This window comes from Pseudomonas sp. NPDC089743 (genome assembly GCF_044748785.1).
GTDB lineage: Bacteria > Pseudomonadota > Gammaproteobacteria > Pseudomonadales > Pseudomonadaceae > Aquipseudomonas > Aquipseudomonas putida_X.
Genome location: NZ_JBIVGS010000002.1, coordinates 226,618 through 281,837 on the forward strand (window position 1 = coordinate 226,618; position 55,220 = coordinate 281,837).

At 65.3% G+C, this 55,220-nt stretch carries 52 protein-coding genes and 1 pseudogene (2 of these 53 only partly in view); 28 read left to right on the plus strand and 25 right to left on the minus strand.

The features are described from left to right. From ACIPZC_RS04465 to ACIPZC_RS04475, 3 genes are all read right to left on the minus strand, one after another. Positions 1-26, minus strand: partial view of a PucR family transcriptional regulator gene (locus ACIPZC_RS04465; protein ID WP_400625102.1) — the beginning only. It extends 1,192 nt beyond the left edge of the window; 26 of the gene's 1,218 nt are visible here — the first part of the coding sequence; the start codon lies at positions 24-26; its stop codon lies off the left edge, out of view. Next, positions 23-1,288: a cytosine permease gene (gene codB, locus ACIPZC_RS04470; RefSeq protein WP_400625104.1), complete on the minus strand. Its 1,266-nt coding sequence runs from the start codon at positions 1,286-1,288 to the stop codon at positions 23-25. The genes ACIPZC_RS04465 and codB overlap by 4 nt, the downstream gene beginning before the upstream one ends. A gap of 242 nt (positions 1,289-1,530) precedes the next feature. Further along, a complete protein-coding gene (locus ACIPZC_RS04475) occupies positions 1,531-2,160 on the minus strand; it encodes a glutathione S-transferase family protein (RefSeq protein WP_400625106.1) in 630 nt (209 codons plus the stop codon). A gap of 145 nt (positions 2,161-2,305) precedes the next feature. Here ACIPZC_RS04475 and ACIPZC_RS04480 point away from each other — a divergent pair, with 145 nt between their 5' ends. Both ACIPZC_RS04480 and ACIPZC_RS04485 read left to right on the plus strand, forming a co-directional pair. Beyond that, positions 2,306-2,821 (plus strand): GNAT family N-acetyltransferase, encoded by a 516-nt coding sequence (locus ACIPZC_RS04480; RefSeq protein WP_400625108.1) that lies wholly within the window; start codon positions 2,306-2,308, stop codon positions 2,819-2,821. A 131-nt stretch (positions 2,822-2,952) separates the two neighbouring features. Beyond that, positions 2,953-3,270 (plus strand): DUF2388 domain-containing protein, encoded by a 318-nt coding sequence (locus ACIPZC_RS04485; protein ID WP_241805871.1) that lies wholly within the window; start codon positions 2,953-2,955, stop codon positions 3,268-3,270. Between the two features lie 197 nt (positions 3,271-3,467). Here the strand turns inward: ACIPZC_RS04485 and glcC are convergent, their stop codons facing one another. Continuing rightward, on the minus strand, positions 3,468-4,235 hold the full coding sequence (gene glcC / locus ACIPZC_RS04490; RefSeq protein WP_400625110.1) for a transcriptional regulator GlcC: 768 nt from the start codon (positions 4,233-4,235) through the stop codon (positions 3,468-3,470). Between the two features lie 194 nt (positions 4,236-4,429). Between glcC and glcD the strand changes: the two genes are divergently transcribed. From glcD to ACIPZC_RS04515, 5 genes are all read left to right on the plus strand, one after another. Then, the gene (gene glcD / locus ACIPZC_RS04495; protein ID WP_400625111.1) at positions 4,430-5,929 is read left to right on the plus strand and encodes a glycolate oxidase subunit GlcD; all 1,500 of its coding nucleotides are present in this window, start codon (positions 4,430-4,432) and stop codon (positions 5,927-5,929) included. Further along, on the plus strand, positions 5,929-6,981 hold the full coding sequence (glcE, locus tag ACIPZC_RS04500; protein WP_400625113.1) for a glycolate oxidase subunit GlcE: 1,053 nt from the start codon (positions 5,929-5,931) through the stop codon (positions 6,979-6,981). The genes glcD and glcE overlap by 1 nt, the downstream gene beginning before the upstream one ends. Before the next feature lie 9 nt (positions 6,982-6,990). Then, entirely contained in the window at positions 6,991-8,226 is a 1,236-nt protein-coding gene (gene glcF / locus ACIPZC_RS04505) for a glycolate oxidase subunit GlcF (RefSeq protein ID WP_400625115.1), read from the plus strand. Continuing rightward, on the plus strand, positions 8,219-8,620 hold the full coding sequence (locus ACIPZC_RS04510) for a heme-binding protein (RefSeq protein ID WP_267823190.1): 402 nt from the start codon (positions 8,219-8,221) through the stop codon (positions 8,618-8,620). Before glcF ends, ACIPZC_RS04510 begins: the two co-directional genes overlap by 8 nt. Before the next feature lie 192 nt (positions 8,621-8,812). After that, positions 8,813-9,151 (plus strand): hypothetical protein, encoded by a 339-nt coding sequence (locus ACIPZC_RS04515; protein ID WP_400625117.1) that lies wholly within the window; start codon positions 8,813-8,815, stop codon positions 9,149-9,151. A gap of 457 nt (positions 9,152-9,608) precedes the next feature. On the opposite strand, the gene ACIPZC_RS04520 is transcribed toward ACIPZC_RS04515, so the two are convergent. Further along, complete coding sequence (locus tag ACIPZC_RS04520; RefSeq protein WP_400625119.1) at positions 9,609-10,619, minus strand: AraC family transcriptional regulator ligand-binding domain-containing protein; 1,011 nt, start codon at positions 10,617-10,619, stop codon at positions 9,609-9,611. Positions 10,620-10,787: 168 nt separating this feature from the next. Here ACIPZC_RS04520 and ACIPZC_RS04525 point away from each other — a divergent pair, with 168 nt between their 5' ends. The 3 genes from ACIPZC_RS04525 to ACIPZC_RS04535 are packed head-to-tail and all read left to right on the plus strand — an operon-like array spanning position 10,788 to position 13,428. Further along, positions 10,788-11,972 carry an acetyl-CoA C-acyltransferase family protein gene (locus tag ACIPZC_RS04525; RefSeq protein ID WP_400625121.1) on the plus strand — a complete coding sequence of 395 codons (1,185 nt, stop codon included), beginning with the start codon at positions 10,788-10,790 and terminating at the stop codon, positions 11,970-11,972. 13 nt (positions 11,973-11,985) lie between these two features. Then, positions 11,986-12,834 (plus strand): 3-hydroxybutyryl-CoA dehydrogenase, encoded by an 849-nt coding sequence (locus ACIPZC_RS04530; RefSeq protein ID WP_400625123.1) that lies wholly within the window; start codon positions 11,986-11,988, stop codon positions 12,832-12,834. 12 nt (positions 12,835-12,846) lie between these two features. Next, entirely contained in the window at positions 12,847-13,428 is a 582-nt protein-coding gene (locus ACIPZC_RS04535; protein ID WP_400625125.1) for a TetR/AcrR family transcriptional regulator, read from the plus strand. 155 nt (positions 13,429-13,583) lie between these two features. Here ACIPZC_RS04535 and ACIPZC_RS04540 read toward each other — a convergent pair whose 3' ends face one another. After that, on the minus strand, positions 13,584-14,225 hold the full coding sequence (locus ACIPZC_RS04540; protein WP_400625127.1) for a DUF1109 domain-containing protein: 642 nt from the start codon (positions 14,223-14,225) through the stop codon (positions 13,584-13,586). Continuing rightward, the gene (locus tag ACIPZC_RS04545) at positions 14,215-14,799 is read right to left on the minus strand and encodes a sigma-70 family RNA polymerase sigma factor (protein WP_400625129.1); all 585 of its coding nucleotides are present in this window, start codon (positions 14,797-14,799) and stop codon (positions 14,215-14,217) included. Before ACIPZC_RS04545 ends, ACIPZC_RS04540 begins: the two co-directional genes overlap by 11 nt. Before the next feature lie 197 nt (positions 14,800-14,996). Between ACIPZC_RS04545 and ACIPZC_RS04550 the strand changes: the two genes are divergently transcribed. From ACIPZC_RS04550 to ACIPZC_RS04575, 6 genes are all read left to right on the plus strand, one after another. After that, a complete protein-coding gene (locus ACIPZC_RS04550; RefSeq protein WP_267823175.1) occupies positions 14,997-15,275 on the plus strand; it encodes a DUF2282 domain-containing protein in 279 nt (92 codons plus the stop codon). Positions 15,276-15,291: 16 nt separating this feature from the next. Further along, positions 15,292-16,125, plus strand: coding sequence for a DUF692 domain-containing protein (locus ACIPZC_RS04555; RefSeq protein WP_400625131.1), 834 nt, complete (start codon positions 15,292-15,294; stop codon positions 16,123-16,125). Further along, on the plus strand, positions 16,122-16,877 hold the full coding sequence (locus ACIPZC_RS04560) for a DNA-binding domain-containing protein (RefSeq protein WP_400625133.1): 756 nt from the start codon (positions 16,122-16,124) through the stop codon (positions 16,875-16,877). The genes ACIPZC_RS04555 and ACIPZC_RS04560 overlap by 4 nt, the downstream gene beginning before the upstream one ends. Before the next feature lie 10 nt (positions 16,878-16,887). After that, positions 16,888-17,355: a DoxX family protein gene (locus ACIPZC_RS04565; RefSeq protein ID WP_349974279.1), complete on the plus strand. Its 468-nt coding sequence runs from the start codon at positions 16,888-16,890 to the stop codon at positions 17,353-17,355. Positions 17,356-17,931: 576 nt separating this feature from the next. After that, positions 17,932-20,064 (plus strand): bifunctional mannitol-1-phosphate dehydrogenase/phosphatase, encoded by a 2,133-nt coding sequence (gene mtlD / locus ACIPZC_RS04570; RefSeq protein WP_400625135.1) that lies wholly within the window; start codon positions 17,932-17,934, stop codon positions 20,062-20,064. Between the two features lie 176 nt (positions 20,065-20,240). Next, positions 20,241-21,365, plus strand: coding sequence for a mechanosensitive ion channel family protein (locus ACIPZC_RS04575; protein WP_400625137.1), 1,125 nt, complete (start codon positions 20,241-20,243; stop codon positions 21,363-21,365). Between the two features lie 13 nt (positions 21,366-21,378). Here ACIPZC_RS04575 and ACIPZC_RS04580 read toward each other — a convergent pair whose 3' ends face one another. Continuing rightward, the gene (locus tag ACIPZC_RS04580; RefSeq protein WP_400625139.1) at positions 21,379-21,759 is read right to left on the minus strand and encodes a termination factor Rho; all 381 of its coding nucleotides are present in this window, start codon (positions 21,757-21,759) and stop codon (positions 21,379-21,381) included. Positions 21,760-21,954: 195 nt separating this feature from the next. Here ACIPZC_RS04580 and ACIPZC_RS04585 point away from each other — a divergent pair, with 195 nt between their 5' ends. From ACIPZC_RS04585 to ACIPZC_RS04600, 4 genes are read left to right on the plus strand one after another with little or no spacing between them, the layout of a single operon-like run. Next, a complete protein-coding gene (locus ACIPZC_RS04585; RefSeq protein ID WP_400625141.1) occupies positions 21,955-22,188 on the plus strand; it encodes a hypothetical protein in 234 nt (77 codons plus the stop codon). A gap of 35 nt (positions 22,189-22,223) precedes the next feature. Next, positions 22,224-23,699 carry an MFS transporter gene (locus ACIPZC_RS04590; protein ID WP_400625143.1) on the plus strand — a complete coding sequence of 492 codons (1,476 nt, stop codon included), beginning with the start codon at positions 22,224-22,226 and terminating at the stop codon, positions 23,697-23,699. A 16-nt stretch (positions 23,700-23,715) separates the two neighbouring features. Further along, a complete protein-coding gene (locus tag ACIPZC_RS04595) occupies positions 23,716-25,569 on the plus strand; it encodes an ABC transporter ATP-binding protein (RefSeq protein ID WP_400625145.1) in 1,854 nt (617 codons plus the stop codon). 3 nt (positions 25,570-25,572) lie between these two features. Further along, positions 25,573-27,339, plus strand: a complete 1,767-nt coding sequence (locus ACIPZC_RS04600; RefSeq protein WP_400625147.1) for a S8/S53 family peptidase — start codon at positions 25,573-25,575, stop codon at positions 27,337-27,339. A 34-nt stretch (positions 27,340-27,373) separates the two neighbouring features. On the opposite strand, the pseudogene ACIPZC_RS04605 reads toward ACIPZC_RS04600, so the two are convergent. The 13 genes and pseudogenes from ACIPZC_RS04605 to ACIPZC_RS04665 all read right to left on the minus strand — a co-directional run. Continuing rightward, positions 27,374-27,520, minus strand: a pseudogene (locus ACIPZC_RS04605) (DUF6021 family protein); the annotation flags it as partial. A gap of 286 nt (positions 27,521-27,806) precedes the next feature. Next, positions 27,807-28,589: a cyclase family protein gene (locus ACIPZC_RS04610; protein ID WP_400625149.1), complete on the minus strand. Its 783-nt coding sequence runs from the start codon at positions 28,587-28,589 to the stop codon at positions 27,807-27,809. Further along, a complete protein-coding gene (locus tag ACIPZC_RS04615; RefSeq protein WP_400625151.1) occupies positions 28,586-29,569 on the minus strand; it encodes an NAD-dependent epimerase/dehydratase family protein in 984 nt (327 codons plus the stop codon). Before ACIPZC_RS04615 ends, ACIPZC_RS04610 begins: the two co-directional genes overlap by 4 nt. Continuing rightward, a complete protein-coding gene (locus tag ACIPZC_RS04620) occupies positions 29,560-30,552 on the minus strand; it encodes a fumarylacetoacetate hydrolase family protein (protein ID WP_400625153.1) in 993 nt (330 codons plus the stop codon). Before ACIPZC_RS04620 ends, ACIPZC_RS04615 begins: the two co-directional genes overlap by 10 nt. Next, positions 30,549-31,121 carry a cupin domain-containing protein gene (locus tag ACIPZC_RS04625; protein WP_400625155.1) on the minus strand — a complete coding sequence of 191 codons (573 nt, stop codon included), beginning with the start codon at positions 31,119-31,121 and terminating at the stop codon, positions 30,549-30,551. Before ACIPZC_RS04625 ends, ACIPZC_RS04620 begins: the two co-directional genes overlap by 4 nt. Positions 31,122-31,191: 70 nt before the next feature. Continuing rightward, positions 31,192-32,382, minus strand: coding sequence for an MFS transporter (locus ACIPZC_RS04630; RefSeq protein ID WP_400625157.1), 1,191 nt, complete (start codon positions 32,380-32,382; stop codon positions 31,192-31,194). After that, positions 32,372-34,870 (minus strand): RND family transporter, encoded by a 2,499-nt coding sequence (locus ACIPZC_RS04635; protein ID WP_400625159.1) that lies wholly within the window; start codon positions 34,868-34,870, stop codon positions 32,372-32,374. The genes ACIPZC_RS04630 and ACIPZC_RS04635 overlap by 11 nt, the downstream gene beginning before the upstream one ends. 3 nt (positions 34,871-34,873) lie before the next feature. Then, positions 34,874-35,935 (minus strand): WD40/YVTN/BNR-like repeat-containing protein, encoded by a 1,062-nt coding sequence (locus ACIPZC_RS04640; RefSeq protein WP_400625161.1) that lies wholly within the window; start codon positions 35,933-35,935, stop codon positions 34,874-34,876. A 54-nt stretch (positions 35,936-35,989) separates the two neighbouring features. Then, a complete protein-coding gene (locus ACIPZC_RS04645) occupies positions 35,990-37,357 on the minus strand; it encodes a DUF1329 domain-containing protein (RefSeq protein WP_400625163.1) in 1,368 nt (455 codons plus the stop codon). A 14-nt stretch (positions 37,358-37,371) separates the two neighbouring features. After that, complete coding sequence (locus ACIPZC_RS04650) at positions 37,372-39,042, minus strand: DUF1302 domain-containing protein (protein ID WP_400625164.1); 1,671 nt, start codon at positions 39,040-39,042, stop codon at positions 37,372-37,374. An 84-nt stretch (positions 39,043-39,126) separates the two neighbouring features. Then, positions 39,127-40,251, minus strand: coding sequence for an FAD-dependent oxidoreductase (locus ACIPZC_RS04655; RefSeq protein ID WP_400625166.1), 1,125 nt, complete (start codon positions 40,249-40,251; stop codon positions 39,127-39,129). Between the two features lie 140 nt (positions 40,252-40,391). Beyond that, positions 40,392-40,739 carry a Rieske (2Fe-2S) protein gene (locus tag ACIPZC_RS04660; protein ID WP_400625168.1) on the minus strand — a complete coding sequence of 116 codons (348 nt, stop codon included), beginning with the start codon at positions 40,737-40,739 and terminating at the stop codon, positions 40,392-40,394. Positions 40,740-40,742: 3 nt separating this feature from the next. Further along, positions 40,743-41,684 (minus strand): VOC family protein, encoded by a 942-nt coding sequence (locus ACIPZC_RS04665; protein WP_267823100.1) that lies wholly within the window; start codon positions 41,682-41,684, stop codon positions 40,743-40,745. A gap of 279 nt (positions 41,685-41,963) precedes the next feature. Between ACIPZC_RS04665 and ACIPZC_RS04670 the strand changes: the two genes are divergently transcribed. The 4 genes from ACIPZC_RS04670 to ACIPZC_RS04685 all read left to right on the plus strand — a co-directional run bounded on the left by ACIPZC_RS04670 (position 41,964) and on the right by ACIPZC_RS04685 (position 46,161). After that, positions 41,964-42,902 (plus strand): LysR family transcriptional regulator, encoded by a 939-nt coding sequence (locus tag ACIPZC_RS04670; RefSeq protein ID WP_400625170.1) that lies wholly within the window; start codon positions 41,964-41,966, stop codon positions 42,900-42,902. Between the two features lie 182 nt (positions 42,903-43,084). Further along, the gene (locus tag ACIPZC_RS04675) at positions 43,085-44,242 is read left to right on the plus strand and encodes an alpha/beta hydrolase family protein (protein WP_400625172.1); all 1,158 of its coding nucleotides are present in this window, start codon (positions 43,085-43,087) and stop codon (positions 44,240-44,242) included. 129 nt (positions 44,243-44,371) lie between these two features. Beyond that, a complete protein-coding gene (locus ACIPZC_RS04680) occupies positions 44,372-45,715 on the plus strand; it encodes an amidohydrolase family protein (RefSeq protein WP_400625174.1) in 1,344 nt (447 codons plus the stop codon). Positions 45,716-45,717: 2 nt separating this feature from the next. Beyond that, a complete protein-coding gene (locus ACIPZC_RS04685; protein WP_400625779.1) occupies positions 45,718-46,161 on the plus strand; it encodes a heme-binding protein in 444 nt (147 codons plus the stop codon). Here ACIPZC_RS04685 and ACIPZC_RS04690 read toward each other — a convergent pair. After that, complete coding sequence (locus tag ACIPZC_RS04690; protein WP_400625176.1) at positions 46,152-47,081, minus strand: LysR family transcriptional regulator; 930 nt, start codon at positions 47,079-47,081, stop codon at positions 46,152-46,154. The two genes, ACIPZC_RS04685 and ACIPZC_RS04690, sit on opposite strands and share 10 nt — an antisense overlap. 99 nt (positions 47,082-47,180) lie before the next feature. Further along, entirely contained in the window at positions 47,181-47,579 is a 399-nt protein-coding gene (locus tag ACIPZC_RS04695; RefSeq protein ID WP_241805894.1) for a nuclear transport factor 2 family protein, read from the minus strand. Positions 47,580-47,763: 184 nt separating this feature from the next. Here ACIPZC_RS04695 and ACIPZC_RS04700 point away from each other — a divergent pair, with 184 nt between their 5' ends. The 4 genes from ACIPZC_RS04700 to ACIPZC_RS04715 are packed head-to-tail and all read left to right on the plus strand — an operon-like array spanning position 47,764 to position 53,548. Then, complete coding sequence (locus tag ACIPZC_RS04700; protein ID WP_349974312.1) at positions 47,764-48,936, plus strand: ABC transporter substrate-binding protein; 1,173 nt, start codon at positions 47,764-47,766, stop codon at positions 48,934-48,936. A gap of 15 nt (positions 48,937-48,951) precedes the next feature. Then, on the plus strand, positions 48,952-49,821 hold the full coding sequence (locus ACIPZC_RS04705; RefSeq protein WP_400625179.1) for a branched-chain amino acid ABC transporter permease: 870 nt from the start codon (positions 48,952-48,954) through the stop codon (positions 49,819-49,821). Next, a complete protein-coding gene (locus tag ACIPZC_RS04710; protein ID WP_400625181.1) occupies positions 49,818-52,304 on the plus strand; it encodes an ATP-binding cassette domain-containing protein in 2,487 nt (828 codons plus the stop codon). The genes ACIPZC_RS04705 and ACIPZC_RS04710 overlap by 4 nt, the downstream gene beginning before the upstream one ends. Then, the gene (locus ACIPZC_RS04715; protein WP_400625183.1) at positions 52,301-53,548 is read left to right on the plus strand and encodes an amidohydrolase family protein; all 1,248 of its coding nucleotides are present in this window, start codon (positions 52,301-52,303) and stop codon (positions 53,546-53,548) included. The genes ACIPZC_RS04710 and ACIPZC_RS04715 overlap by 4 nt, the downstream gene beginning before the upstream one ends. Here ACIPZC_RS04715 and ACIPZC_RS04720 read toward each other — a convergent pair. Further along, positions 53,517-54,212, minus strand: coding sequence for a GntR family transcriptional regulator (locus ACIPZC_RS04720; RefSeq protein WP_400625185.1), 696 nt, complete (start codon positions 54,210-54,212; stop codon positions 53,517-53,519). The two genes, ACIPZC_RS04715 and ACIPZC_RS04720, sit on opposite strands and share 32 nt — an antisense overlap. Before the next feature lie 74 nt (positions 54,213-54,286). Next, a protein-coding gene (locus ACIPZC_RS04725; RefSeq protein WP_400625187.1) for a gamma-glutamyltransferase family protein crosses the window boundary here: on the minus strand, positions 54,287-55,220 show its 3' portion. Its footprint extends 608 nt past the window's final position; the window shows 934 of its 1,542 coding nt (coding positions 609-1,542); its start codon lies off the right edge, out of view — the gene reads right to left on this strand; its stop codon occupies positions 54,287-54,289.

Here is a 55,220-nt window from a genome sequence, read left to right on the forward strand (position 1 = left end):
AGGATCTCTTCCAGGGCCAGGCTCACGGCTCGACCCGCGCCTGGCCCAGGGCCCGGCGTCGGCCGCCCAGCTCAAGCAGCACGATGTAGCACAGCGCCGAGGCTCCGATGCCCACCAGTGGCGCCACCCAGGGCGAGGCATAGGCCGCCACCGCACCGACGCCATAGGCGCACAGCCCCAGCAGGTTGTAGCGCGGCAGGCTGACCGTGGCCAGGGCCGGATACTTGCCACGGTGGCGGTACCAGAAGTCGGCCATGATCACACCCCCCACCGGCGGGATGATCGAGCCCAGCAGTACCAGGAAGGGAATCAGCAATTCGTACATACCACCGATCGCCAGCACGATGCCCACCCCTGCCGCTACCAGCGTGGCCGTGCGCCGGCGTTCGCTGCGCACCAGGTGGCAAGCTGCGGCGGCAACGTTGTAGAGGGTCGGCCCCTGGATGGTCCACAGGTTGAGGCAGAGCATTACCACCGCTGCGAACGACAGCCCTTGCAGCATCATCACTTCGACGATGTCGGCCTGCTGATAGACCATCGCGCACCAGGCGCCGGCCACGACCATCAGCCCATTGCCGAGCAAAAATGCCACCACACTGGCCGTCACCGCCACACGCCCACTGCGCGACAGGCGCGTCCAGTTGGTGGCCTGGGTGGCGCCGCTAGCAAAGGTGCCGAAGACCATGGTCACCGCCGCCGAGAACGTCAGGGTTTCATGCGGCACCAATGCCGCCAGTTGCTGCAGGCCACCCACGTCGCGGGTGGCGATTGCCATGGAGATGATCAGCAGGGCGAACATCAGCGGCACCGATACCCGCGACAACAGGTCCAGCCCCTTGAAGCCGACCATTGCCGTGATGCTGAAGCCCAACCCGAACAGCACCATCAACGGCACGGTGAACCCCTCGGCCAGCCCAAGCAGCTTGACCAGCACGATCGCCACAGTGGCCGTACCCCACGCATACCAGCCCAGTTCGGCGAAACCGAGCAGGAAGTCCGACAGCCGGCTGCCGGCCTCGCCGAAGCAGAAGCGCCCCATCAGTACAGTGTTCAGCCCGCTGCGCGAAGCGATGAACGCCAGCGCGGCGGCGTAAAGGGCCAGCAGCGTATTGCCAAGGGCGGCGATCCAGAGCATGTCGACGAAGCCGAAGGCCATGCCCAGCTTGCCCCCGGCGAACATCGTGCCGGTGAAGAAGGTGAAACTGAACAGAACCATGGCGATTGGCAACAGGTCCTTGCGGGCGTGCTGCGGCGCCTCGCAAAGCGGGAATTCTGAAGGGGAACTCATTGTCGGGTGCTCCGGGTTGAAGTTGGAGCAGGCAGAGCAATATGCGGGCCGCTTTCTGCCGGGCGGCTGTACCTCGAAATAGCGGGCGCACGGCATGGCAAATAGTGTGCAAGGTGCACAGATGTGCACGTTCGTGATGGTTTTTTATGTGCCAGATGACTCAATTTGAGGCCGCCGCGCACCAAAGCGGGACGCGGCTGGGTAGTTTCCACCCGGCCGCCCCTGAAGGCCGACGCGGCCGGTCAGGCCGAAGCGGTGCGTGGCATCAGTTCATAGGGATGCTTCCAGCCCGGGAGCGCCTGGATACGCGCTTTCCACGCCTCGATATGGGTGAACTGAGCCAACGGGATGCCGGTATCTTCCGGCATGAACACATAGCCGGCCAGCGACAGGTCGGCGATGGTCAGGCGCCCACCGACCATATAGGGCGTTTTCGCCAGGTGCGCATCGACTACCTGGTAAGCCGCCGTGGCGCGCTCTCGCAGAAACTGAGTGACCGGTGTTTCGCCAGCGTTCTTCAGGCAGAAGATGAAGCGCAGCGCCGCGTAATAGGCAGTGAACTTGTGGTTGTCGAACAGCATCCAGCGCCAGATTTCGCGCTTTTCGTCGTCATCGCGCGGGCCGAACTGGCCGGTGCGTTCGGCGAGGTATTCGAGAATGAGCGCCGATTGGGTGATCGTCATTCCCGCATGCTCCAGCACCGGCACTTCGCCCTGCTCGTTGACCTCATCCCGCCAGCGTTGGTCGCGGGTCTGGCCGTTGAAGAAATCGACGAACACCGGCTGCCAGGCCTGGCCGGTGAGTTCGAGCATGAGTGCGGCTTTATAGGCATTGCCGGATTCGGCGAAGCAATGGAGCGTGTAGTCGGGCATGGTGATCCTTCATTTTCCCAGGGGCGATAGCGCTGTTGGTCAGGGCCGTAAAGGGGCCGCCAGCCCGAGCAGACCATGCCGGCTCGACACGGTCAATGCACACGCGCAAAGTAGAGCGCTACCCCCGCATGCCAGGACGGCCCCTATGCCCTACCCCACACTCCCTCGCACCCTGACCACCCCGCGCACCCGCCTGGTCCGCCCCGACCCGGCGCTTGCAGGGCAATTGCGCCAGGCCCTGCTCGATAGCTATACCCTGCACCAACCCTTCCTGGCCTGGGCCAAGCCAGACTGGACGCTGCAGGAAGTGCGCGAAAGCCTGCAACTGAGTGCCCGTGAGTTTCTCGACCCCGCAGCCGAAAAGCGTTACTTCGTGCTGCACCTGGACAGTGACGCAGTCATTGGCTGCATCGGCCTGCGCCCGGGCAACGCTGAGTACGAGGTGGGTTACTGGGCCAGCCAGGCGTTCACTGGCAAGGGGCTGATGCGCGAAGCATTGACGGGCTTGCTCGATGCCATCGCAACCCCGGTGTGGCTGACCACCGACATCGACAACCAGGCCAGCCAGCGGCTGGCGGAGCGTTCCGGCTTCGTCCGGGCCGGCGCCAAGCTCACCGAACTCGACCCGAGCACGCCGCACCCGCTCTATCGACGCCCCTGAGCCCCGGTGCTGCTGGCTTTGCGCACGGTGCGCGACGGTATCGATGCATCAAGGGAACTACCGCCTCAGTTCTGCCATCTTACTCACTGAGTGGTATTTCCCTTGGGCTTCACGCTATTGGAGAACACGCTATGCGCCACCTATTGCTCGCCCCTGCGCTGCTGCTCCTGCTTCCAGCCGGTGCTGCCATGGCCCGCGTCGATGCGGGCGACGTCGCTACCTCGGCCGGTGTATCCGCCTCGCTGTATTCGACCTTCAAGGATGACAAACGGATCATCCCCGCCCGTGACGAGCTGTCTGCATTCGTCGCCAGCGGCGGTGCCATTCGCGGCGCCTATGTAGAGTCGGCGTTGGAACAGGCACGCAAGGACAATCCTGGCTTGCAGGCCAGCGATGAGGAGCTGGCTCGAGCCATACTGTCCCAAGATGATCCAATGGCTCACCACTGAGGCCTGTATGGCCTCACGGCCGCCCAGGTACACGCGTGAGGGGGGCTAGGTTCAGCGGTTAACCATACCAGGTAGAACCGATGCCTATGCCCCGCCCTCTCTACGCCATTGCCTGACGTTCTCGATTGCCTGGGCCCAGGCAACCGCTGTCCAAACAAATCCCTGAACAGCCGTGTTCTGGTCGACGCCTCAGGGCTTCACCCCCACCCATCCATGCGCATCGTCGCCCGTACAAGCCGCTGCTCCTCCTGCTCGATCTCGCGCAAACTGTCACGAATTCCGTTGATGTGCTCACGCGCCGCCCGCTGCGCCTGCTCCGGCAACTGCCCCATCACGGCGTGATACAGCCGCGCATGCTGGCGGTCGATCTGGCGTTTCTGCGCGGGGCGGCAATACAGGTTGTTGACCGATGCGAACACCGTGCTCAAGGTCAGATCACTGAGCGACTGCAGGGTGTACACCAGCACCGGGTTGTGCGAGGCCTCGCTGATCGCCCGGTGGAAGGCGTGGTCGCGGTGGGCGTGCTCACGCGCATCCAGCCCTTCGGGCGCGGCGTGGGCGGCGAGCATGTCCTCATAGCGGCGGCGGATCAGCAGGCGGTCCACCTCGGTGGCCCGCAATGCCGCCAGGCGCGCCGACTCGGCCTCGAGCAGCGCGCGCACTTCCAGCAGGTCGAACAAGGTGCGCGGCTGCGAGCTGAACAGGTGCATCAGCGGCGTGATACCCACCTGCTGCCCGGTCAGGTCGGCGACGAACGAGCCACGCCCCTGTTCGGTGTCGATGATGCCGCGCCCACGCAGGATGCGCAGGCCCTCACGCAGCGCAGAGCGCGAACAGCCAAGCTTTTCCACCAGGCGCCGCTCCGAAGGCAGGGCCTGACCCACCTTGAGCACACCCTCGACGATCAACCGTTCGACCCGCTCGGCAACCTGGTCGGCGACCTTGGCTTTGCCTTCAGCAACCATGCGCCCCCCTCCACTGGTAGGACCACTTCCATAGCTTGCGCCAATCTATACGCCTGAACGGGTAAATAAACAGCAGCAGGCACAAAAACTGGTAGGACCAGTGTGCTTCGCACTCGACCTGGTGCGACCGGGCGCGCAGGCTGCGGGGGTAGCGGTTTACCCACAACAACAAAAATTGCCGTTGAGTGAGCCTGATGAACATTCTCTACGACGAACGGGTCGATGGGGCGCTGCCTGCCGTTGACCAGCCTGCACTGCTGCAGGCCTTGCGCGAAGCGCTGCCCGACCTTGAGATCCTGCATCGCCGCGAAGACCTGGCACCTTACGAGTGCGACGGCCTCTCTGCATACCGCACCGTGCCCCTGCTGGTGGTGCTGCCCGAGCGTCTGGAGCAGGTGCAGACGTTGCTCAGGCTCTGCCACCTGCGCGGCGTTCCCGTCGTGGCTCGCGGAGCCGGCACGGGGCTGTCAGGCGGCGCATTGCCATTGGCCAAAGGCATCCTGCTGGTCATGGCACGCTTCAACCGCATTCTTGAAGTCAACCCGCTCGGCCGGTTCGCCAGGGTTCAGCCCGGGGTGCGCAACCTGGCCATTTCTCAGGCCGCGGCGCCACACGGCCTGTACTACGCGCCAGACCCTTCTTCGCAAATCGCCTGCTCCATCGGCGGCAACGTCGCGGAAAACGCCGGTGGCGTGCACTGCCTGAAGTACGGTTTGACCGTGCACAACCTGCTCAAAGTGGAGATCCTCACTGTCGAAGGCGAACGCCTGACCCTGGGCAGTGATGCCCTCGACAGCCCTGGTTTCGATCTGCTGGCGCTGTTCACCGGTTCCGAAGGCATGCTCGGCATCGTCACTGAAGTGACCGTCAAGCTGCTACCCAAGCCTCAGGTCGCCCGGGTCCTGCTGGCCAGTTTCGCCAGTGTGGAAGACGCCGGCCGCGCCGTGGCCGAAATCATCGCGGCCGGGATCATCCCCGGTGGCCTGGAAATGATGGACAACCTGGCGATCCGCGCCGCCGAAGACTTCATCCACGCCGGCTACCCGGTTGAGGCCGCGGCGATCCTGCTATGCGAACTCGATGGGGTGGAGGCCGACGTGCAGGACGACTGCGAACGCGTGGCAGCGGTTCTGCAGCAGGCCGGTGCCGACGAGGTGCGCCTGGCCTGTGACGAGGCCGAGCGGGTGCGCTTCTGGGCTGGCCGCAAGAACGCATTCCCTGCCGTGGGGCGCCTCTCGCCAGACTATTACTGCATGGACGGCACCATCCCGCGCCGCGAACTGCCGCGCGTGCTCAAGGGCATCAGCGAACTGTCCGAGCAGTACGGCCTGCGGGTGGCGAACGTGTTCCACGCCGGCGACGGCAACATGCACCCCCTGATCCTGTTCGATGCCAACCTGCCCGGGGAGCTGGAACGCGCCGAAGCCATCGGCGGGCGCATCCTGGAACTGTGCGTGGCAGTGGGCGGTAGCATCACCGGCGAGCATGGTGTGGGCCGCGAGAAAATCAACCAGATGTGCGCGCAGTTCAACAGCGACGAAATCACCCTGTTCCATGCCGTGAAGGCCGCGTTCGATCCCCAAGGGCTGCTCAACCCAGGCAAGAACATCCCCACCCTGCACCGCTGCGCCGAGTTCGGCGCCATGCATGTGCATCACGGCCAACTGCCCTTCCCTGACCTGGAGCGCTTTTGATGAGCCTGGACCGTGACATGAGCCAGGACCTGCTCGAACAGGTCAACCAGGCCTTGAACCTGAACACCCCGCTGCGCATTCAGGGCAGCAACAGCAAAGCCATGCTGGGCCGCCCGGTGGCCGGGGAGATCGTCGATACCCGCCGCCACCGCGGCATCGTCAGTTACGACCCGACCGAGCTGGTGCTCACTGCTCGCGCCGGTACGCCCCTGCAGGAAATCGAAGCGACGCTGTTCGAGGCCGGGCAGATGCTGCCGTGCGAGCCGCCCCACTTCGGCACCGGTGCGACCTTGGGTGGCGCGGTCGCGGCGGGGCTGTCCGGGCCGCGCCGGCCCTGGGCCGGTTCGGTACGCGACTATGTGCTCGGCACGCGGGTCATTACCGGCCACGGCAAACTGCTGCGCTTTGGCGGTGAGGTGATGAAAAATGTCGCAGGCTACGACGTGTCGCGGCTGATGGCCGGCAGCTTCGGCTGCCTGGGCCTGCTGACCGAGGTATCGCTGAAGGTGCTGCCACGGCCACGCCAATGCCTGAGTCTGCGCCTGCCGATGGACCGCCATCAGGCCCTGGCCGAGCTGGTTGAATGGGGCCAGCAGCCATTGCCGATCAGCGCAGCCTGCCACGACGGCGAAGCGCTGTACCTGCGCCTGGAAGGCGGTGAGGGCTCGGTGCAATCGGCCCGTCAGCGCCTGGGCGGCGACGTGCTCGACAGCCGATTCTGGAGCGAGCTGCGCGAGCAGCGCCTGGCCTTTTTCGACGGCGACGAACCGCTGTGGCGCCTGTCGGTACCGATCGATACCGCCGAACTGGACCTGCCGGGGCGCCATTTGATCGATTGGGGCGGCGCGCAGCGCTGGCTGAAGTCCAGCGCGCCGGCATCGGTGATCCGCGAGCAGGTGGCCAAGGCCGGCGGCCACGCCACAGGCTTTACCCCCGGCGAGCACAGCAGCGCCCCCCTGCCCGCCGCGTTGATGCGCTACCACCACGCCCTCAAGCGGCAACTCGACCCCCAGGGCCTGTTCAACCCTGGCCGCCTGTACCCGGACCTGTGAGGCCACAGCATGCAAACCAACCTGAGCGAAAGCGCCAAGCGCCTGGCCCGCGCCGAAGAGGCCCAGAGCATCCTGCGCGCGTGCGTGCACTGCGGCTTCTGCACGGCCACCTGCCCCACCTACCAGCTGCTCGGCGATGAACTGGACGGACCGCGCGGGCGCATCTACCTGATCAAGCAAGTGCTCGAAGGTGCACCGGTCACCGCCAGCACCCAACTGCACCTGGACCGCTGCCTGAGCTGTCGCAACTGTGAGACCACCTGCCCGTCAGGGGTCAAATACCATGACCTGCTGGACATCGGCCGCGCCGTGGTCGAGCAGCAGGTGCCCCGCCCGCTCGGCGAGCGCCTGCTGCGCCAGGGTTTGCGTGCAGTGGTGCCGCGCCCGGCGCTGTTCAAGGCGCTGACCCGCGCAGGCCAGGCCCTGCGCCCCGTCCTGCCGGGCACCCTCAAGAGCAAGTTGCCCGCCCAGGTGGCCTCCCCTGGCAAGCGCCCGCCGGTGCGCCACGCGCGCCGCGTGCTGCTGCTTGAAGGCTGCGTGCAGCCGGCCCTGTCGCCCAACACCAACGCCGCCACTGCGCGGTTGCTGGACCGCCTGGGCATCAGCGTCGAGCCAGCGTTCGAAGCCGGCTGCTGTGGCGCGGTGGATTACCACCTCAACGCCCAGGAGCAGGGCCTGCAACGTGCCCGGCGCAACATTGATGCCTGGTGGCCCGCCATCGAAGCGGGCGCCGAAGCCATCGTGCAGACGGCCAGCGGCTGCGGCGCCTTCGTGCGTGACTACGGCCACCTGCTGGAAAAGGATCCGCTTTACGCGGCCAAGGCTGCACGGGTCAGCGCGCTGTCACGCGACCTGGTGGAAGTGCTGCGCGATGAACCGGTCGAGCAATTGGGCGTGTGCCACGAACAACGCCTGGCGTTTCATTGCCCGTGCACCCTGCAGCACGCCCTCAAGCTCGGTGGCCAGGTGGAGCGCCTGCTGGCCCGGCTGGGCTTCACCCTCACCCCAGTGCCGGACAGCCATTTGTGCTGCGGCTCTGCCGGCACCTACTCGCTGACCCAGCCAGCGCTGTCGCGGCAACTGCGCGATAACCGCCTCAACGCCCTGGAAAGCGGCAAGCCGCAAGTCATCGCCACCGCCAACATTGGCTGCCAGACCCACCTCAATGGTGCCGGGCGCACACCGGTACGGCACTGGATCGAAATCGTCGAAGCAGCCCTGAACCCGGAGAACAGCCATGCATAGCAAGCCCGTGATAGGTCAGACCGAAGTTGCCCGCCTGCTTGCAGCCGCGCGCCAGGAGGCTCTGGCGCATCAGTGGAATGTCACCATCGCGGTGGTCGACGACGGCGGCCATCCCCTTGGCCTGGAGCGCATGGATGGCTGCGCGGCGGCCAGCGCCTACATCGCCGTTGAAAAGGCCCGCAGCTCAGCCTTGGGGCGCAAGGAAACGCGTGATTACGAACAGATGGTCAACGGTGGGCGTACCGCGTTCGTCACAGCGCCACTGCTGACCTGCCTGGAGGGCGGCGTGCCGTTGCGGGTGGATGGCCAGGTGGTTGGCGCCATCGGTGTGTCCGGGGTCAAGCCTGAGCAGGATGCCCAGGTGGCCAAGGCCGGGGCAGCGGCCATCACGTAACCCGCGCCGTGACGACTCACCGCCACCAGAAGAGCCGGGCCGTGGATGGCTTTCGCAGGTGGAGCGCTTGCAAACCACCCGGCCCTCCCTACATGTTCAGAAAATTCCTACCCAACCTCTCGGAAGCGTCCTACTTGCCGCCCACCACCATGGAAAACATGATCGGCTCTTGTGTCCCAGAGGAAGCAGCGCATGCATCCACACACCCGCACCACTGCCGAGCTGCGCAGTACCCTGCGCGAGCTGCTGGCTCATGATGTCAGCAACCCTGACGATGACCCGCACCTGTCGGGCGTACTGTTCTTCTGTGCCACCGACGAGCGCACGCGAGGGCTGATCGAACGCATCGAGTTGCTGGCCAGCGACTTGTTCTTCGACGCCTGCGGCCGCCTCATCGCCCACCGCATCCGCGCCGTTGCCGTCGAGGGTGTGTCCATCAAGCAAAAACGCAAAGCCCCCGCCGACGAGACCGTGATCCGCATTTCGCTGCTAAACAAAGGGTACATCACGGTAAGTACCGCACGATTCTGAAGCCAACAGCCAACTCCGACACCGCCGCAACGCTGTCGCTCAATGCTTACTTTGCCTTTGCCTTTGCCTTTGCCTTTGCTTTTGCTTTTGCTTTTGCTTTTAAAGCGCGCGGTAGCTCAGTCACCGCAAATTGCGACTTCAGGAGGCCGAGCGCAGGTCTTGCGGAGGGAGGTGACGGGCATGGATGCCCGTCAAGCGCTTCGGCCCATGGATGGGCCGTGAGCGCGGTCCTCCCGGGAGCAAGGCCGGAGCGAGGGAACCCCGAAGCGAAGCGTAGGGGCCGGATGACGGGAGCCGGCGGTTTTTGGTCCCTTTTTGCCAAGACAAAAAGGGACCCGCCGTAAGGGCGGAAAGGTGAGTAAGCGCCACCATGGCAACCGGATATGCCCACCCGAATCAAAGCCCCCCAACTTCTATCTTGCAGCTTGCAGCTTGCAGCTTGCAGCTTGCCGCTAACCTAGTGCCCAACCAACCTAGCCCGATACCTCCCCGGACTCTCCCCCGTCCACTTCTTGAACGCCCGATGAAACGCACTAGGCTCCTGAAACCCCGCCTGCTCGGCAATTTCAGCAATGCTCATCACCCCCTCCCGCAACCGCTCGAACGCCATGGCACGCCGCACCTCATCCTTGATCTGCTGATACGAACGCCCTTCGCGCTCCAACTGCCGACGGAAAGTACTGGCACTGATACCCTGCCACTGCGCCATGGCCGCCAGCGTCGGCCATTGCCCATAGCGCCGGGCACGCAGATACCGGTACACCTGCGCCACCAACCCATTCTGATTGCGAAACCGGATGACCAACCCCTGCGGCGCACTCCGCAGGAAAGTTTTCAGACCCGCCAAGTCCTGAACCACCGGCAAACGCAAGTAGGCACTGTCGAACTCCACCTCGGTACGCCCGCTGCCCAGGCGCAAGTCCGGGCCCCACAGCAGCAAGTCGTCGTCCTGTGCCGGGCGCGCCACGGCAAGCTCAGTGCGGTCGATGGCCAGACGGCGCCCGGCCAACCAGCACAGCAGGCCCACCACCAGCACAAGATAGGTCTCCTCGGCATACACCCGGGTCAACGGGTCGGCAATGTCAGAATGCACACTGATCACCGCCCGCCCCGCGCGCACCGTCAGGTTGCCCCGCAGGTCACGCAGAAACAGGCTGAAATTGCCCAGGCATTGGCGCAGTGCCTTGTCCAGGTTCGGTTCCTGAATAAGGCCGCGGCAGATCAAGGCAAAGCTGCCCAGCGGCATGCCATGGCTGTCCAGGCGAAAGAACTCATCGTCCAGCAGCTGGATCTGCGTCAGCCATAGCTGGGCGAACGCCTTGGCCGGTACCCGGGCCTGCGGCTGGTCGAGCACCGCCGGGTCGATGCCCACCGCACGCAAATGCGCATCACGCACCCCGGGCTGGTCGCGCAGGGCATGGAACATGGCATTGAGAAAGTACACCGCGACCGAATCGCTATCGCGCATGGCGTTATTCGCTGTCTATGCTGAGTGGCAAAAAGTGCCAGGTTGACTGAACAGATCCGGCATAGGCTGGCACAGGGCCTTTGCCTAGACTCGGACTCAACGAGGGAGCGCCAACCATTCTCGCAGAGCCTGGCCCGCTCCCGCCATGCCTTCGCAATCGGAGCTTCTATGAGCAGCGCAGAAATCTACGTCGTCAGTGCCGTCCGTTCCGCCATCGGTGGTTTTGGTGGCTCGCTCAAGGACCTGCCCCTGGCAGACCTCGCCACCGCCATCAGCCGCGCCGCCCTCGAGCGCTCGGGCGTAGCCCCTGAGCAGGTCGGCCATGTGGTGATGGGTAATGTCATCCCTACCGAACCACGCGATGCCTACCTGTCGCGGGTCGCCGCGATGAACGCGGGTATCCCCAAGGAAACCCCGGCGTTCAACGTCAACCGCCTCTGCGGTTCGGGCCTTCAGGCCATCGTTTCCGCCACCCAGTGCCTGCTGCTTGGTGATGCCGATGTGGCCATGGCCTGCGGTGCCGAGTCCATGAGCCGTGGCCCTTACCTGCTGCCGCAGGCCCGTTGGGGTGCGCGCATGGGCGACCTGCAAGGCATCGACTACACCGTCGGCGTGCTGCAGGACCCGTTCGAACACTTCCACATGGGCATCACCGCTGAAAATGTCGCCGCCAAGCATGGCATCACCCGCCAGATGCAGGATGAACTGGCCCTGACCAGCCAACGCCGCGCTGCCCGCGCCATCGCTGAAGGCCGCTTCGCCAGCCAGATCGTGCCGCTAGAGCTGAAAACCCGCAAAGGCACCGTCGAATTTGCCATTGACGAACACGTGCGCGGCGATGTGACCGCCGAGCAGCTGGCCGGCATGAAAACCGTGTTCAAGAAAGACGGTACCGTGACTGCCGGCAACGCCAGCGGCATCAACGACGGGGCTGCCGGCCTGGTGCTGGCCACCGGTGACGCCGTACGCCGCCTGAGGCTCAAGCCGCTGGCGCGCCTGGTGGCCTACGCCCATGCCGGCGTCGAACCGGAGCTGATGGGCCTGGGCCCGATCCCGGCAACACGCAAGGCGCTGGAAAAGGCCGGCCTGAACATCAGCGACCTGGACGTGATCGAGTCCAATGAAGCCTTCGCAGCCCAAGCCTGCGCCGTGGCCCAGGCGCTGGATTTCGACCCCGAGAAGGTCAACCCGAACGGGTCCGGCATTTCCCTCGGCCACCCCGTGGGTGCCACCGGGGCGATCATCGCCACCAAGGCCATCCATGAACTGCAACGCATCCAGGGCCGTTACGCGCTGGCCACCATGTGCATTGGTGGCGGCCAGGGCATCGCCGTCGTCTTCGAGCGCGTTTGAGGGGGCTTGCAGCATGAGCATTGAACAGATCGCCGTGATCGGCGCCGGCACCATGGGCAACGGCATCGCGCAAGTCTGCGCGGTGGCCGGCTATCAGGTGCTGCTGGTGGATGTCGCCGAGGCCGCGCTGGCGCGCGGCGTAGCCACCCTGAGCAAAAATCTGGAGCGCCAGGTCAACAAGGGCACCCTCGATGCAGCGCGCGCCAGCGCAGCGCAAGCGCGCATCCACACAAGCACCGACTATGCCCGCTTGAGCACTGCGCAACTGGTGATCGAGGCGGCGACCGAAAACCTGCAGCTCAAGCAACGCATCCTCCAGCAAGTGGCTGCCAACGTGGCGCCCGATTGCCTGATCGCCACCAACACCTCGTCACTGTCGGTGACCGAACTGGCGGCCAGCATCGAGCACCCCGAACGGTTCATCGGCGTGCACTTCTTCAACCCGGTGCCGATGATGGCCCTGGTCGAGATCATTCGTGGCCTGCAAACCAGCGAGGGCACCTATGCCCAGGCGCTACTGGTCACCGAAAAGCTCGGCAAGACGCCGATCACTGCCGGTAACCGCCCGGGCTTCGTGGTCAACCGCATTCTGGTGCCGATGATCAACGAAGCGATCTTCGTGCGCCAGGAGGGCCTGGCCAGTGCCGAGGACATCGACACTGGCATGCGCCTGGGTTGCAACCAGCCTATCGGCCCCCTGGCGCTGGCCGACCTGATTGGCCTGGACACCCTGCTGGCGATCATGGAGGCGTTCCATGAGGGCTTCAATGACAGCAAGTACCGCCCGGCCCCCCTGCTCAAGGAAATGGTCGCGGCCGGCTGGCTGGGGCGCAAGAGCGGCCGCGGCTTCTTCACCTACTGAGGAGCGGACAGCATGCCCCCGGTCAACGCCGCGATGCGCTGTGCCAATTTTGAAGAGCGGCGTGACCGTGCCATGGCGCTGTTCGCCGAGAAAGGCTTCGGCCAGGTGAGCATGCGCGAACTGGCGGCACACATTGGCTTGACCGCCGGTTCGCTGTATCACCACTTCCCGAGCAAGCAGGACTTGCTGTACGACCTGATCGAAGAGTTGTACGAGGAGCTGCAGGCAACCCTGGAGCCTGGCCGCCGCGCCATGGCGAGCGGGCGGTCAGCGTTGGCCTGCCTGATTGCAGCGCACTGGCAACTGCATGCTGAACGCCCCCTGCAGTTTCGCCTGGCTGCCCGGGACTTCTGCTGCCTGAGCGAAGCGCAGCAAACGCGCCTGGCGTTGTTGCGCAAGCGGTATGAGGCCGGGTTGCTGCGGTTGATCGCACCACAGGCGAAACTCCCCGACGCGGCATTGGCGGCGACGGCGCAGGTGGTGGCGACCTTGCTCAACCAGTTGCCTGGGATGCTGAAGGCGTTGCCTGAGGACCAGGGGTTGGGCTTGATGGAAAGCCTGCTGGTGGGGGGGATAGAGCGAGCATTGCGCTAGGCTTTGTACGAAAAGTGCCTGCGCGACGATCATGCTGCGTTGAAAGCAGGCTCGGAATGCTCATTTACACCCCGTAAACTCCGCTTCCTCGCCGGCTTTCGCCTTGCCTGATCGCCGCTCGGCGACTTTTCGTACAAACCCAAGGCGCTACCTCTTCACCACCTCAGCACACGCGGACCAAGCACTGCTCCGATCAGGGTGGGCACCGACATCCCCAGCACGTACCAGGTCGCCCAGAACGGCACCTGCATTTCCGGGCAGTGCAGGCAGTAGACCACCGTTGCGGTCGAACCGGCGAGCAGGCCGGCTGCGGCGCCAGACTGGCGCAAACGCGTCGGCGCCAGGCCACGCAATGCCCAGAACAGGGTGATGAACACCGGCACGCACAGCAGCGTGATATTCAGCGCACAGGTGCGCCAGGTACGCCCAAAAATCAAATCGGCACGGGCTTCGACCGGAGCCCCGAACAGGCTGATCGCCGCGCCCAGCCAGACCACCAGCAACGGCAGCCCGAGCAGCTGCCACGCTATCCCGCCGCGCACACCGGGCCTGGCCAGACGCTGGGTCAGCCACAGCCCGAGCAGCGCCAGGCTGGTGGGCAAGGCCAGCTTGGCCCAGAACAGCGGCGTACGCACCACTTCGCCCAGGTCGCTACGCACGCCATAGAAGGCGACCGTCATCAGCACCGCAGCCAGTGTGCCTGCAAGCAACGCCAGCGCCAGGCGCCGTGCCAGCGCGTGACGGTCCACCGGCCCTTCACCGGCGGCCAGCAGGGTAATCAGTTCTTCAGTCTTCATGCTCTTCACTGCCTCGAATCAGCCTGGCAAGCGCCTTGAGCCCCCGGTGTATCCCCACTTTGACCGCCGAACTGGACAGCCCGGTAATGCGCGCAGTCTCCTCCACCGACAACCCCTCTAACTTGACGTGGACGATCGGCAAACGCTGGCGCTCCGGCAACCGCTCCAGCAGCTTGGCAAGGTCGCGACTGGCCTGGGCCGGCGCCTCCTCGCTGACGGCGAACAGGCCACTGTCGTCCTCCAGCAGGTCATGCAACGCGTCGTGGCGCGCATAACGGCGCAGGTAATCTGCCAACTTGTAACGGGCAATTGCCTGAACCCACGCCGTCAGCGGCTGTTGCGGCTGGTAGGTGTGACGTGCGTTATGCACGGCCAGCAACACTTCCTGCAGCACGTCTTCGATTTCGGCCGGGCGCTGGTACAGGCGCCGGCGCAGAAACCCGCGCACATGCAGCGCCAATGCCGCAAGAAACTCGCGGTAAGCCTGCGCATCACCCGCCAGCCCGCGCAGCAGCAAAACCTGCAACTGCCTCTCGCGTGCGCCGAGCGTGTCTTGAGTGTTAGTTCGTTGCATGGGGCGCCAAGGTTACACCGTCTGAAGTTTTTTCTTTCATCGAACCTTAGCCGCTGCTGCGCTTTTCAGCGCCCCGCTCAGGTCAGATGCAGCACCCTGAAAATATTTTCGCGTGCCTGTAACCCGAGCAGCGGCCACCGCGAACTAGTCCATGAGCCTGGTACATCACCACGGCCCCATCCTCTGGAGACACCCCCATGAATAGCCTCGCCCTTACCACTGCCGCCCTGGCCCTCGCTTCCATGGCCAGCGTCGCCACCGCCGCCGATACCACCAGCAATGGTGCGGCCATGGAGAAATGCTACGGCGTTGCCATGGCCGGCAAGAATGACTGCAAAGCCGGTGCCGGCACCAGTTGCGCAGGCAGCTCCAAAAAAGACTACGACGGCATGGCCTGGAAAAACGTGCCGGCAGGCACCTGCACCTCGATCAAGACGCCTAACGGCATGGGTTCACTGACCCCGATCAAGTCTTGAGCAGAGGCCGCCGACCATGAACTCGACTGCCTCTCTGGGCGCCGGGCTGGGGCTCAAGGCTGAACACTTTGCCCAAGCCTTAGCCTGCAACGCCGATGGCCTGTGGTACGAGGTGCATCCAGAGAACTACATGGTCGGCGGGCCGCGCCTGGCGTGGCTGCAGCGCATGGCCGAACGCCATGCGCTGTCGCTGCACGGGGTGGCGCTGTCACTGGCAGCGGACGCCGAACCCGACCCGACCCACCTGCGCCGGTTGCGCACGCTGATCGACCAGGTGAAGCCGGTGCTGGTCTCGGAGCACCTGGCCTGGTCCACCTGGCGTGGTCAGTATCACCCCGACCTGCTGCCGTTCCCCCGCAGCCACGAAGCCCTGGTACGCATCAGCGACAACATTCTGCGCACCCAGGATGCCTTGGGCCGTGGCATCGCCATTGAAAACCCCAGCCACTACCTGCACCTGCAGGGGCACGCGCTGGACGAAATCGACTTTCTCGGCGAACTGGTGCGCCGCACCGGTTGCACGCTGTTGCTGGACATCAACAATGTTCATGTCAGCGCCCACAATCTGGGTTTCGACGCCCAGGGCTACCTCGACCGCTTCCCGGCCCATGCCATCAGCGAAGTGCACCTGGCCGGCCACAGCCACGACGAGCAAGGGGCACTGCTCATCGACTCGCATGATGCAGCCATCGCCGAACCGGTCTGGGCGTTGTACCGCCGGCTGATCGCGCGCATCGGCGCGCGCCCGACATTGATCGAGCGCGACGGCAACCTGCCGGCCTTCGACGAACTGCTTGCCGAACGGGCCATTGCCCAGGCGGCACTCGACCACGCAGGGGCCTTGCCATGAACCTGCCCCTTGCCCAGTTCCAGGACGCCTTCATCGACGCCCTCTGCCAGCGCCCTGCCCCGCTGCTGCAGAGCCTGACCTGCCAGCCGGCGTTCGCGGTCTACCGCAATACCGTGATGGCCGGTTGCGTGGACGCATTGCGAGCCAACTTTCCCAGTGTCGAAACCTTGGTCGGTACCGACTGGATGCAGCAAGCGGCGGCGGCCTACGCACAGCACACGCCACCCGACGACCCGCGGCTGATTCGCTACGGCGCCACGTTCGCCGCCTTTTTGCAAGACAGGCAAGCCAGCCACGGGCTGCCGTACCTGGCTGACGTCGCGCGCCTGGACTGGCATTGGTGTGAAGTGTTCTGCGCCATCGAGCAACCTTGCCTGGCCCTGACCGACCTGGCAGGCATGACGGCCAGTGACCTGGGCCGTAGCCACCTGCGGCCGCGCCAGAGCGTGCGCTGGCAATGGTTCGACGCGCACCCGGCACTGAGCCTGTGGCGCTGCAGCCGCCAAGGCCTGCCATGGCCCCAGTCACAACCCTGGGTGGCAGAAGGCGCACTGTTGAGCGCCGACCAGGATGGCGTGAACCATCAGCCACTCGAGGCCGGTGGCTGTACCTTCCTCGATGCCTGCGCGGCCGGTCACTCACTGGAAGGCGCCTCGCAGCTCGCCCTGCAACGCCAGCCTGACCTCGATTTCACCAGCCTGCTCGGTCGCCTGATGCAGGCCCGGGTCTTTCTCCCGCTTTCATTCGAATGAAGGAACGGCCATGGACACCCTACGCCCACCTGCCCCCCCCCTTGGCCTGCGCCAACGCTGGAACACCCTTGCCGACGGCCTGCAACGGCTGCTCAGCGACAGTGCTGTGTGCCTGATAGCGCGGCTGGGTATCGCCGCGATCTTCTTCCTGTCAGGCCGTACCAAGGTCGAAGGCTTGCTCAGCATCACCCCCAGTACGTACGACTTGTTCCACACCGAGTATGCCCTGCCGCTGCTTTCGCCCTGGCTCGCAGCCCACCTGGCGACCTACGCCGAACACGTGTTCCCACTGCTGCTGGTGCTGGGCCTGTTCACCCGGCTTTCGGCCCTTGCCCTGCTAGGCATGACGGCAGTCATCCAGGTATTCGTCTACCCGGATGCCTGGCCTACCCACCTGTCCTGGGCCGGCCTGCTGCTGTTGCTGGTAGCCCGGGGTGCCGGCGCTTTGTCACTGGACCGATTGCTAAGGCTGCATTGAACCCACCCGGCCAGCTACCGTTGGGCAGCGGCAAGGTGTTGTGAGAAACACACTTGCAGTGAAGCCCCCCAAGCCGCGGATTTCCAGCCTTGCGGTGTCGACCCACAGGCGCGCCAGGTGACCGCAGACTATCGCCAGCAGATGCAGATCCTCAGGGAGCAGGCAGGGCTGAACAGGTAGGCAACGAACCGCGCATGGCACGCTGCGGCGCCCTTGCCGGTTGCATGTGACCGGGCATACGTGCAAGGGTAAAAAAGGAATACCCGTCAAAACAAAGGAAGCGAAGCACCCCATGCCAGGAATCACACGTATCCATCGCTATTTGCGCTCACTGTCTGCAAACCGATCTGCAGCCAGTGGGCGTGAAGTCAAACAAGGCGCCCGAGCTGCCTCGAAGCTCGCAGACATCCTCTGCACTCCCCGCTCTGTCCCCCCTTACTTCTACGTCGCGCCGGTGCGCGGCCCTGTCGATCGCCTGCCCCCTACCTGACAACTCAAGCCGCGTTTTTTCGCAGCGCTCGCTTGTACCCGTGTGCAAGCCGAGATGAATCACGACTCAACAAGGGGCAATAGCCAATGATCTTTTTTCAAGGCAAACGCATTTTCAGCGCCATCTTCGATATGGATGGCACCATGTTCGACACCGAGCGCCTGCGCTTCAAGACGCTCAAACAAGCGTCTCTGGAAATTTCCGGCAAGGCGCTGAGCGAGCAGACACTGATCGGTTCGCTGGGCCTGAGCGCGAAGAAGGCCGAGGCCCTGGCCAAGGTGCACAACGGTGACGACTTCCCGTACGCGCAGATCCGCCAGCGCGCCGATGAGCTTGAACTGGAGTACGTGCGCAACCACGGCGTGCCGATCAAAGCCGGCTTGCTGGAAGTGCTGGAGCGGCTGCGCAAGTCTGGCCTGACCATGGCGGTCGCCACCTCCAGCCGCCGGGCCATTGCCGAGGAGTACTTGATCAACGCCAATGTGCTCAAGTATTTCGACATCACCGTGTGTGGCGACGAAGTCAGCCAAGGCAAACCCCACCCCGAAATCTTCCTGCGCGCCGCCACCGCCCTCAACTGCGAGCCGAGCCAGTGCTTCATGGTCGAAGACTCGGAAAACGGCATGCTTTCGGCCATCCGTGCCGAAGGCCAGGCGATCCTGATCGAAGACATCAAGCCGCCGGCCGCTGAAGTCAAAGCCGGCGCGCTGAAAGCCTACCGCAGCATGACCGAATTCCTCGCCGACTTAAGCGAATGCGTGCCTGACTTGGGCATGCCGCAGCTCGAGGAGCCCTTTCCAGCGTCACTGAACCAGTTCCGTGTCGGCATTCACGGGTTCGGCGCCATCGGCGGCGGCTACCTGACCCAAGTGTTTTCCCATTGGGACGGCTACACCCGGCCGTGTGAAATCATCGCGGCCACCCGCTCGCGCATGCTCCGCGAAACCGTCTCTGCGTTTGGCCGCTACAGCGTGCGCTACGGCGCCACCTCGTTCGACCAGACCATCGAGAATGTCCGCATGATCGACATGGACGATGCCGAGGCGGTGATCGACATGTACAACGCGGCAGAAATCGTCGGCCTCAGCCTGCCGGAGCAGGCCATCCGCAAACAGGCCAAGGTGATTGCCCAAGGCCTGCTGCGCCGCTTCGAGCGCCGGGGCCGTGACCTCACCATCCTGATCGTGCTGAACAAGATCGGTGGCGCCGCGTTCGTGCGCTTGCACGTACAGGCGGAGCTGGAATTGCTGTGCGCACCAGACATCACGCAACAGATCCTGCAAAAAACCCATTTCGCGGAGACGGTGGTCAGCCGCATCGTGTCCAAACTCAGCAACGAGGCCCTGGTCCGTCAGTTGCGCATCAAGTCGCAGATGTTCCAGAACAGCCTTGACGACGAGCCTGCACCGGTCAGCAAACCCTCCGCACCCGTACCTGAATACGAGCGGCTGATCTGCCGCTTCCGGCCTTTCGCGCAATCGAGCAACGCGATGAGCCAGTTGCACCTGATCCTGTTCAACAGCGAGCCAGACATGCCGTTGTACGTGGAGCGCGGCAGTGACCTGCTGGAGCGTCTGCGCCAAGTGAAAACGGTCGCTGACATCGCCCAGATCCAGGTCATCAAGAACCGCCTGTGGAACGGCCCTCACGCCATCATTGCCTGGTATGCAAGCGTGCTGGGCTATGACTGGGTTGGCCAGGCCATGGGCGATGAGCGGGTCAGTGAACTGGCCGAGCGCTTGATCAGCCAGGAGGTCGCACCGGCACTGGTGGCTGAGAATGCCGACATGGCAGAGGCGGTTCGCGATTTTGCCAGCACCTTTCTGGAACGCTGCAAAACGTCGTTCAAAGACCCCTGCTCGCGTGTCGGGCGCGACCCACTGCGCAAACTTCAGCGCAACGAGCGCATCCTCAGCAGTATCGACCTTGCCCACAAGCACGGCATCGAAACCCCTGGCCTGGCGTTCGGGGCTGCGCTTGGCATTCACTATGCGTTGCGTTGCAACGACAGCAAGGACCTCGAAGCGCAGACCATCAAACGCATCTACCAGCAGAACGGTGAATGCGTCGAGGCTGTGCTGACCCATAAGGGTGATTACAACGGCAAGCCTTACCCAGGGATGGACCCCGTTGCCGACGCGGCGCTGATCGAGGCCATTGCAGGGAATTTCAGGCAATTGCAGCAGGAAGAGAATGCGGTGATGTCCGCGGTGAATTAAGCCCAGGCTTGTGTCGCCTGTGAGATCGGCAGTGCGTGATCTCACAGGCGTCCAGGCGCCCGGGGGCTGCAAACGCCGACAAAAAACCAAAATCCGATCGACCTCTTGCGCCCACTGGGCGTCCGATGCACTGCACGTGCGAATTCACTCAAGGGCAACCAGGAGGCCAATCGCTCATGAACGATCGCATCATCGAATTTTTCACCGACACCACTGTGTTCGGTATTTCCATCCTCAACCTGCTGCTGGCGGTCGCGGTCGCCGCACTGACCTTTGTGGCCGCACGGGCGGCCATCAGTTTTCTGCTCAGGCGGGTGCAACGCTGGTCCGTGCATGACGGTGCGCTGAGCCATGTCATGGCCAAAGTACTGTCCGGCACCAGTAACTCCCTGCTGTTCCTCGCTTCTGTGCTGGTGGGCCTGAGCATGCTCGACCTGCCCGAGCGCTGGCTGAGCCGGGTGGGCAGCCTCTGGTTCGTGGTGGCAGCGCTGCAGATCGGCCTGTGGGCCAACCGCGCCATCGGCCTGGGCCTGGGCCGCTACTTCGCCCGGCACGGCACCCCAGGCCTGAACCAGGGCAGCGCCCTGGCTACCCTGGCCGGCTGGGGCGCACGCGTGCTGTTGTGGTCGGTGGTACTGCTGGCCATGCTGTCGAACCTGGGCGTGAACATCACCGCCTTCGTCGCCAGCCTGGGCGTGGGCGGCATTGCCGTTGCGCTCGCTGTGCAGAACATCCTCGGCGACCTGTTCGCCTCGCTGGCGATTGCCGTGGACAAGCCATTCGAGGTGGGCGACTTCATCGTCATCGGCTCACTGTCCGGCACCGTCGAGCAAGTCGGGCTGAAGACGACGCGCATCCGCAGCCTGGGCGGTGAGCAGATCGTCATGGCCAACGCCAGCATGATCAGCAGCACCATCCAGAACTACAAACGCTTGCAGGAGCGGCGCATCGTCTTTGAGTTCGGGCTGTCTTACGACACCCCGACCGAGGCCGTGAAAAAAGCCCCGGCCATCGTCGAGGAGGCGATCAAGGCGCAGGACCAGGCACGCTTCGACCGCGCCCACTTGCGCGGTTTCGGCAAGGAGGCATTGGAGTTCGAGTGCGTCTACATCGTCAAGGACCCAGGCTACAACCTCTACATGGACATTCAGCAGGCCATCAATTTCCGCTTGCTCGAACGGTTCTCCAGGATCGGCGCCAAGTTCGCCGTACCCGTGCGGGCAATCAAGGTCACAGCGCTGCCGCAAGGGGCCGAGACCTTCGGCCACAGTATCGAAGAGCGGGGCTTCAGAGAGGCTTGAGCTCCAGCCCCTATCAACCCAGCCCGCGCAGCGCTTCGACCAATTGTGCCTTGGTCATGCTGGAGCGCCCCTTGATGTCCTTGCTGCGGGCCTCTTTCATCAGGCTTTCCTTGGTCTGGGTCTCCAGGGAAGCGCCTGATGTGCGGGCATGGCCCTGACGGGTTTTGGCGGCACGCCTGGCAGAGTCGGAACGCGCGGTGCTTTTTTCGCCGGGCGTGGTCTTCTTGCCTGAGCCGCCAGCTTTCTCGCCACCCCCAGACTGCTTGTTGACGGTAGCCCAAGCACGCGCCTCGGCCTCATCCTTGGAGACCCCCTTCTGCTCGTAGCTTTCTTCTATATGCTCAGCCTTGCGTTTCTGCTTTTCGGTGTATTTGGCTTTGTCTCCACGTGGCATGGCATTCACTCCTGCGGCAGTTTGCTAGGTGGGGTTGGGCGGCGAAGGCCCGTCATCCGTTTGGACGAGGCTTGCTGGCGGATGTTCAGCCTGATACGCCGCTGTGCCTCGGTTGCCTGCACAAAGCGAAGCCAATCAAACTTTTTCATGCCCATGGGCTCTTTTGAAAGACATACCTTCACGCGGGAGCAAGCCATGAAGCACACCGATCGCAACAACGGCGACAGCGCGGACAAAGTCCCTCGCCCGATATCCTCTGAGCACGCCCAACAAGGCGAGCCATCGCCCGACCCTGTGCTGGAGCGGCCGGACCCCGACACCGAAGCCGTGGACAAAGTGATCACGCCGACGTCGATCAAGGAACAGCAGGCGCAGACCGAGGCCATCAAGCGGCGCCTGGCTGAGGTCGAAACCAAAAACCGGCGATAACGGAGCTGCCCACCCGCCAGCCGACAGGACGCGCCATGACGACCCACGCCCTGCAACCACCCGCCGGCGCCTGTGCGCAGGAGCGCTTCTACCGCACCGACATACCGGCCCGGCTCGACCGGCTGCCGTGGACGCGCTTTCATACCCTGCTGGTCATGGCGCTGGGCATCACCTGGCTGCTCGACGGCCTTGAAGTGACCTTGGCCGGTTCGGTGGCGGGTGCGCTCAAGGCCAGCCCGGCCCTGGCAATGACCAATACCCAGATCGGCCTGGCAGGGGCGGCCTACATCGCCGGTGCCGTACTGGGTGCATTGCTGTTCGGCTGGCTCACCGACCGCCTGGGACGGCGCAAGCTGTTCTTCATTACGCTGTTGCTGTACATCGGCGCAACGGCGGCCACGGCCTTCGCCTGGGACCTGTGGAGTTTTCTGCTGTTTCGCTTTCTCACCGGGGCCGGCATCGGCGGTGAGTACACCGCCATCAATTCGACCATCCAGGAATTCACCCCGGCGCGCTATCGCGGCTGGGTCGACCTGACCATCAATGGTACGTTCTGGCTCGGTGCCGCACTGGGCGCGGTGGGCGCAGTGATCCTGCTCGACCCAGCGGTGCTTGGCGGTGAACTGGGCTGGCGCCTGTGTTTCGGCATCGGCGCCGCGCTGGGTTTGCTGATCCTGCTGATGCGCCTGTGGATACCCGAAAGCCCACGCTGGTTGATGATTCACAACCAGCCTGAAGAGGCCGAACGCATCGTCGCCAGTATCGAACGCCATTACCACCAGCGCGGCATCGCCATTCCCCCGCTGCAAACCCCTGCCCTGCAGCTGCGCGCGCGCGACCATACGCCACTGCGCGAGGTGTTCCACAGCCTGTTCAGGGTGCACCGGCGGCGGGCACTGGTGGGGCTGACGCTGCTGACCGCCCAGGCCTTTTTCTACAACGCGATCTTCTTCACCTATGCCTTGGTGCTGACCGACTTCTACGACGTGCCGCCTGCCCAGGTGGGCTGGTACATACTGCCGTTCGCCCTGGGCAATTTCTGCGGGCCGTTGCTGCTGGGCCGGCTGTTCGACGTGGTCGGGCGGCGCATCATGATCAGCTCCACGTACCTGCTGTCCGGCCTGTTGCTGGCGGTCAGCGGTTACCTGTTCCAGCAGCAACTGATCGATGTGACCGAGCAGACCATCGCCTGGATGGTGATTTTCTTTTTTGCCTCGGCAGCCGCCAGTTCGGCCTACCTGACCGTGGCTGAAACCTTCCCGCTGGAGATCCGTGCGCTGGCGATTGCCGTATTCTATGCCTTTGGCACGGGGCTTGGTGGCTTGATCGGCCCGACCTTGTTCGGCGCGCTGATCGAGACCGGCGAGCGCCTGAATGTCCTGTACGGCTACCTGATCGGCGCGGCGTTGATGATTATCGCGGCACTGGCCCAGGCGCTGTGGGGCGTGGCGGCAGAGCGACAGCCACTTGAACACGTAGCCAGGCCCCTGTCGCAAGTGAGCGACACCTGACCCATTCGGAGACTTTATGCTGCGCGCGTTTGAACAACGGCTCGACCCCTTCCCACCCGACGAGGCGCCCCCACCCCCGGTTGGCCTGCTGCGCTTCCTGTGGGCCTGCACGCGAGGCGCGCGCGGCTATGTGCTGGCCCTGGCGCTGCTCAGCGCCGGGGTGTCGATCTACGAAGCCTGGCTGTTTTCCTTTCTGGGGCAGGTCGTCGACCTGCTCTCGGCCTGGCAGGCGGGCGGCGCTGCCGATGGGCAGGAAACCCGGGTGTTGTGGGGTATCGCCATCGTATTGCTGACCAGCATCGGCCTGGTGGCGCTGCGCACGATGGTTCAGCACCAGGTACTGGCGATCAACCTGCCACTGCGACTGCGTTGGGACTTCCACCGGCTGATGCTGCGCCAGAGCCTGTCGTTCTTCTCTGACGAGTTTTCTGGCCGGGTTACCACCAAAGTGATGCAGACGGCGCTGGCGGTGCGCGAAGTGCTGTTCACCGTCATCGAGATCGCCCCGGGCATCGGCGTGTATTTCATCGCGATCATCGCCCTGGCCGGCGGCTTCGACCTGAAACTGATGCTGCCTTTCATTGCCTGGGTCGCGTTGTTCGGGCTGGCCATGCTGTACTTCGTGCCGCGCCTGGGCCAGGTGGGGCAGGAGCAGGCCCACGCGCGTTCCTCGATGACCGGGCGAGTGTCGGACGCCTACACCAATATCACCACGGTCAAGCTGTTTTCGCACTCCAAGCGGGAAGCGCATTTCGCGCGGGCCGCAATGGAAGACTTCAAGCTCACCGGCTTTCGCCAGATGCGCCTGGTCAGCCAGTTCGAGATCGTCAACCAGGCGCTGGTGGTCGGCCTGATCGCTGGCGCGGGTGGCTACGCCCTGTGGCTCTGGCACCAGGGCGAAGTCGGCACTGGCGCGGTTGCCGCGATCACCGCCATGGCACTGCGGGTCAACGGCATGTCGCACTGGATCATGTGGCAGATGACCTCGCTGTTCGAGAACATCGGCACCGTGCAGGATGGCATGCAGACCCTCACGCGCGGCCCGAAAGTGCAGGATGCGCCGAACGCCGGGGTGCTCAAGACCACGGGCGGGGCGGTGGACTTCGACAACGTCAGCTTCAACTACAACGGCGAACGCCAGGTGCTCGACGGGCTGACGCTGCACATTCGCCCAGGCGAAAAAGTCGGCCTGGTGGGGCGCTCCGGTGCGGGTAAATCCACGCTGATCAACTTGCTGCTGCGCTTCTACGACGTGGACAGCGGCGAAATTCGCATCGATGGGCAGAACATTGCCAAGGTTACCCAGGACAGCCTGCGCAGCGCCATCGGCATGGTCACGCAGGACACGTCCCTGCTGCACCGCTCCATCCGCGACAACATCGCCTACGGTCGCCCCGATGCGACCGAGCAACAGATCCGCCACGCCGCGGCCAACGCCCAGGCCGATGCATTCATCGAGCAGCTCAGCGACCGGCAAGGCCACAGCGGCTACGACACCTTGGTGGGTGAACGCGGCATCAAGCTTTCGGGTGGCCAGCGTCAACGCATCGCCATCGCCCGGGTCATGCTCAAGAACGCCCCGATCCTGCTGCTCGATGAAGCCACCAGCGCGCTGGATTCGGAAGTCGAGGTCGCCATCCAGGAAAGCCTCAATGAAATGATGCAGGGCAAGACGGTCATCGCCATCGCCCACCGACTGTCGACGATCGCCGCCATGGACCGGCTCATCGTCATGGACCAGGGGCGCATCATCGAACAGGGAACCCACAGCGAACTGCTCGCCAGGAACGGCACCTATGCCCGGCTGTGGCAGCACCAGAGCGGTGGCTTCCTGGGTGAGGATCAGGGTGTTGCCGAGGCCGTGGAGTAAGCCATGGGCCATTCACGCATTGCCCTTGCCCTGGCGCTGACGCTGGCGGCCAGTGCCCCTGCGCTCGCCGAGCAGCCGTTACGCCTGCAACAGCTCAAACGCTGCGGCGACTTGATGGACAGCCAGCAGCAAACCTGGTGCCTGCGCGTGCAGGGGCTTGGCCAGGCCACGCCGCAGCTGCTGCTCAACGGCAACGCAGTGGCTCCGGCGCGTATCCAGCGCCAGGGTGACACCCTGCGCCTGCAACTGGACAGCACGGCGGTGCGAAGCGGCCCGCTGTGGTTGCAGGACGGCCCGCGTGCCAGCAACGCCGCCTGGCTTACCCTGCGCAACAACCATGTGCTGGCCGCAGGGCCCAAGGAGGTGGCCAAGAACATGGATGGCCTGACCACCTATGTCGATCTGGTCAGCGTGTTGATCGAAGAGGACCACGACGGCCGCCAGGAGGCCGAACGCTTGGCGCGCAAATACGGGGCCACGGTGGTTGGCAGCATCGCTGCGCTGAACCTTTATCAGCTGCGCCTGCCCGCCCGGGACCTGGTGCAGCGCGACGCGCTGGTATTGCGCCTGGGTGGTGAAACCAGCGTGGATGCGGTGGTGGTGGAGGAATCAGCGGCTGAAGAGGCAGAGCACGCCGCCCGCGAGGCGCCGGGGACCCGCAAGCCTGCGCAAGACTCGGACGAGTGGGCTGCCAACCGCTTTCTCGATGCGGTGCACTACTACCAGCGGCGCATCCCGGGCCGCCAGGCACCGGTGCTGCCCACCCCCATCCGGGTCGGCGTGATCGAACGCAACGTCGACTTCGACAGCGCAGACTTCGCCGACTACCTGGGCGCCTGCGAGGGGCGCCGCACCTGCGTCTATGCCCAGGATGCCGGCAAGCCGGACAACCACGGCACGACCGTGGCCGGCATTCTCGCCGCCGCCTGGGATGACGGGGGCAATACCGGCTTCCTGAAGGGGCTGGACAAGGCGGCAGGTGGCTTCGAGGTGATCGTCGAGCGCAACTCCGATGCCGGCATCACCGCCAACATTGCCGCATCGGTGAACCTGGTCGAGGACGGCGTGCGCGTACTCAACTGGAGTTGGGGCATTCACCGCGTCGGGGCGCGCAACGTGCAAGGCGACGAAGTGGACTCACTGCTGCGCTCCGGGATTGCCATGGGCGGCTATGAAGAGCTGCTCGAGGAGTTCTTTCTCTGGCTGCGCAAGGCCCATCCGGACGTGGTGGTGGTCAACTCGGCCGGCAACGGCGCCTCGTTCTCGGGCACCGACGAATACCGCCTGCCCTCCTCCTTCATCACCGAACAACTGCTGGTGGTGGGTGGCCATCAACGTAGCGGGCAGGCGTCAGTCCCCGTCGAGTCGCCAAACTATGCCGTCAAGCGCAGCACCTCGAACGTAGACATGCGCGTCGACATCACCGCCGCAGCCTGCGCCCACGCCTCTACCCCACAGGCAGGCCAACCCGGCGCGGTGCATTGCGGCACGTCCTATGCAACCCCGATGGTCACAGGCCTGGTGGCGGCAATGCTGTCGATCAACCCGCAGTTGCAGCCCGAGCAGTTACGCATGCTGCTGCGCCGTAGCGCCATGACCATTGGCAGCAACCACGACTTCGAACGAGAGGACGCCGAAGACCTCACCGCGCCGATCCTGCCGTCGGAGCGCAACTTTCAGTTGCACGACCAGGACGTGGGGCGTTCGGCGCGGCTGGACATGCAAAAAGCCCTGGAGCTTTCGGTGCAAAGCCTTGAGCGGGTGCGCTGAACAGCGTCCAGAACCTCCGCGCTCACGGCCTCGGTCAGGGAGCCTTTTTCTCCACATCCCTGGGGGGCTTGGCCGGCCCCTGGGGATCGACCTGCGGGTCGTCCAGGTCCGGTGAGTCCGGGTCGAAGCCCAGGTCATCCTGGCTGTCGGCGTGGTCGGACGAGTGCGGCCCCTTGTCTCGCGCGGTTCGTTGCGCGGTGGAATCATGCGCCGTACCGTTCGAGCCGTCTGGCCGATGGGCATCATTGTCCCGCTCTACTTCCCCTTGGCCCTGGGCCTGGCCTGCTTTCTCAGGCGCTTGCGTGGTTTGCGTCTTCATTGCCCCTCCTGAACCTTTGGCGTGATACAGCACTGGCTGCCCCACGGGGGCAGCTGCTGTAACAGAGGAAGCCTGGAGGCCTGATAAAGTTCACCTGGCCATCGCTGCGCCGGGATGGGCGGCCAGCACGGCGGCTGACAACGTCGCGCTAATCGAAGATGGCCACTGCCCGGACGAACCCCGCGGACGCCTGGCGGATCTTGTAGGGGAAACAACTGACCATGAAACCGTAGGCCGGGAGCTGATCCAGGTTGGCCAGTTTCTCCATCTGCCCATAGCCGATGTCACGGCCGGCCTTGTGGCCTTCCCAGATAATCGATGCATCGCCTGTGGCACTGAAACGTTCACGGGTGTACTTGAACGGCGCATCCCAGCTCCAGGCATCGGTGCCGACCACCCTTACCCCCCGCTCCAACAGGTAAAGCGTCGCTTCGCGGCCCATGCCCACCCCGGCTTCCAGGTAGCCCGGCTGGCCAAACAGGCTGCCTGCGCGGGTATTGACCAGCACGATGTCCAGCGGCTGCAGTTGATGGCCGATGCGGGCAAGTTCGGCTTCCACCTGCGTCGCCGTCACCACGTGCCCATCGGGCAGGTGGCGAAAATCCAGCTTCACACCCGGCTGCAAGCACCACTCCAACGGCAGCTCATCGATGCCGAAGGCCCGCTCACCGCCATTGGTGGTGGACGCATAATGCCAGGGCGCGTCCATGTGCGTGCCGCTGTGGGTCGTGATCTGCAACCGTTCAGCTGCCCACGACTCATCACCGGGCAGGTCTTCCTTGCGCAGGCCCGGGAACATCGCGGCCATTTCCGGCCAGCCCTGCTGGTGGTCCATGTAGTCGATCTTTGGCAGCAAAGGCGGTGGGTCGGTGTAGGGGTTGTTGTCCAGGGTGACGGAAAGGTCCAGCAGGCGACGCTTGTTCACATTCATGCACAGATTCCTTTACGGGTTGCCGCGGTGCCGCGGCGCGGTGGCAGATCAAGGGCGTTGCGCAGCAGGCCAAGCACTGAGCCGTCATGGCAGAAACCCAGCTTGCGAGCTTGGGTTGTACGCATGGCCGGATAACGACCGAACAGCGCCTCGAACTGTGGCTCGGGCTCGAAGCTGATGCAGGCGCGGTTCTCTTCGCCCAGGCTGGCCTGCAGCCCGGCAAGCACCTGGGCGATCGTCAGGTGCAGCACCGGTAGCTGCCAGACACGACGGTCACCCGGGGCTTGCAGTTCGGCGGCATGCAGCAGGTTGTCCACGCAGCAGCGGGCCGACATCCACCAGGCGCTGGCTTGAGGGGAAACCGGGCATGTGTAGGGCTCACCGGCTGCGTAGGCGTGCAGCAAGTCGCTCATGAACGCCGAGCGAAGGCCGTTCGGCTCGCGCGGCCGGGCGACGATGCCGGGCAGGCGCAGCGCGCGGCCATCCACCTCGCCGCGACGCGCGAGGTCCTGCAGTGCGATTTCCACCATGCGTTTGTGGGCCGCGTAGGACAGTTGCGGCGAACAGGGTTGGTCCTCATCCATGCGCAAGGGCAGATCGCCGCCGTACACCGCGACACTGCTGGCGTACACCAGCACGGGCGGTCGCCTTGGGTTGCGCAACTGGTCGAGCAGCTCCAGGCTGCCCTGCAGGTTGACCTGGTAACCCAGCTCGTACTGCGCTTCTGCGGCCCCCCCGGGCAGGCTGGCCAGGTGGAACACCACATCCACACCATCGGCCAGCGCCCGGCGCAACAACGCAGGGTCGGTGACACTGCCGTAATGGCGGCGTAACCGCGCATCGTCGGGCAGCCCGTCCAGTTGCCGGTCCAGTATCAGTAACGCCTCGATGGGCCGCCCACGTATCTCGCCGGCCTCCAGCAGGCGCATTACCAGTTGGCGCCCGACAAAGCCGTTGGCCCCGGTGACCATTACGCGCATTGCCAACCTCCCGGCACCACACGCTGGTCGATGGCACCGAACAGCACCTCGCCTGCACTACCCCGTGCTTCCATGCGCACGCGGTCGCCAAAGCGCATGAAGGCCGTGCGCGGTGCACCGTGGGCGATAGTTTCAATGGCACGGCGCTCCGCGATGCACGCCGACCCTACAGAACGGTCCGCGTTGGACACGGTACCCGAGCCGATCAAGCTACCCGCGCTAAGGCGCCGGGTCAGCGCCGCGTGAGCGATCAGTTGGTGGAAGCCGAAATGCATGGCCCCGCCATGTGGGTGGCCGAACCATTCGCCGTTCCACGCCACGTTCAGCGGCAGGTGCACGCGGCCGTCGCACCAGGCGCCGCCGAGTTCGTCCGGGGTCACCGCCACCGGAGCGAAGCTGGTGGCGGGCTTGGCCTGGACAAAGCCGAAGCCGGTCTTCATCTCCCTGGGCGCCAGGGCGCGCAAGCTGACGTCATTCAGTTGCAGTACCAGCCGCACATGCTGCAAGGCGCGTTCCGGCGGGCAGCCCATGGGCACGTCATCCACCAGCACCGCGAACTCGCCCTCGAAATCGATGCCGTGGGCTTCGCTGGGCAAGGGAATGTCCGCCCGCGGCCCCAAAAAGTCGTCGCTGGCCCCTTGGTAGATCAGCGGAATGTGCTCCACACCCTCGATGGGGTCCAGGTTGAAGGCTTTCTGCATCAGCTCGCCGTGGCTGAGGAACGATGAAGCGTCCAGCCACTGCCTGGCCTGGGGCAGCGGCGCGGCGAGCTGTGCCAGGTCAAGGTCGAACGCACCCGCGGCCTGGCCGGCGTTGAGCTGCGCATACAACTGCTGCAGGCCGCCCTCGACCTGCGCCCAGTCGTCCAGGGCAGCCTGCAACGTAGCGGCGATTGGGCTGGCCTGGACCGCTCGCTGCAGGTCGCGGGCAACCACCAGCAGGCGGCCATCGCGGCTACCGTCATTGAGTGTGGCCAGCTTCATGGCAGCACCTCCTTGAGCTGCTCGGCGTAACGGCCGTCGAGCAGGATGAATACCATGCGCGCCATCTGCTCGGTGCGGTTGCTCCAGGCGTGGTTGGTGCCGCGCTGCACGACGATGTCACCGCGCTTGAGGTGTACCTCGTCGCCGTCCAGCACCAGCCACACCTCACCTTCAGTGACGATCCCGTAATCCAGGGTCTCTGTGCGGTGCATCAGCTTGTGCTTTGAATCGGCGTTACCCGTGCCGGCATGCGCTTCGCCGATTTCGGCGAAGGCAGCCGCTGCCTGCTCAGCGCTGACCTGGTTCTGCAGGCTGTCCGGCGGGATATCCACCACGCGGATCACACTGCCCGATGGGGCGGGGCTCAATTGCAGGGGCCGGGCGGTCGGGTCGTCGCCATTGTCCAGCAGCGCGGGGCTGCTGGCACTGTTCCACACTTCGTAGAACACCGTGCCTGGCACCGCTTTGAGCGCGAAGTCATGTGCCGTGGGGCCACAACTGGCCACCACCGCCTGGCCCTGAGGATCGTGGCCGGTGACGACGCGTTTGAAGGTCGGAAGTGACTGCATGTTGTCTCCTGTCAATTACCGTGGCCAGTGCCAGGGCCGGCACCTGGGCCTGTGTTGCAAAGCTGATCGCTCACAGCGCACCCACTGCGCCCGCGCCACGGGCGCGCCGCAACAACAGCAGGCACAGCGGCGCCAGGACCAGTTGGCTGAGCGCAACCAGCAGCAACGCCTGCGGCAGCTGCGGCGGCGCGCCGCCAGTCAGCGCGAGCACCAGCAGCGGGCTGATGAATTCACCGGCGAAGATCGCGGCGGTGAACCCGCCCGTGGCCCGGCCGCGCTGGTCGAAACCGACGTGCTGCATGACCTGGCTGATGAGGCTGGGCAGCAGCAGGCCAACGCCCAGGCCATTGACCAGCACGGCCACCACCACGACTGCGTGGCTGGTGGAAAGCGCCATCAGGCCACCGCCAAGCCCCGCCGTGGCAAACCCCAGCGCCAGCAGGCGCCCCGCTGGCTGGCTGGCCAGCAAGCGGAAGGCCAGTGCCCCGGCCAGCACGCCGAGTTGGTTGGCGCCCATGGTCAGGCCCACCTGCTGTGGTGCATCCACATGCAGCAGTTGCAGCAGGTAGCCGACTTGCACCGGAACGATGAACAGGCTCACACCCGCCAGGCCGGTCAGCAGGTAGATAGGCGCCAGGGCGGCCCAGGGAAAGCGTGAAGCCTGGCCATGTCGAGGTTCGACACGGCGCGCCTGCGGTTCCCATAACAGCCACGCCATCAGCGGCAGGCACAGCATGCCTACGGCATACAGCGCGAACGGCGTACGCCAACCGTTTTCACCCAGTGCTCCGCCCAGGCCCATGAACAGGGCGGCTGACAGCGAGGTGGCCACCATTTGCAGGGCAAACAGCCGCTCCCGGCGTTGGCCCTCGAAGTAGTCCCCCATCAGTGTGGTGCAGCAGGTCATGATGCCGGCTTCGGCCAGGCCGATGCCGGCGCGGCTGGCGATGATCAGGCCAAGGGAGTCCAGCCACAGCGGCAGCACCCCACAGAGGCTGTAAAGCAGCATGCTGGCCAGCAGCAGAGCCCGCCGGCCGACACGGTCCGCCAGCATGCCAGCCCAAGGTGCCGCGAGGGCAATCACCAGTGCGGGCAAGGTCAGCACAATCGGTACCAGCACCGCCACGCCGGGCGCTGCGCTGAAATGCAGCTGCATGCGTGGCAGCACAGGGGCGATCAGCACGGCCCCCAGCACCGGCAGGCAGCTGCCGAACAGCAATAACAGCGCCTGCGCACTGCCGGGCGTACGTTCAGCGGCCATGGCTCACCTCCTCCAGCGAATGCAGTCGCGCGCCGCGCGGGGTCAATTCAGCACCGGGTTGGCGCTGTTGCGACAAAGGCTCATGAGCGGGCAACACCGGCTCCACCGGCGAACGCACCTGGCCTTGCGGCAGCAGGAAGTAGGCCAGTGCCGGCAGCAGGACCAGCGCCCCGACCATGTTCCACACAAACATGAAGGCCAGCAGCACGCCCATGTCCGCCTGGAACTTGATCGGCGAGAAGATCCAGGTACCCACCGCGATGGCCAGGGTCACGCCCGTCAGCATCACCACCTTGCCGGTGAACAGCAGCGCGCGGTAATACGCCTGGGAAAGGCTCGCCCCCTGTCGCAGCTGCGCCAGCACGATGCTCATCACATACAGCGCGTAGTCCACACCGATGCCGACGCCGAGCGCGATCACCGGCAACGTCGCCACCTTCACGCCGATGCCCAACGCCACCATCAACGCCTCACACAGGATCGAGGTGAGCACCAGCGGCAACACCGCGCAAAGCACCGCACGCCAGGAGCGGAAGGTCACCAGGCAAAGCAGGATGACGGCCCCGTACACCCACCAGAGCATGTCGCGGTTGGCCTGTTTCACCACCTGGTTGGTGGCAGCCTCGATGCCGGCGCTCCCGGCAGCGAGCAGGAAGGTAGCCTGCTCGCTGTCGTTGCCCTGGGCAAAGGCCTGGACGCTGTCCACCACCCGCGCAAGGGTGTCGGCCTTGTGGTCGGTGAGGTAGGCGTAGAGTGTGAGCAGGCTGCAGTCATCGTTGTACAGGCCGCGCGGGGCGTTGGCGGTGACCATGTTCAGGGTCGCCTGGTTGTTCACCAGCTCGTACCATTTGGGGCTGCCTTCAGAGAGGCCAACCAGTACCCGGCGGTTGAGCAGCGCCAATGAGTTGGTCGAGTCGACGCCCGGCAGGCCACGCAACTGCCAGTCGAGGTCGTCCACGCGCTTGAGGGTATCGTAGGCCGAACAACCGCCAGCGGGCGTGCGCACCATCACCGCAAACACGTCACTGCTGGCACCGTAGTGCTCAGTGATGAACGCGTTGTCGCGGTTGTAACGCGAATCGGCACGCAACTCGGGGGCGCCAGCATCCAGGTCACCCACTTTCAGGTGCAGGCTCACGGCGAAACCGCCCGCGGCCATCAGTAGCGCCAGTGCAATGCACCACGCAGCCCAGCGGCGGCGGGTGAAGTGGTCCAGCAGGCGCCACATCGCGTGCTTCTGCGCCCCGCTCGCCTGCGCCTGTTCGGCGCGCAGGCTACGGCGCGCACCTCGGGCGCTGACCCCGACATAGGAAAGCAGCACCGGCAGCAGGATCAGGTTGGTGAAGATCAGCACCGCCACGCCGAGGCTGGCGATGACGGCAAGGTCCTGGATCACCTGGATACGGATGATCATCAGCACCGCGAAGCCCACCGCATCGCACAGCAGTGCAGTGAGCCCGGCCAGGAACAGCCGGCGGAAGGTGAAGCGCGCCGCCACCAAGCGGTGCATGCCGCGGCCGATGTCCTGCATGATGCCGTTCATCTTCTGTGCGCCATGGCTCATGCCGATGGCGAACACCAGAAACGGCACCAGCACCGAGTACGGGTCCAGTTCGTACCCCAGCAGCGGCAGCAGGCCCATTTGCCAGACCACTGCCACCAGTGAGCAGGTCACCACCAGCGCCGTGCTGCGCGCACACCGGGTGTACCAGTAGAGCACCACAGCGGTGATGGCGATGGCTGCGGCGAAGAACAGCAGGATCTGCCTCAAGCCATCGATCAGGTCGCCGACGACCTTGGCGAAGCCGGTGATGTGAATCTGCACGCCCTGCTGCTGGAAGCGTTCACGCAGGCTTTCCAGTTCGCTGGCGAAGGCGTTGTAGTCAAGCGCCTTGCCGTCCGGTGTCGTTTCCAGCAGCGGCACGTAGACGATGCTCGAACGCTGGTCGAAGGCCACCAACTGGCCGATCTCGTTGGAACGTTCGACGTTGCGCTTGAGCGCCTCGAGGCTCGCGGGGCCGCCGTCGTAGCCGTCGGGGATCACAGGGCCGCCTTCCAGGCCCTCCTCGGTCACCCCGGCCCAGCGGGTGGAGGGGGTCCAAAGCGACTTCATCGCCGCACGGTCGACGCCCGGCAGCAGGTACACCGCGTCGTTGAGTTGCTGCAGGCTGTGCAGGTAATCCTTGTCGTAGATGCTGCCACTGGGGTTGGCCACGGCGATGCGCACCGCGTTGCCCAGCCCGGCAAGTTCCTGGCGGTGTTCCAGGTAGTTGTGGACGAATGGGTGGTCGCGGGCAATCGTCTTCTCGAAGCTGGCGTTGAGCGTCAGGCGCGTGGCCTGCCAGCCAAGCAGCACGGTCGCGGCCAGGCACAGCAGCAGGACCAACGCCCGATGGTTGAACAGTGCACGTTCCAGCAGCGACCCGGACATGTTGTCGAAGTCATCGAGACGGCCGCTGCAAGGCGCCGGCGGATTCATGGCATGCATGGCTCAGTCCTTCGTGAAAGAGGAAGAAGAAGGCGCCAGGCGGCGTGCACCGGCCATGCCGACGGCGACGATGGCACCGTCGGCGGCAGTGGTGGCGGCAGTCAGTGGCAGGCCATCGGAGACCGGCACGGGGTGCGCGGCAAAGTCGCTCAGGCTGCTGTGCAGCAACATCCCGGTCTGGTTGGCCAGCAATACCTGATCACCGGCGACGCGGATGGCGTTGAGCGAAGCAGCAATCGGGTTGACCAGCGCCTGGAAACTTGCACCGCCGTCATCGGAGGCGAACAACGAACCGCGCAACCCGCCGACCAGCAGCCGTCCATTGGGCAGCACGCTGGCAGCGAAGTAGCTGCCCTCATAAGGGCCTTGCAAAGCCTCGAAATGAGCCCCGCCATCACGCGAACGCAGCAACAGGCCCTGCTCGCCAGCGACGTACAGGTCAGCGCCCTGGCGGGCCAGGGCATACAGGTGCAGGCCGCGGCGGTTGGGCAGCAGGCCCATGGCGGACTGCCAACTACGCCCGCCGTCGGCCGTGATCATGGCCAGCCCGTAGGCACCCACCACCAGGCCGTGCTGCGCATCGGCGAAGCTCAGCGCCAGCAGGGGCTTGTCGGCGCCGTCGGCCAGCAGCCGCTGTGCGGCGGCCAGGCGGCGCTGATCCGCAGAGGCCTCGGCTGCCTGTAACTCCAGGGCCGCGGCGCGCTTGCCATCGAGCTGCAAGGCCCAGTGCTCGCCACCGTCCTCGCTGCGCAGCACGACGCCAGCGTGGCCCACCGCCCAGCCGTTGCGCGCATCGACGAACTGCACCGCGGTCAGGCTGACGCTCACTGGCACGGTCGTGGCCTGGCGCCAAGCCTTGCCATTGTCGTCCGAAAGCAGCACCACGCCACGTTCGCCCACCGCCACCAGGCGCGCGCCGGCACGGGCCACATCCTGCAGCACCGCTCGCAAGGCCTGGTGGCCATGCACTGCGGGCTGCGAGAGCACATCCACACTGCCGCCGGCGTAGGCCGGAGGCAGCGTGCAACAGGCGGCCAGCAGCCAGCCCTGGAGCATTTTGTTCATCGCACGCAACCTTTTGTTCTTGTAGTCGATACGGCCCAGGTGCAATGCGCCTGCTCAGCGCACGCCCTCACCCGCCATGGCATCGGCGGTGAACACCGAGTCCTTGTAGGGCGGCACGATGCGGTACTGCTCCTGCTTGCCGGCAAACAGGTCGCCAGCGAACCATGCGCCGGACAACAGGTCGTAGAAGCCGTTGGTCAGGGTCACCACGCCTGGAAGGTCAGGCAGCACCACCGGCGAGGTCCAGACCACCTTGGCCAACTGGTTGCGCGCGTCGTATCGCTCGCCCAGCACGGCTGCCCAGGTGTCTTCGTCCAGGTAGTAGGTGCTCTTGGGCATCACGTGGCGCTGGCCCTGCTTGAGCGTCGCCTCCACCACCCACACCCGGTGCAGTTCCCAGCGGATGGCTTGTGGTTTGAGGTGGTGCGGGTCGAGCAGCGCTTCAGCGTTGGCGGCGGTGAACACCTTGTTGGCGTTGTAGGGGATGTACATCTCTTTTTTGCCCACCAGCTTCCAGTCAAAGCGGTCCAGGCGGCCGTTGAACACGTACAGCTCGTCGAAACTCATCACCCCTGCGGTGGCTGGCGTCGGTGTGTCGCAGCAGGCATTGGGCAGGCGGCGGACCCGGCGCTGCCCGGGCAGGTAGGTCCACACCGCGGCTTTGTCGGCATTGAGGTTTTCAAGGCCGGTGATGGCCTCGCCCGCCCGCAGCGGCGGCCCATCGTTGGTCATGCGGATCGAGAAGAACACACCCTTGTCACCACTGCCCCCAGGCAGATACCAGGGCATCTGCAGATCGGCGCGCGAATCGTTGGTCAGCACGTGCTTGCCGTCGGCGGTGGTCAGGTACTGGTTGAAACTGGCGTGCCATGAAGCCCCGCGCCAGCGCAGCAAGTGGTTCCACATGGCTTCCACGCCATTGGCCGGGATCGGGAACGGAATACCCCCGGAGGCGCCTTCGGGCATGGCGCCGGCAGGGCCGTCCACCAGCTTGCCGCTGGTGGCATTGGCGAAGGTGGCGTCGTACACCGATTGCGGTGCGGCTGCGCTGCGGTGGGTCGGGTAGACCTCCAGCCGGTAGCTGTCGGGGTACTTCTTCAGCATCGCCTGGATGCCTGGGGTCAGCTTGTCAGCGTACTGCGTCATGTTCTGCGCAGTGATGGTCAGCAGCGGCTTTTCAGCGGCGAACGGGTCACCCCGCTTGCCGCCGTCCTGGTAAGCGCTGTCGACTTGGGTGTAGCCGCCGGTCCAGGCCGGGATGCTGCCGTCGGCGTTGCCGGCACGCTCCCCGCCCAGTGGCGTCAGGGTGGTCTTGAGCGTTGCCGCCTGCTCGGGGGACACCGCGGCAAAAGCGCCGTGGGCGAGCAGCAGCGAGGCACTCAGGGCAGTGAACAGGGAAACGACTTTATTGTTGTGTTTCATCGGGTAGTCCTCGGTCAGAAGGTACGGCTGACGGTGAAGGCGATGAAGTCGCGGTCTTTGAGCGACTGTTCGAAGGTGTAGTTGTTGGCGGCATCGAGGAAGGTGTTTTCCGGGCCGTAGTAGTGCGTGTAGGTCAGGCCCAGGCTCCAGGTGTTGAGATAGTTGCCTTTCAGGCCGATGTTCAGGTCGCCGCCATGGTCGCTGCCAAAACCGGTACCCAAGGCCATCGAGGCACCGTTGGTGTAGCTCGCACCGATCGGCACGGAGAGGTCCAGGCCAGGGTAGATCTGCCGGTACATCGGCTCGAACACCAGGCGCAGGCTGGTGGCATCGCGGTCGGCGTTGGGGTCGACGGCGTCGGCGTTCTTGCTCACGCTCATCACCCGGTTCCAGGCTATCTCGCCCAGGAAACTCGACTCGGCGGCAATGAAGTTGGGCTCCAGGCTGGCCAGCCAGGAGACGTTGGCATGCAGGGTGCGGCCGGTGGCGTAAACCGGGTTGTCATCGTTGTCGATCGCCTCGTCCGTCGCCAGTGCATGCTGGTTGGTCGAGGCCAATGGCTGGTTCCAACGGGTGGACAGCTCGCCAGCGACGTTGAAGTTGCCCAGGGTGGTGGAAAAACTGCCGCCCAGTGCCTCGATGCCCTCCGGATACACCCAGTAGAACTCGCCGGCCTTGCCACTGACCGGGTCGAGGTTGGCGAAGTCGGGGCGTACGTTGAGCTGCGGCGACTTGTCGTGGAAGCGAATGGCGTAGAGCCCCCAGTCCACGGTTTCGCTGCGCCAGCGCAACTGCACACCGCCCTGCCCCGAGTCTTTGGCTTCCTTGTCGTTGCCGTGGTAGAAGGCCAGCGGCTGGCCGCCCGGGAACACCGGCGCGCCAACGAACATGCGCTCTGCGCCGTCGCCAAAGAAGTCGTCGGTGGAGAAATAGCTGCCAGCTGCCGGCAGGCGGTTGGCCTCCCACTCGAACTGGTAGTAGGCGCCAAGGGAGACATCCGGCGTCAGCTGCAACTGCCCGGAAATCTGCTGCACCGGGCGGATCAGCTCCTTGAACTGGGTGTTGGGCACCGACAGGCCCTTGACCACATCCACCGGGGCCATGCCCCCGGCGATGCCGTTCATGCCATAGAACAGGCTCTCGCCCCACTGCATGGCGTAACGGCCCAAACGGCCAGACACCGGCAGCCCACCGACCTCGGTCTTGCCAAAGATGAACGCGTCGAGCAACTCACCCTTGCGCCCGTGCAAGGTGCGGGTGTCATCGGTGAACTCATCGTAATCGACCGAATAGCTGTTGGCGCGGCTCGGGTCGCCGTTGTCGGTACCCTGGTTGTAGACATCGTCATACCAGGCCGCACCGCTGACCCGGGCGCCGACGTTGCCGTAGGTCACATCCAGCTCTGACAGCAGGTCCAGGCGGTTGGAAATCAGGCCTTTGTCGAAATTGCGGTCACCATCATCCAGGTTCAGGGCCGTCTGCCCTTCGGTGAGTTTGCTGCTGGCATCCTGGGTGCGCCAGGCGGCGCTGTACTTCAGGGTATTGTCCCAGCGCACCCGCAGGTCCGGGATGCCAGTGTCGAATTGCATGGCCTGGGCCTGGCTGGCCGCCAGGGCGAAAATCGCCAGGGTGATGGGTTTGAGCGGCGGCAACGGCCGGGCGGTTGCACCTTTGCGAGTCAACATCGGGGTTTCCTCTTTCTTGTTCTTGTGTCGGTGTTGGCATGCGCCACGGCGCGCCGGCAAGGCAGGGTGCGCCGGGCACAGGGATCAAATCGGCCGAGCGGTGACCTCAAGCATCTGCTTGACCAGGCCGATGCGGTCGAAGGACGGGTCCCGCTGGACCTCTTTCTCGCCCGCCATCAGCGACATGTCGCTGATGTACTTGCAGCGCTCGAACCGGCGCCCCATGAAGCACTGCAACTGCTCCTCCAGGCTGCCGCCGGCGGTCAGCGCCTCGGCCAGCACCACGGCGTCTTCGATGGCCATGCCCGCGCCCTGCCCCAGGTGCGGCGTGGCGGCATGGGCCGCATCCCCGATCAGCAGCACGCGGCCGCGATACCAGGGCTCGTCGACGAACACCGCTTCCAGTGGCTTGTAGACGACCTCTGCGCTGTCACAGACCTGTTCGCGCAGCTCACCGATCAGCCCGCCAAACCCCGCCAGGCGCTGGCGCAGGCCCGCGGCAAGCCCGGCCGGGTCCATCCACGGGTTGCCCGGTTCGTGGGAGGTGGTGAACAGGTACATCAGGTTGTCGGCCAGCGGCACCAGCCCAGCATTCCCCGAGGGGCCCTGGAAGTTGGCCAGGTGGTCGATACCGGCTGCGCGCGGGAAGTTGTGGCGCCACACCGACTGGCCGGTGAACCGCGGCTGATAGGCATCACCGAACAGCAAACCACGGATCTTCGAGTACAGCCCATCGGCGCCGACCATCAGCGCATAGCGCCCCTGGCGGCCATCGCTGAACAGCACGTCGATGCCAGTGGCATCCTGCTCGAAGCTCTCCACAGAGGTGCCCAGGCGTACCTGGGTACCGAGTTCGATGGCGGTTTCGCTCAGCACCTTGTGCAAGGCGCGGCGGGAGATGCCGACGTTGGCCGGGTACTGCGGGCCGGCCAGGCGCTGCCCCGGGATCCGCGCCAATGGGTGGCCTTCAGTGGTGTAGATGGCCACGTCTTCGAAGGCGTAGGCCGCGTTCAGGTAGGCGTCGAGCACCCCCAGGCGGTGCATCTCGCGCACCACGTTGCTCTGCTGGATGATGCCGACGCCGTAGACGGTCCACTCGGTCTTGAGTTCGACCAGGTCGACCGCTATCCCCTTGCGCCGCAGCGCGATGGCAGCGCACAGCCCGCCAATCCCGCCGCCCACGATCAGTACGTTGCTCACAGTATTCATGGCATCCCTCACGTCTTGTTCTTGTTGTTCGCCGCAGCGTGGGCGGCGGGCATGTCCTGTGCCTTGGGCACAGCTTCCCGGCAGTGCCGGGCTTTGACCAATCGAGTCCTGGGATGCGACCTATCACGCGGCGCGATACCTCAGGGGTGCAACTGTTCCAGCGGCACTACCAGCCAGCCGTCCACCTCACGGTGATCGAGCGCCTGCAGTGCATCGCCACGGCACGGGCCGTGCACGCAGGTGCCATCGTCAGGCCGAAAGCGCGCGCCATGGGCGTAGCAGACCACCCACTGGCCATCGGCACTGAGAAAGCGGTCCTTGCGGTACTCCAGCGGTACCCGCAGGTGCGGGCAAAGGTTGCGGTACACCCGCACGACCCCGCCGTGCCGGAGGGCGAACAGGCTGTCTGCCCCCCTGCTCTGCGGGTCGAAGCCGCGGGCCTTGCCCTCGCCCAGCTCCGCGAGCGGGCACAGCGCCACACCAGCCATTGCTCAGGCCTGTTTTGGCGGTGGGCCACCGGGCGCCCACTTCTCCCGCGCAGCGAAGAGGAACAGCTGCGAGTTGTCGGCCGACATCGGCGCCTGGCGCGCCGCCCACTGGTCGTCATGCTTGTCCATGTCGGCGTCGTACTCGATGTGGCAGCCCAGCGGGCTGTTGAAGTACCAGAACCAGTTCGAGCCCAGCAGGTGACGGCCTGGGCCCCAGAAACTGGTCCAGCCTTTTTGCTGGAAGCGATTGCCGGCCAGCAGCACTTCCGTGCCGCTGCCCATATGGAAGGTGAAATGCTCGCAGCCCTGCATGTGGGGCGGGGTCTGGATCATGAACAGGCAGTGGTGATCGTCCATGCCCGCGGTCCGCATGAACGGGCCGACGCCGATGAAGCTGTCGGTGGTGACGAAGCCCAGGCGGTCGCGATAGAAGGCTTCGCCTTTGGCCGCGTCCGGCACGAAGTACACCACATGGGACAGGGTGCGCGGCTGCGCTGGCATGTCCAGGGTGATGCCCAATTGGTTGAGTGGCCGCTGCGGCGTGCTGCCGGGCGCGTTGGTGAGGTCGGCCGGCGCCTGGAAGCTGCGCCTGCAGGTGACCTGGAAGGCGATGGCAAAGCCCAGGTCGTCGACACTGTGCAGCACGCCCTGCGCGTCACGGCGCACCTCGCGGTCGCGCCCCAGCTCGTCGGCGATGGCCTCGAGGTCCTGCGCCGCGGCGACGCCATACACGGTTTCACGCAGCGATGGGGTCGGGCCCAAGGCCGGCGGCAGGTGGGGATCATCGCCGCGACGGATGATGATCGCCGTGCCGTCGAGCGCTTCGAAACGGCCACCGTCGCCATCCAGTTGTACGGCTGACAGGCCGTAATCACGCAGGCAATCGGCGCAGGCCTGGATATCGTCGACGCCAAACACCAGTGCGTCGAGTCCAAGAATGTTCATGGCTACCACTCCATTGAAATTATTGTTCGGTGCCAGCCAGGGTCACCGGTAGCAGGTCGTGGCGGCGGGCTGGCCGCTCGACTGGAGGGCAGATTGCTGGCTGATCGGCCAGGCTGACCAATCGTGAGTCAGGATGCGAGGCATCGGTAAACGCGATACCTGTGCGCCAGCCCATGACGCCTGGCGTTGGCTCGGTTCAACGGCAGATTGGCCTTGACGTATCGGCGATGCGGCGGGAAGGTATCGCGAAAATAACTACAAGAACCGTGAGCTATCACCATGCGCTTTCACCACCTGGATCTGAACCTGTTGGTGGCACTGGATGTCCTGCTCGATGAGCAGAACATCACCCGTGCCGCTGAACGCCTGCACATGACGCAATCGGCCACCAGTGGCGTGCTGGGCCGCTTGCGAACGTTTTTCGAGGACGAACTGCTGGTGCAGGTGGGCCGCAAGATGCAGCCCACGCCCTATGCGCTGGAGCTGGCGCAGCCGGTGCGTGAGGTGCTGCTGACCATCCGCTCCTCGATTACCGCCAAGCCGGTGTTCGACCCGTCGAGCAGCAAACGGCACCTGCGCCTGGTGACCTCGGACTACCTGATCAGCGTGCTGTTCGCCCAGGTCATCCAGAAAATCCATCTTCAGGCGCCGCACATCACCTTCGAGATGATCAGCCCTGGCGACAACAGCGCCGAGCTTCTGATGCGCGGCGAAGTCGACATGATGATCGTGCCCGAGCGGTACCTCATCGAAGGTCACCCCTCCCAGCTGTTGTTCGAGGAAGATCACGTGTGCGTGGTCTGGCGCGACAACCCGCAGGTCGGCGACAGCCTGACGCTGGAGCAGTACATGCAGATGGGGCATATCTCGGTGGGCTTTGGCCGTAACCGGCACCTGAGCATCGAGGACTGGTTCATGAACCAGTACGGTTTCAACCGCCGCCTGGAAGTGATCACCAACGACTTCAACACCCTGCCGCAACTGCTGGTAGGCACCCCCCGTGTGGCCACCATGCACCGGCGCCTGGCGCAGCTGTATGCCCGCTATCTGCCCCTGCGGATCCTGCCGCCACCGGTGAAGATCCCGGTGATGCGCGAGTTCATGCTCTGGCACCGCAGCATGGACGGTGACCCCATGCACCGCTGGCTGCGTGAGCGCATCAGCGATTTCATCCAGCACCTCGACCAGCGACCTGAGGAGCTGCGGGCCAGCGCCTGACCGGCAGCCATCGTCCCGGCCGGCGCAATGTCGCCGGGGCATCGCGTTTGGCGATACCTCGCATCCCTGTTCACGATTGGCCCCTCCTCGCCCTGTCTGCGTAACTTGCCTTCGGACATCGCCTTGTGTGCCTGGCGCGATGCTCAGGCACCGGATTCAACGACCGCAGAAGGACAACAACAATGTTCCGCTACTTCCCCACCAACTATGTCTGGAACCTCTCGGTGGACCTGGCCATCGAAATGGGCGCCCGCCTGGGCGAGATCGAAGCCATGTGCGCGCCGCTGCAGGAGGCGGCGCGGCAACCTGACGCCGCCGGCACCCAGGCCTTTCGCGAAACCTGGTCGAAGATGGCCGACAAGCTCTGCGCCCTGGCCGAGGAAGACGAGGCCGCTGGCCGATGCCTGTCCGCTGGCGAAAAATACAACCGCGCCGCCACCTACTACCTGACCTGCGAACGCCTGCAGGCCCATGGTGCGCCGGGGCGCGAGGCGCTGTACCAGCGTTTCCTGCAGACCTTCGCCCGCGGCATCGAGCTGTCGCGGGAAAACTGCGAGCGGGTGCAAATCCCCTACGAAGGCCAGTATCTGAGTGGCCTGCTGGTGCGCGCCGAAGGCACCACCGGCCCGGCGCCACTGCTGGTGCAGGTCAATGGGCTGGATTCGACCAAAGAAATGAAATATCGCGTCGGCCTGCCGGCGTGGCTGGCCAAACGTGGCGTTTCCTCGCTGATCATCGACCAACCCGGCACGGGCGAGGCGCTGCGCCTTCAAGGCCTGACCGCCCGTTACGACAGCGAACATTGGGCCAGCCGCGTGGTGGACTGGCTGGAAACCCGCCCGGAAGTCGACCCCAAGCGCATCGGTATGGAGGGGGTTTCGCTGGGGGGGTACTACTGCCCGCGAGCGGTGGCCTTCGAGCCGCGCTTTGCCTGCGGCGTGGTGTGGGGTGCCAACCACGACTGGCGCGACGTGCAGAAGCGGCGCCTGGAGAAGGAAGGCGACTTCCCGGTGCCGCATTACTGGGCGCACGTGTGCTGGGTCTGGGGCGCGAAGGACATGGACGAATTCATGACCATTGCCGAAAACGTGCACCTCGATGGCGTGCTCGACCGCATTCGCGTGCCCTTCCTGGTGACCCACGGTGAAAAGGACTCGCAGATTCCGCTCAAGTGGGCCCACCGCACCTACGAGCAACTGATCAACAGCCCCAAGCGCGAACTGAAGATCTTCACTGATCGCGAAGGCGGCGTGCAGCATTCAAGCTTCGACAACAGCATCAATGCCGGCCAGTACATCGCCGACTGGGTTGCCGAAACCCTTGGCGGGCATACCGCCTGAACCCTTGCGGGCGCGGGCGCCGGCGCAGCTATCGATGCCATCGATGGGTGGCCAACGACAGGATCTGATGGTGCCAGGCGCCGCAGGCACATAGCCTGCCGGAAACAACACGAGGAGTAGAGTCCGACCATGAGCGCCTTGCACCTTCACTGCGCCACCCTGTTCGACGGCGCCAGCCTTCAGGCACGCCAGCAACAGACGCTGATCATCGAAAACGGCGTGATACGCCATGTTGGCGCGACCGCCCAGGCACCGCGCCCAGTGCCCGGTGACCGCGAAGTACGCGGCGACTTCGTCATGCCGGGGCTGGTCGATGTGCACACTCACCTGGCGTTCGGCAACGCCCAGAGCGAAGAAGACATCGACATCTGGACCAGTGATGAATTCCGCGCCTTGCGCGGTATGTTCTTTGCCCAGCACGTACTGGCTGCCGGGGTCACCTCGATGGTCTGCCCGGGTGACAGCGGCCAGCTCAGCATCGCTGTGCGCAATACGGTCAACGCCGGGCTCTTCGAAGGCCCGCGCATTGCCGCAAGCAGCCGTGTGATCACCAACCGGCAAAGCCTCAACGACTGGTTTCCCAGCCGCGTCGGCGCCCCTGAATACTTCACCGCTGCGCTGGTTACCAGCCGCACCGAAGCCATCGCGCAGATCCGCAAGCAGGCCAAGGATGGCGTCGACCTGATCAAGATCGCCATGGACGGCACACACCGCCGCCCCAACGGGGAGATCATCGCGGCCTTCACCGCCGATGAAACCCGCGAAATGGTCGACGAGGCGCACCGCCTCGGCTGCCGGGTAGCCACTCACGCCTACGGCCGCGAAGCCGTGATGTACGCGGCCAAGGCAGGCGTGGATCTGGTGTTCCATGCCTTCTACATGGACGACGCCTGCATCGAAGCGCTGCTGGAGGCAGGCAGCGTACTGGCGCCCACCATGACCTTCCCGCAGAACACCGTAGATTTCTGCCAGCCCCACGACCCGGCAGTGACCACAGGCTACGCCGGCTACTGCGCCCGTACCCTGGAACTGGGCACGCCGGTGCTCAAGCGCGCCAAGGCCGCCGGTGTGCCGTTCGCCTGCGGCAGCGACAGCGGTTTTGCCGTTACCCCTTACGGTGAGTGGCATGCGCGTGAACTGGAGTTGCTGGTCACGCGCCTGGGTTTCACCCCGGCACAAGCGCTGCACGCGGCAACCAACGTCGGCGCACGCCTGATGCCGCGCGGTGAAACGCTCGGCACCCTGGAGCCAGGCAAGCAGGCCGACCTGTTGCTCCTCGACGGCTCGCCGCTCGATGACATCCGCATCCTGCAAGACCGCAACCGCCTGCAGGCGGTGTACAAGGCAGGCCAACCGGTACGCCTGCAACGCACCCCTTACAACCCCAAACAGGTCTCGGACTTCAACTCCCTGAAATGGACCGACCTCTACACCCGCGACCGTGTCGCCGAGCTTGGCAAATGGAGCCAGTGATCATGCAGGTGCTCGATTTCGAAACCGCCACGCGGCTTGCCGCGTCCACGCTGCGACATGCCCGGGCCTTGGGCATGCGGCCCCTGGCAGCCGCCGTGCTCGATGCGGCAGGCCACCCGCTGGCGCTGTTGCGCGATGAGCAGGCCAGCGCCTTGCGCCCGCAAATCGCCACCGCGAAAGCCAGCGGCTGCCTGGGTATGGGCTTCGGTGGCCGGGAGCTGGCACGCCGCGCTCAGGTGATGCCAGCGTTCTTCGACGCGATCAACAGCCTGACCCACGGCCACGTGATCCCGGTGCCCGGCGGTGTTCTGCTGCACAATGCCGAAGGCGCCTTGCTGGGGGCCATCGGCGTCAGCGGTGACACCTCTGACAATGATGAGCGCTGCGCCTTGCTGGCCATCGCAGAACTGGGCCTGGCGGCTGATACGGGCGACCCTCAGGCGTGATCGACCCCCGCCGCCTGCTCGGTGAGCACCTGCCGGAGCCAGCCCAGGGCCGGGTCGGATGCTTGTTGCGGGTGCCACTGCAGCACTTGCGCAACCACCGGGAAGGCGATGGGCGAAGGCAGTACCCGAAGCGCATGACGACGCGCCAGCGCTTGGGCCTGGCGCCGGAACAACGTCGCGATGCGCGGCGTACCGCTGACGAAGTCGCCCATCAGCGCGAAGCTTGGCACCGCCACGGCCACACGCCGCTCGATGCCGATATCGCGCAGGTGCTGGGTGTCGACCGAGAGGTTCTGGCCATCGGTGAACTCGCGCACGACATGCGCGGCCGCACAGAACTGAGCCAGGCCAAGGCCCGACTGGTAAGCCGCTTCGTGCGCACACACAACGCAGCACAGCTCATCTTCGAGCAACACTGAGTGGGGATAACGCAGGTTGATGCGCCGCTGAGGCACGATCACCAGATCGCTACGGCGGTAGTCCAGGGCCTCGGCCACCACGTCGCCGTCACGCGACACCGGCAGGTCGCGAACCACCAGCGATATGCCGGGGGCCACGCGGTCCAGCACACGGCTGAGGGCAGGCATGACGGTGGCCGCCACATAGTCCGATGCCACCAGGGTGAAGCGCCGCTCACAGCGGCCGGGATCGAAACCCAGGGACGTCTCGACCACCTCCCCGACCAGGCTCAGCGCCTCGCGCACCTTGGGTGCCAGCTGCCGCGCCAGGGCACTGGGCTCAAGGCCGCGCCCGAGGGGTATCAGCAGGGGGTCCTGAAAGTGCTCGCGCAGGCGCCCCAACGCAGCGCTGGTGGCAGACTGGCCAAGGTTGAGGCGCTGCGCCGCCCGGCTGACGCTGCACTCATCGAGCAGCACATCCAGGGCGACCAGCAGGTTCAGATCGAGACGTCGGTAGCGCATGGGCAACTTATACCCGACAGCGGTACGCTCACGGTGCGGGTTTCGCGCTACCAGGTATCGCCAACGGCGATACCTCAGGCCACACCGCCGCTGACCCGCTCAGGCCTTGCCGATCTCCGGCGCCAGCATCCATTCGGCGCTGTCGTTCCACACATCCATGCGCACGATCTTGCCCGCCTTCACTTCGAAACGGTCCAGGTAACGGTTGCCGGAAAAGCTGCGGCCATCCGGCCACTGCCCGTACAGGGTGCCATTGGAATACACCACGGTGTGGTCCTCGCGCTCACACCAGTCGAACTGCCCCAGTTGCTTCTTCACCCAGGTGTAACGCGCGCCATTGAACGCGGTGATGTCGGCCGGGGTGGGCATCGCGCGGCCGCCGGTAAAGGTAATGCGCACGTCGTCGCTCATGAACGTGGCAGCGCGCACCGGGTCGGGGGCCATGGAAGCAGCGAGGAAGTCGCGAACGATCTGTACGGCGCTGTTGCTTTCGGTCATTGCAAGTCTCCGAGGGTGTCCAGAACGGGGCGCAGGCCCCGAGCGATGCCTTGATCCAGTGCACGCGAGGGCGCTGAAGCCGAAGGCGCAAGCCCCAAAACACGGGGTGCCCGAAGTATTTTCCAAATGGCACCTGTTTTGCTAGCACATTTTTATAAATTGCTAGCAATCAGGAGTTCGAACCATGTTCAGCCGTTCCTTGCTACGTCGCTGGCTGCCCTGCGCAGCCTTTTCCCTGGCCTGCTGCACGGGCTGGGTACAGGCTGCAGAGCCGATCAAGGTGGGCCTGGTGGCCGCGTTGTCGGGGCAGTCCGCCAAGTCCGGCGAGGCCCTGACCCGGGGCCTGACCCTGGCCATCGATGAGATCAATGCCCAAGGCGGGCTGCTGGGCCGCCCGGTGGAACTGGTGCGCCGCGATGACGAGAGCAACCCGGCCAAGGGCATGCTGGCGGCGCGCGAGTTGATCCAGCGGGAAAAGGTCAGCGTGCTGTTCGGCGGCCTCGACACCCCGGTGTCGCTGGCCATCGTGCCGTTGGCCAACCAACTGAAAACGCCGTTCATGGGGATCTGGGCGGCAGGCACCAAAATCACCGAGAACGGCGCGAAGGACAACTACGTGTTCCGCGTGTCGGCGGTGGATGAACAGGTGGACGAAGCACTGGTCGCCTATGGCCTGCGCCAGGGCATGAAGCGCCCGGGCCTGATCCTGGCCAATAACCCTTGGGGCGAGTCGAACCTGGCAGGGCTAAACGCCGCTATGGCCCGCCGCGACATGGCCCAGGCGCCGGCCGAGCGCTTTGAGGACAGTGACCTGGACATGGTGCCGCAACTCACCCGCCTGAAAAACGCAGGCGTCGACACCCTGCTGCTGGTGGGCAACGTCGGGCCTTCGGCGCAGGTGGTCAAATCGCTCCAGCAGATGGGCTGGAACGTGCCGGTGGTGTCGCACTGGGGCCCGGCCGGCGGCCGCTTCGGCGAGCTGGCCGGGCCTGACGCCGGGCGCGTGCACTTCATCCAGACGTTTGTCTTCAGCGCCCACAACAGCGCCCGCGGCGATGCCTTGCTGGCCGCTCTCAAGCAGCGTTACCCGCAGGTCAAGACCCTGGCCGACGTGACCCCCGCCGTGGGCATCGCCAACGCCTACGACGCCATGCACCTGGTGGCCCTGGCGATCGACAAGGCCCAGGACACCCAAGGCACGAAGGTGCGTGACGGGTTCTATGCCATCAGCGACTACGAGGGGCTGATCAAACACTACCAGCAGCCGTTCAGTGTTGACCGCCACGACGCCCTGGGCCCTGAGGACTATGTCTTCAGCCGCTTCGATGGCGACACCATCGTGCCCGTGACGCCCTGAGCGGAGGCCCTCGACATGATCACCACCGCACTGGTCAGCGGCCTGGGCCTGGGCAGCATGTATGCGCTGCTGGCGCTGGGCTTTCACCTCACCTATGCCGTGTCGCGCACGGTCAACTTCGCCCAGGGCAGCGCGATGATGGTCGGCGCCGTGCTTGGCTACAGCCTGGCCGTGACCTGGGGCTGGCCGTTGTGGCTGGCACTGCCCACTACCCTGCTGCTGTGCGCGGTGCTGGGCCTGGCCATCGAGCGCTTTCTGGTGCGCCCGTTCCATGCCCGTGGCTCGGACGCCTGGCTGATGGCGACCGTGGCGGGCGGGCTGCTGCTGGACAACCTGGCGATGTTCACCTTCGGCAAGGAGCCACGGCAGTTCGGCAGTGCCCTGACCAGCCTGCGCCTGGACCTGGGCGACAGCAGCCTGAATGCCGTGCAGTTGGCCATTCCGCTGGCCGGTGCGGCGGTGGCGGCCGCGCTTTACTGGGTGCGCCGACGCACACAGCTGGGCCTGCGCCTGGAAGCCTGCGTGCAGAACCCACGGGCAGCCCGGCTGATGGGCATCGACGTGAACCGCGTGGTGGCGGCGGCCTTTGCCCTGTCGACCGTGTTCGCGGCGCTGGCGGGCCTGCTGATCGCACCGCTGTACAGCGTGCACGCCGACATGGGCACGTTGTTCGGCCTGAAGGCGTTCGCCGTGGCCATCCTCGGCGGCATCGCCAGTGCGGGTGGGGTGTTCGCGGCAGGCCTGCTGTTTGGCCTGCTCGAGGCGGTGGTCACGCTGTATTTCGGCTCTGCGTTCACGCAATTGCTGTGCTTTGCACTGGTGATCGTGGTACTCGCGGCACGTCCTGACGGCCTGTTCGGCCGCAAACTCTGGGTAAAGGTATGACCATGCGCGAGCGACTCGCCCCCCTCGGCCTGGCCCTGTTCGGGGTCGCCAGCCTTGGCCTGGCATTGGGCCTGGACAGCTACTGGCTGTTGATCCTGACCTTGTTCGCGCTGGCGGTCACCGTCGGCGTGGGCCTGAACATCCTGATCGGTTTGTCCGGGCAGATGTCCTTCGGGCACATCGCCTTCTATGCCATCGGCGCCTACCTGTCGGCGTTGCTGACACTTGCCGGCCTGCCGCTGTCGGGCGCCCTGCCCCTGGCCGGCCTTGGCTGCGCGCTGTTGGGCGGCTTGCTGGCGATCCCGGCGCTACGGGTCAGCGGGCCCTACCTGGCAATGATCACCATTGCCTTTGCCTTGGTGGTGCACAACGGCCTGATCGAGTGGCGCAGCATCACTGGCGGTGCCAACGGCCTGATGGGCATTCCACTGCCTGAAGTCGGCACGCTGGACCCGGCCCTGCTGCTGGCACTGGCTGCGGTGCTGCTGATGCTGGCGGCGCTGGCCTTCTACTGGAGCCTGCAGCGCAGCGGCTGGGGCCTGGCAATGCGGGCGGTGAAGGCGTCGGAGATCGCCGCCCGCTCATTGGGGGTCAACCCGGTGCAGACGCGGACCTTGGCCTTTGCCCTGTCGGCAGGCCTGGCGGGCGCAGCCGGGGCGCTGGTAGCGCCGGTGCTGATGTTCATCAACCCGGCAGCGTTCCCGTTCTCGCAGTCGATCCTGTTCGTCCTGGCGGTGATCGTCGGTGGCGCCGGCATGCTGTTCGGGCCGGTGCTCGGTGCACTGGTGATCGTGCTGCTGCCTGAACTGCTGGCCGACTTTGCCGAGTACCGGCTGCTGGCGTTCTCGGTTTTGCTGCTGGCGGTACTGTGGGCGGCACCACGCGGCGTGCTGGGTAGCCTCGCCAAGCGGTTTTGGCGGCCGCGGCACGAGCCGGTCACCGTACAGCCGGATGCGGCGGTGCTGCGGGCGTTCTTCACCGGTGGTGCGCGGCATGGGCTGAAGGTCGAGGGCATCGGCATCCGTTTCGGGGGTGTGCAGGCCGCGCAGCACGTCAGCCTGCAGGCGTTGCCAGGCAGCATCACCAGCCTGATCGGGCCCAATGGCGCGGGCAAATCCACGGTGCTCAACCTGATCAGTGGTTTCTACCGCCCCGACACCGGCTCGATACAGCTGGGCGCGGAGCTGGCCGGGCAGCCGGCCTGGCGCATCGCGCGCGCCGGTATCGCCCGTACGTACCAGACCACCCAGCTGTTCGGTGAGCTGAGCGTGCTTGAGAACCTGCTGCTGGCCTTTCAGCAAGGTGCCATCGAACGGCCCTGGCCGTGCCAGCAGGCCACACGCAAGGCCTTGGCCATCGCGTTGCTGGCGTTGGTCGGCTACCGCGGCAACCTGCACGTCGCCGCCGATGACCTGCCCCACGTCGACCGCCGCTTGGTCGAGATCGCCCGGGCCCTGGCCAGCCGCCCGCAGGTGTTGCTGCTCGACGAGCCGGCGGCGGGCCTTGGCCGGCAGGACACCGACCGCCTGGCCACGCTGCTGCAACGCCTGGCCACCTTCAACCTGGCGATCATCCTGGTCGAGCACGACATGCCGCTGGTGATGGCCGTGTCGCACAGGCTACTGGTGCTCGACGCCGGCAAACCGATCGCCTGGGGCACCCCTGAACAGGTGCGCTCGGACCCGCGGGTGATTGCGGCGTACCTGGGGGGCACCGAGTACCAGGCCCAGCCGCGCGCGCAGGCCTGGGCGGGTTCGCGTGATGCCGTGCTGCACGTGCGCGACCTGTGCATCGACTATGGCGCGGCGCCAGTGGTCGAAGCTGTCGACCTGGTGGTCAACCCGGGTGAGCTGATCGCTATCCTGGGCGCCAATGGCGCCGGCAAATCGAGCATCCTGCAGGCCCTTGCCGGCCTGCACCGGCCACGTGGCGGCAGTATCGTGCTGGACAACCGCAGCATCGAAAGCCTCGATGCCAGCCAGATCGCCCGCCGTGGCCTGGCCCTGATCCCTGAAGGCCGGCAGCTGTTCGGCCAGTTGAGCGTGCGCGAGAACCTGCTGCTGGGGGCCAACGTGCGCCAGGATGCCGTCGATGCCGACGGCGAAATCGCCGCGATCCTCACGCGCTTCCCCCGCCTGCGCGAACGCATCCACAGCCCGGCCGGGCTGCTCTCGGGCGGTGAACAGCAAATGGTCGCGATTGGCCGCGCGCTGATGGCCAAGCCACGCATCCTGCTGCTGGACGAGCCGTCCCTGGGCCTCTCCCCGGCGATGATCGGCGAGCTGTACGACGCCCTTGCCGCCCTGCGCGACGAAGGCGTGACGTTACTGCTGGTCGATCAGATGGCTAACCTGGCACTGCAGGTGGCCGACCGCGCCTACGTGCTGGAAACCGGCCGCATCGTCAAACAGGGCAGCGCCGAGCAACTTCGCGGTGACCCACAACTGGAAGCCGCCTACCTGGGCGCAGGAGCCGCCGCATGAGCCATCTGGAACTGATCAATGTGCGCCTGGGCGACGGCCCGGCACTGAGCCGCCTGCTGATTGAAGACGGCCGCTTCGTGGCCCGGCTGAGCCAGCCGGCGCCCAAGCTCGACCTCGGCGGCCGGCTGGTGCTGCCGGGCCTGATCGAAACCCATATCCATCTGGACAAGGCCTGCATCCTTTCGCGCTGCCAGCTGCGCGAAGGCACGCTGGCCGAAGCCATCGCCCAGACCCGCCTGGCCAAAGCCGCGTTCACCGGGGCCGATGTTTACGCCCGCGGCGCGGCTGTGCTGGAGCAAGCCATCGTACAAGGCACCACGCACATGCGTACCCATGTCGAGATCGACCCGGGTATCGGCCTGACCGGCCTGCGCGCCATCCGCAGGCTACAGGCGGATTACGCCTGGGCCGTGACCCTGGAGATCTGCGTGTTCCCGCAGGAAGGCATGCTCGACAACCCCGGGACCGAAGCGCTGTTGTGCCAGGCCCTGGACGAAGGCGCTGAAGTGCTGGGCGGCTGCCCTTACACCGACGCCGACCCTAAAGCGCAGATCCGCCGGCTGTTCGAACTGGCGGTGGCCTACGATCGCGACCTGGACCTGCACCTGGACTTCGACCTGCAAATCGCCGGCATGACCTTGGGCGAGGTGATCCGCTGCACCCACCAGCATGGCTGGCAAGGCCGGGTCACCGTCGGCCATGTGACCAAGCTCTCGGCGCTGCCGCAGGCCGAACTGCTGCGCATGGGCGAGGCGTTGGCCGAAGCCGGTGTGCACGTCACCTGCCTGCCGGCCACCGACCTGTTTCTCACCGGCCGTGACCGCTTCCATGACAAGCCCAGGGGGCTGGCACCGCTGGCACAACTGCATCAGTGCGGGGTGACCTGTTCGTTGTCCAGCAACAACATCGGTAACCCTTTCACGCCCTATGGCGATGCCTCCCTGGTGCGTCAGGCCAACCTGTACGCCAACGTCGCCCAACTGGGCACGCCGGAGGAACTGCTGCTGTGCCTGGGCTGGATCTCACGGCAGTCGGCGCGCCTGCTGCGCCTTGCCGACTATGGCCTGGAACCGGGTTGCCAAGCCGACTTCGTGGTGTTCGACGCGCCCTCGCCGGCCGAGGTGATCGGCCGTATCGCCGCGCCGCTGATGGGGTTCAAACAGGGCCGGCAGACTTTCAGCCGGCCACCGGCCGAGCTGTTCCCAGCACCGCTCACAGCCCTGACAGTGCCTGGCGCAGGTTGACCTCAGGCGCAGCCACATCCTCGAGGGCCAACTGGCCTTCGAGTTCGTCCAGGTGCGCGATCATTTCGTCCACGGCCGCCTGGGTATCGCCAGCGCGCAAGGCATCGATGATGGCCTGGTGCTCGTCCGAGGCACAGGGCGGGCTGTCACCGCGCTGATACAGGGCGACGATCAGCGAACTGCGCACCATCAGGTTGCCGAGGATGTCGGCCAGCACCTGGTTACCGCTCACCTCACCCAACAACAGGTGAAACTCACTGAGTTCGCGAACGATGGCGCGGCGATCGGTGCTGGCAGTGGCTGCACGCTCGTCGTGCATGTGCTGTTCGATACGCACCTGATGCTCGACGACATGCGCCGGGGTGATGGCCTCGACGATCGCCCGCTCCACGGCGCGGCGTGCGGCGAAGATTTCCCGTGCTTCGCGGGCACTTGGCTGGGCCACGGTGGCGCCGCGGTTGGGCTCGATGTCGACGATGCGTTGCATGGCCAGGCGTTGCAGCGCAGCCTGCACGTGGTTGCGGTTGGCTTGCAGGGTCTCGACGATGTGCGCCTCGACCAGGCGCACGCCGGGGCGCAGGCGATGCTGGGCAATGGCCTTGGCGAGCATCTCGGCGATGCGCTGGACTTCTTGTTGCTTGCTGCTGACCGTCTTGCCTTTCATCGCGACCTCGAAACCCTCAAACGCTTTGGGCCGGCATTATCCGCCGGGCCACGCATTGCGGCAATCGGCGTGGTTCAGTCCTGCTGGCCAAGGGCGCTGCCCTGGCTGCGCGGGTCATAGGCAGCGGTGCGCTGGCCGTCCAGGCCGATGGCAATCACGCCGGCCAGGCCCATCAACGGGCTCAGCGCAGGCGTGGTCTCGACCTGGTGGCCACGGTCGACCAGCCCCTGCACCACCGTTGCGCCGATATCGGCCTCCAGCTTGAGGTTGTCGGTGCTGTCGAAGAAGCTGCGCCCAAGCAGAAAGCGCGGTGCACGCAACGCCGCCTCGGCAGGCTGCTGGTAGTCGATCAACTGGGTGGCAAGCACCATCTGCGTCTGGGGCTGGCCGTCGCCCCCTTGGGTGCCGAAAAACCAGCGGCGCCCATCATCGGCCAGGTAGGCCGACGGGTTGAGTGTATGTGCCGGCCGCTTGCCGGGCGCCCAGGCGTTGCAGTGCCCCGGCTGCGGGCTGAAACCTGCCGCACGGTTGTGCCAAAGGATGCCGGTATCGCCCAGGATGCACCCGGAGCCGAAGTCATGGAACAGGCTTTGGATCAGGCAGGCACTGCGCCCGGCGCGGTCGGTGGCGGCCATCCATACCGTGTCGGCCGGTTGCCCGGGCTCTCCCCAGGGCGTCGCACGTTGCTCGTTGAGGGTTGCGGGAGGCAGAGCAAGCGCGTGCTCGAAGTCCCAACCCGTGGCGCGTGGGTCATGGAGTTGAGTGTTGCGCTGCAGCAGGCCCTGCTTGATGGCTTCGACCAGCAGGTGGTAATAGCCCGGCGTGCCGTTCTCGCCCAGGTTCACGGCCTGCAGCGCAGCCATGGCACGCAGCGTGTACAGGCCTTGGCTGGGAGGCGCGACATTGTACAGCCGACCGTTGCGATAACGTACGCAGAGCGGCGCCGCCAGGTCTGCGCGGGTGGCGCGCAGGTCTGCGACGGTCAGGCCGCAACCCAGCGCGTCGAAC

Excerpts from the sequence above, each read along its gene's own strand:
- ACIPZC_RS04510 (WP_267823190.1), top strand. The coding sequence starts at position 8,219 with ATGCATAGCAAGCCCGTGATAGGTCAGACCGAAGTTGCCCGCCTGCTT.
- ACIPZC_RS04700 (WP_349974312.1), top strand. The coding sequence starts at position 47,764 with ATGTTCAGCCGTTCCTTGCTACGTCGCTGGCTGCCCTGCGCAGCCTTT.
- ACIPZC_RS04545 (WP_400625129.1), bottom strand. The coding sequence starts at position 14,799 with ATGCAACGAACTAACACTCAAGACACGCTCGGCGCACGCGAGAGGCAG.
- ACIPZC_RS04610 (WP_400625149.1), bottom strand. The coding sequence starts at position 28,589 with ATGAATGTGAACAAGCGTCGCCTGCTGGACCTTTCCGTCACCCTGGAC.
- ACIPZC_RS04625 (WP_400625155.1), bottom strand. The coding sequence starts at position 31,121 with ATGCAGTCACTTCCGACCTTCAAACGCGTCGTCACCGGCCACGATCCT.
- ACIPZC_RS04620 (WP_400625153.1), bottom strand. The coding sequence starts at position 30,552 with ATGAAGCTGGCCACACTCAATGACGGTAGCCGCGATGGCCGCCTGCTG.
- ACIPZC_RS04475 (WP_400625106.1), bottom strand. The coding sequence starts at position 2,160 with ATGCCCGACTACACGCTCCATTGCTTCGCCGAATCCGGCAATGCCTAT.
- glcF (WP_400625115.1), top strand. The coding sequence starts at position 6,991 with ATGCAAACCAACCTGAGCGAAAGCGCCAAGCGCCTGGCCCGCGCCGAA.
- ACIPZC_RS04710 (WP_400625181.1), top strand. The coding sequence starts at position 49,818 with ATGACCATGCGCGAGCGACTCGCCCCCCTCGGCCTGGCCCTGTTCGGG.
- ACIPZC_RS04555 (WP_400625131.1), top strand. The coding sequence starts at position 15,292 with ATGAACTCGACTGCCTCTCTGGGCGCCGGGCTGGGGCTCAAGGCTGAA.
- ACIPZC_RS04600 (WP_400625147.1), top strand. The coding sequence starts at position 25,573 with ATGGGCCATTCACGCATTGCCCTTGCCCTGGCGCTGACGCTGGCGGCC.
- ACIPZC_RS04585 (WP_400625141.1), top strand. The coding sequence starts at position 21,955 with ATGAAGCACACCGATCGCAACAACGGCGACAGCGCGGACAAAGTCCCT.
- ACIPZC_RS04655 (WP_400625166.1), bottom strand. The coding sequence starts at position 40,251 with ATGAATACTGTGAGCAACGTACTGATCGTGGGCGGCGGGATTGGCGGG.
- ACIPZC_RS04580 (WP_400625139.1), bottom strand. The coding sequence starts at position 21,759 with ATGCCACGTGGAGACAAAGCCAAATACACCGAAAAGCAGAAACGCAAG.
- ACIPZC_RS04565 (WP_349974279.1), top strand. The coding sequence starts at position 16,888 with ATGGACACCCTACGCCCACCTGCCCCCCCCCTTGGCCTGCGCCAACGC.
- ACIPZC_RS04630 (WP_400625157.1), bottom strand. The coding sequence starts at position 32,382 with ATGGCCGCTGAACGTACGCCCGGCAGTGCGCAGGCGCTGTTATTGCTG.
- ACIPZC_RS04715 (WP_400625183.1), top strand. The coding sequence starts at position 52,301 with ATGAGCCATCTGGAACTGATCAATGTGCGCCTGGGCGACGGCCCGGCA.
- ACIPZC_RS04550 (WP_267823175.1), top strand. The coding sequence starts at position 14,997 with ATGAATAGCCTCGCCCTTACCACTGCCGCCCTGGCCCTCGCTTCCATG.
- ACIPZC_RS04615 (WP_400625151.1), bottom strand. The coding sequence starts at position 29,569 with ATGCGCGTAATGGTCACCGGGGCCAACGGCTTTGTCGGGCGCCAACTG.
- ACIPZC_RS04480 (WP_400625108.1), top strand. The coding sequence starts at position 2,306 with ATGCCCTACCCCACACTCCCTCGCACCCTGACCACCCCGCGCACCCGC.
- ACIPZC_RS04675 (WP_400625172.1), top strand. The coding sequence starts at position 43,085 with ATGTTCCGCTACTTCCCCACCAACTATGTCTGGAACCTCTCGGTGGAC.
- ACIPZC_RS04635 (WP_400625159.1), bottom strand. The coding sequence starts at position 34,870 with ATGCATGCCATGAATCCGCCGGCGCCTTGCAGCGGCCGTCTCGATGAC.
- ACIPZC_RS04685 (WP_400625779.1), top strand. The coding sequence starts at position 45,718 with ATGCAGGTGCTCGATTTCGAAACCGCCACGCGGCTTGCCGCGTCCACG.
- ACIPZC_RS04575 (WP_400625137.1), top strand. The coding sequence starts at position 20,241 with ATGAACGATCGCATCATCGAATTTTTCACCGACACCACTGTGTTCGGT.
- ACIPZC_RS04695 (WP_241805894.1), bottom strand. The coding sequence starts at position 47,579 with ATGACCGAAAGCAACAGCGCCGTACAGATCGTTCGCGACTTCCTCGCT.
- glcD (WP_400625111.1), top strand. The coding sequence starts at position 4,430 with ATGAACATTCTCTACGACGAACGGGTCGATGGGGCGCTGCCTGCCGTT.
- ACIPZC_RS04520 (WP_400625119.1), bottom strand. The coding sequence starts at position 10,619 with ATGCGCGATAGCGATTCGGTCGCGGTGTACTTTCTCAATGCCATGTTC.
- ACIPZC_RS04525 (WP_400625121.1), top strand. The coding sequence starts at position 10,788 with ATGAGCAGCGCAGAAATCTACGTCGTCAGTGCCGTCCGTTCCGCCATC.
- ACIPZC_RS04660 (WP_400625168.1), bottom strand. The coding sequence starts at position 40,739 with ATGGCTGGTGTGGCGCTGTGCCCGCTCGCGGAGCTGGGCGAGGGCAAG.
- codB (WP_400625104.1), bottom strand. The coding sequence starts at position 1,288 with ATGAGTTCCCCTTCAGAATTCCCGCTTTGCGAGGCGCCGCAGCACGCC.
- ACIPZC_RS04595 (WP_400625145.1), top strand. The coding sequence starts at position 23,716 with ATGCTGCGCGCGTTTGAACAACGGCTCGACCCCTTCCCACCCGACGAG.
- ACIPZC_RS04590 (WP_400625143.1), top strand. The coding sequence starts at position 22,224 with ATGACGACCCACGCCCTGCAACCACCCGCCGGCGCCTGTGCGCAGGAG.
- ACIPZC_RS04705 (WP_400625179.1), top strand. The coding sequence starts at position 48,952 with ATGATCACCACCGCACTGGTCAGCGGCCTGGGCCTGGGCAGCATGTAT.
- ACIPZC_RS04670 (WP_400625170.1), top strand. The coding sequence starts at position 41,964 with ATGCGCTTTCACCACCTGGATCTGAACCTGTTGGTGGCACTGGATGTC.
- ACIPZC_RS04640 (WP_400625161.1), bottom strand. The coding sequence starts at position 35,935 with ATGAACAAAATGCTCCAGGGCTGGCTGCTGGCCGCCTGTTGCACGCTG.
- glcC (WP_400625110.1), bottom strand. The coding sequence starts at position 4,235 with ATGGTTGCTGAAGGCAAAGCCAAGGTCGCCGACCAGGTTGCCGAGCGG.
- ACIPZC_RS04680 (WP_400625174.1), top strand. The coding sequence starts at position 44,372 with ATGAGCGCCTTGCACCTTCACTGCGCCACCCTGTTCGACGGCGCCAGC.
- ACIPZC_RS04515 (WP_400625117.1), top strand. The coding sequence starts at position 8,813 with ATGCATCCACACACCCGCACCACTGCCGAGCTGCGCAGTACCCTGCGC.
- ACIPZC_RS04690 (WP_400625176.1), bottom strand. The coding sequence starts at position 47,081 with ATGCGCTACCGACGTCTCGATCTGAACCTGCTGGTCGCCCTGGATGTG.
- ACIPZC_RS04485 (WP_241805871.1), top strand. The coding sequence starts at position 2,953 with ATGCGCCACCTATTGCTCGCCCCTGCGCTGCTGCTCCTGCTTCCAGCC.
- ACIPZC_RS04530 (WP_400625123.1), top strand. The coding sequence starts at position 11,986 with ATGAGCATTGAACAGATCGCCGTGATCGGCGCCGGCACCATGGGCAAC.
- mtlD (WP_400625135.1), top strand. The coding sequence starts at position 17,932 with ATGATCTTTTTTCAAGGCAAACGCATTTTCAGCGCCATCTTCGATATG.
- glcE (WP_400625113.1), top strand. The coding sequence starts at position 5,929 with ATGAGCCTGGACCGTGACATGAGCCAGGACCTGCTCGAACAGGTCAAC.
- ACIPZC_RS04650 (WP_400625164.1), bottom strand. The coding sequence starts at position 39,042 with ATGTTGACTCGCAAAGGTGCAACCGCCCGGCCGTTGCCGCCGCTCAAA.
- ACIPZC_RS04540 (WP_400625127.1), bottom strand. The coding sequence starts at position 14,225 with ATGAAGACTGAAGAACTGATTACCCTGCTGGCCGCCGGTGAAGGGCCG.
- ACIPZC_RS04560 (WP_400625133.1), top strand. The coding sequence starts at position 16,122 with ATGAACCTGCCCCTTGCCCAGTTCCAGGACGCCTTCATCGACGCCCTC.
- ACIPZC_RS04720 (WP_400625185.1), bottom strand. The coding sequence starts at position 54,212 with ATGAAAGGCAAGACGGTCAGCAGCAAGCAACAAGAAGTCCAGCGCATC.
- ACIPZC_RS04535 (WP_400625125.1), top strand. The coding sequence starts at position 12,847 with ATGCCCCCGGTCAACGCCGCGATGCGCTGTGCCAATTTTGAAGAGCGG.
- ACIPZC_RS04665 (WP_267823100.1), bottom strand. The coding sequence starts at position 41,684 with ATGAACATTCTTGGACTCGACGCACTGGTGTTTGGCGTCGACGATATC.
- ACIPZC_RS04645 (WP_400625163.1), bottom strand. The coding sequence starts at position 37,357 with ATGAAACACAACAATAAAGTCGTTTCCCTGTTCACTGCCCTGAGTGCC.